Annotated in this window: 53 protein-coding genes, 1 tRNA gene and 1 riboswitch (2 of these 55 cut by a window edge); of the genes, 27 read left to right on the forward strand and 27 right to left on the reverse strand. The window is 58.6% G+C overall.

All coding sequences use genetic code 11. The features are described 5' to 3' along the window. Both HUW52_RS24345 and HUW52_RS24350 read left to right on the forward strand, forming a co-directional pair. Positions 1–1142: the 3' portion of a tripartite tricarboxylate transporter permease gene (locus tag HUW52_RS24345; RefSeq protein ID WP_016984709.1), read on the forward strand. It extends 373 nt beyond the left edge of the window; only the last 1142 of its 1515 coding nucleotides appear in the window; its start codon lies beyond the left edge, outside the window; its stop codon occupies positions 1140–1142. Next, entirely contained in the window at positions 1135–2169 is a 1035-nt protein-coding gene (locus HUW52_RS24350; RefSeq protein ID WP_016984710.1) for an AbrB family transcriptional regulator, read from the forward strand. Before HUW52_RS24345 ends, HUW52_RS24350 begins: the two co-directional genes overlap by 8 nt. Positions 2170–2288: 119 nt before the next feature. Here HUW52_RS24350 and ung read toward each other — a convergent pair whose 3' ends face one another. Next, positions 2289–2981, reverse strand: a complete 693-nt coding sequence (ung, locus tag HUW52_RS24355; RefSeq protein WP_026000577.1) for a uracil-DNA glycosylase — start codon at positions 2979–2981, stop codon at positions 2289–2291. A gap of 132 nt (positions 2982–3113) precedes the next feature. Here ung and HUW52_RS24360 point away from each other — a divergent pair, with 132 nt between their 5' ends. Continuing rightward, positions 3114–4226 (forward strand): enoyl-CoA hydratase/isomerase family protein, encoded by a 1113-nt coding sequence (locus HUW52_RS24360; protein WP_175555105.1) that lies wholly within the window; start codon positions 3114–3116, stop codon positions 4224–4226. A gap of 68 nt (positions 4227–4294) precedes the next feature. Here HUW52_RS24360 and HUW52_RS30630 read toward each other — a convergent pair whose 3' ends face one another. From HUW52_RS30630 to HUW52_RS24385, 5 genes are all read right to left on the reverse strand, one after another. Then, a complete protein-coding gene (locus HUW52_RS30630; protein ID WP_175555106.1) occupies positions 4295–9838 on the reverse strand; it encodes a calcium-binding protein in 5544 nt (1847 codons plus the stop codon). Between the two features lie 2 nt (positions 9839–9840). After that, entirely contained in the window at positions 9841–10695 is an 855-nt protein-coding gene (locus HUW52_RS24370; RefSeq protein ID WP_175555107.1) for a hypothetical protein, read from the reverse strand. Between the two features lies 1 nt (position 10696). Continuing rightward, on the reverse strand, positions 10697–11941 hold the full coding sequence (locus HUW52_RS24375) for a glycosyltransferase family 4 protein (protein ID WP_175555729.1): 1245 nt from the start codon (positions 11939–11941) through the stop codon (positions 10697–10699). 195 nt (positions 11942–12136) lie between these two features. Beyond that, positions 12137–12523, reverse strand: a complete 387-nt coding sequence (locus HUW52_RS24380) for a hypothetical protein (RefSeq protein ID WP_016984717.1) — start codon at positions 12521–12523, stop codon at positions 12137–12139. Positions 12524–12703: 180 nt separating this feature from the next. Next, positions 12704–12967, reverse strand: a complete 264-nt coding sequence (locus HUW52_RS24385; RefSeq protein ID WP_175555108.1) for a hypothetical protein — start codon at positions 12965–12967, stop codon at positions 12704–12706. 283 nt (positions 12968–13250) lie between these two features. Continuing rightward, positions 13251–13351: riboswitch (guanidine-I (ykkC/yxkD leader) on the forward strand. A 63-nt stretch (positions 13352–13414) separates the two neighbouring features. Between HUW52_RS24385 and HUW52_RS24390 the strand changes: the two genes are divergently transcribed. From HUW52_RS24390 to HUW52_RS24460, 15 genes are all read left to right on the forward strand, one after another. Next, entirely contained in the window at positions 13415–14482 is a 1068-nt protein-coding gene (locus tag HUW52_RS24390; RefSeq protein WP_175555109.1) for a putative urea ABC transporter substrate-binding protein, read from the forward strand. Positions 14483–14500: 18 nt separating this feature from the next. Continuing rightward, a complete protein-coding gene (locus tag HUW52_RS24395) occupies positions 14501–15316 on the forward strand; it encodes an ABC transporter permease (protein ID WP_077571513.1) in 816 nt (271 codons plus the stop codon). Further along, positions 15313–16101 (forward strand): ABC transporter ATP-binding protein, encoded by a 789-nt coding sequence (locus HUW52_RS24400; RefSeq protein WP_175555110.1) that lies wholly within the window; start codon positions 15313–15315, stop codon positions 16099–16101. The genes HUW52_RS24395 and HUW52_RS24400 overlap by 4 nt, the downstream gene beginning before the upstream one ends. Positions 16102–16126: 25 nt before the next feature. After that, complete coding sequence (locus HUW52_RS24405) at positions 16127–16852, forward strand: urea amidolyase associated protein UAAP1 (RefSeq protein WP_175555730.1); 726 nt, start codon at positions 16127–16129, stop codon at positions 16850–16852. 11 nt (positions 16853–16863) lie between these two features. After that, on the forward strand, positions 16864–17505 hold the full coding sequence (locus HUW52_RS24410; RefSeq protein ID WP_175555111.1) for an urea amidolyase associated protein UAAP2: 642 nt from the start codon (positions 16864–16866) through the stop codon (positions 17503–17505). Positions 17506–17786: 281 nt separating this feature from the next. Continuing rightward, complete coding sequence (gene uca, locus HUW52_RS24415; protein WP_175555112.1) at positions 17787–21434, forward strand: urea carboxylase; 3648 nt, start codon at positions 17787–17789, stop codon at positions 21432–21434. 23 nt (positions 21435–21457) lie between these two features. After that, a complete protein-coding gene (atzF, locus tag HUW52_RS24420; RefSeq protein WP_175555113.1) occupies positions 21458–23230 on the forward strand; it encodes an allophanate hydrolase in 1773 nt (590 codons plus the stop codon). Between the two features lie 282 nt (positions 23231–23512). Next, positions 23513–25000 carry a sensor domain-containing diguanylate cyclase gene (locus HUW52_RS24425; RefSeq protein WP_175555114.1) on the forward strand — a complete coding sequence of 496 codons (1488 nt, stop codon included), beginning with the start codon at positions 23513–23515 and terminating at the stop codon, positions 24998–25000. Further along, entirely contained in the window at positions 24993–25223 is a 231-nt protein-coding gene (locus HUW52_RS24430; protein ID WP_038358305.1) for a cysteine-rich CWC family protein, read from the forward strand. Before HUW52_RS24425 ends, HUW52_RS24430 begins: the two co-directional genes overlap by 8 nt. 33 nt (positions 25224–25256) lie before the next feature. Continuing rightward, positions 25257–25949 (forward strand): pseudouridine synthase, encoded by a 693-nt coding sequence (locus HUW52_RS24435; protein ID WP_175555115.1) that lies wholly within the window; start codon positions 25257–25259, stop codon positions 25947–25949. Between the two features lie 317 nt (positions 25950–26266). Then, the gene (locus HUW52_RS24440; RefSeq protein WP_175555116.1) at positions 26267–27151 is read left to right on the forward strand and encodes an alpha/beta fold hydrolase; all 885 of its coding nucleotides are present in this window, start codon (positions 26267–26269) and stop codon (positions 27149–27151) included. Positions 27152–27309: 158 nt separating this feature from the next. Further along, positions 27310–27383: transfer RNA gene (locus HUW52_RS24445), tRNA-Gly, on the forward strand. 314 nt (positions 27384–27697) lie between these two features. Then, positions 27698–27877, forward strand: coding sequence for a type II toxin-antitoxin system HicA family toxin (locus HUW52_RS24450; RefSeq protein ID WP_007911472.1), 180 nt, complete (start codon positions 27698–27700; stop codon positions 27875–27877). Between the two features lie 36 nt (positions 27878–27913). Next, complete coding sequence (locus tag HUW52_RS24455; RefSeq protein ID WP_007911473.1) at positions 27914–28321, forward strand: type II toxin-antitoxin system HicB family antitoxin; 408 nt, start codon at positions 27914–27916, stop codon at positions 28319–28321. 363 nt (positions 28322–28684) lie between these two features. Beyond that, positions 28685–29899, forward strand: a complete 1215-nt coding sequence (locus HUW52_RS24460; protein ID WP_016982765.1) for an aldose 1-epimerase family protein — start codon at positions 28685–28687, stop codon at positions 29897–29899. A 217-nt stretch (positions 29900–30116) separates the two neighbouring features. Here the strand turns inward: HUW52_RS24460 and HUW52_RS24465 are convergent, their stop codons facing one another. Then, positions 30117–30479, reverse strand: coding sequence for a DUF6124 family protein (locus HUW52_RS24465; protein ID WP_016982766.1), 363 nt, complete (start codon positions 30477–30479; stop codon positions 30117–30119). A 564-nt stretch (positions 30480–31043) separates the two neighbouring features. Here HUW52_RS24465 and HUW52_RS24470 point away from each other — a divergent pair. Then, complete coding sequence (locus tag HUW52_RS24470; protein ID WP_175555117.1) at positions 31044–31787, forward strand: class I SAM-dependent methyltransferase; 744 nt, start codon at positions 31044–31046, stop codon at positions 31785–31787. Positions 31788–31932: 145 nt separating this feature from the next. On the opposite strand, the gene tam is transcribed toward HUW52_RS24470, so the two are convergent. Then, positions 31933–32703, reverse strand: a complete 771-nt coding sequence (tam, locus tag HUW52_RS24475; protein ID WP_175555118.1) for a trans-aconitate 2-methyltransferase — start codon at positions 32701–32703, stop codon at positions 31933–31935. Positions 32704–33078: 375 nt separating this feature from the next. Between tam and HUW52_RS24480 the strand changes: the two genes are divergently transcribed. Further along, entirely contained in the window at positions 33079–33582 is a 504-nt protein-coding gene (locus HUW52_RS24480; protein ID WP_016982769.1) for an inclusion body family protein, read from the forward strand. Positions 33583–33707: 125 nt separating this feature from the next. Then, positions 33708–34247, forward strand: a complete 540-nt coding sequence (locus tag HUW52_RS24485) for an AidA/PixA family protein (RefSeq protein ID WP_175555119.1) — start codon at positions 33708–33710, stop codon at positions 34245–34247. Positions 34248–34284: 37 nt separating this feature from the next. On the opposite strand, the gene HUW52_RS24490 is transcribed toward HUW52_RS24485, so the two are convergent. Beyond that, positions 34285–35370: a type I restriction endonuclease gene (locus tag HUW52_RS24490; RefSeq protein WP_175555120.1), complete on the reverse strand. Its 1086-nt coding sequence runs from the start codon at positions 35368–35370 to the stop codon at positions 34285–34287. Positions 35371–35583: 213 nt separating this feature from the next. Here HUW52_RS24490 and HUW52_RS24495 point away from each other — a divergent pair, with 213 nt between their 5' ends. Further along, positions 35584–35994, forward strand: a complete 411-nt coding sequence (locus HUW52_RS24495) for a low affinity iron permease family protein (RefSeq protein WP_007911483.1) — start codon at positions 35584–35586, stop codon at positions 35992–35994. 44 nt (positions 35995–36038) lie between these two features. Here HUW52_RS24495 and HUW52_RS24500 read toward each other — a convergent pair whose 3' ends face one another. From HUW52_RS24500 to HUW52_RS24535, 8 genes are all read right to left on the reverse strand, one after another. After that, on the reverse strand, positions 36039–36542 hold the full coding sequence (locus HUW52_RS24500) for a DUF4142 domain-containing protein (protein ID WP_016982771.1): 504 nt from the start codon (positions 36540–36542) through the stop codon (positions 36039–36041). A 76-nt stretch (positions 36543–36618) separates the two neighbouring features. Continuing rightward, complete coding sequence (locus HUW52_RS24505; protein WP_007911485.1) at positions 36619–36774, reverse strand: KGG domain-containing protein; 156 nt, start codon at positions 36772–36774, stop codon at positions 36619–36621. 116 nt (positions 36775–36890) lie between these two features. Further along, positions 36891–38240 (reverse strand): bifunctional diguanylate cyclase/phosphodiesterase, encoded by a 1350-nt coding sequence (locus HUW52_RS24510; RefSeq protein WP_175555121.1) that lies wholly within the window; start codon positions 38238–38240, stop codon positions 36891–36893. Positions 38241–38319: 79 nt separating this feature from the next. Next, complete coding sequence (locus tag HUW52_RS24515; protein WP_016982773.1) at positions 38320–38958, reverse strand: LysE family translocator; 639 nt, start codon at positions 38956–38958, stop codon at positions 38320–38322. Positions 38959–39018: 60 nt separating this feature from the next. After that, positions 39019–39435 carry a fosfomycin resistance glutathione transferase gene (gene fos, locus HUW52_RS24520; protein ID WP_016982775.1) on the reverse strand — a complete coding sequence of 139 codons (417 nt, stop codon included), beginning with the start codon at positions 39433–39435 and terminating at the stop codon, positions 39019–39021. Between the two features lie 4 nt (positions 39436–39439). Further along, positions 39440–40168, reverse strand: coding sequence for a hypothetical protein (locus HUW52_RS24525; protein WP_016982776.1), 729 nt, complete (start codon positions 40166–40168; stop codon positions 39440–39442). Positions 40169–40197: 29 nt separating this feature from the next. After that, on the reverse strand, positions 40198–40932 hold the full coding sequence (locus HUW52_RS24530) for a hypothetical protein (RefSeq protein WP_175555122.1): 735 nt from the start codon (positions 40930–40932) through the stop codon (positions 40198–40200). A 22-nt stretch (positions 40933–40954) separates the two neighbouring features. Further along, entirely contained in the window at positions 40955–41866 is a 912-nt protein-coding gene (locus HUW52_RS24535) for a LysR substrate-binding domain-containing protein (protein ID WP_175555123.1), read from the reverse strand. Positions 41867–41943: 77 nt separating this feature from the next. On the opposite strand from HUW52_RS24535, the gene HUW52_RS24540 reads away from it, so the two are divergent. Then, positions 41944–42432 (forward strand): DMT family transporter, encoded by a 489-nt coding sequence (locus HUW52_RS24540; RefSeq protein WP_016982779.1) that lies wholly within the window; start codon positions 41944–41946, stop codon positions 42430–42432. Between the two features lie 120 nt (positions 42433–42552). Here the strand turns inward: HUW52_RS24540 and HUW52_RS24545 are convergent, their stop codons facing one another. From HUW52_RS24545 to yiaY, 5 genes are all read right to left on the reverse strand, one after another. After that, on the reverse strand, positions 42553–43884 hold the full coding sequence (locus HUW52_RS24545) for an MFS transporter (RefSeq protein WP_175555124.1): 1332 nt from the start codon (positions 43882–43884) through the stop codon (positions 42553–42555). A gap of 186 nt (positions 43885–44070) precedes the next feature. Beyond that, positions 44071–44997 (reverse strand): hydroxymethylglutaryl-CoA lyase, encoded by a 927-nt coding sequence (locus HUW52_RS24550; RefSeq protein WP_175555125.1) that lies wholly within the window; start codon positions 44995–44997, stop codon positions 44071–44073. Continuing rightward, on the reverse strand, positions 44994–46187 hold the full coding sequence (locus tag HUW52_RS24555) for a CaiB/BaiF CoA-transferase family protein (protein WP_175555126.1): 1194 nt from the start codon (positions 46185–46187) through the stop codon (positions 44994–44996). Before HUW52_RS24555 ends, HUW52_RS24550 begins: the two co-directional genes overlap by 4 nt. A gap of 250 nt (positions 46188–46437) precedes the next feature. Continuing rightward, positions 46438–47349 carry a LysR family transcriptional regulator gene (locus HUW52_RS24560; RefSeq protein ID WP_175555127.1) on the reverse strand — a complete coding sequence of 304 codons (912 nt, stop codon included), beginning with the start codon at positions 47347–47349 and terminating at the stop codon, positions 46438–46440. A 68-nt stretch (positions 47350–47417) separates the two neighbouring features. Next, the gene (gene yiaY / locus HUW52_RS24565; protein ID WP_175555128.1) at positions 47418–48566 is read right to left on the reverse strand and encodes an L-threonine dehydrogenase; all 1149 of its coding nucleotides are present in this window, start codon (positions 48564–48566) and stop codon (positions 47418–47420) included. Positions 48567–48721: 155 nt separating this feature from the next. Here yiaY and HUW52_RS24570 point away from each other — a divergent pair, with 155 nt between their 5' ends. Continuing rightward, positions 48722–49741: a DUF4917 family protein gene (locus tag HUW52_RS24570; RefSeq protein WP_175555129.1), complete on the forward strand. Its 1020-nt coding sequence runs from the start codon at positions 48722–48724 to the stop codon at positions 49739–49741. 99 nt (positions 49742–49840) lie between these two features. Here HUW52_RS24570 and HUW52_RS24575 read toward each other — a convergent pair whose 3' ends face one another. After that, complete coding sequence (locus HUW52_RS24575; RefSeq protein ID WP_175555130.1) at positions 49841–50383, reverse strand: helix-turn-helix domain-containing protein; 543 nt, start codon at positions 50381–50383, stop codon at positions 49841–49843. A 106-nt stretch (positions 50384–50489) separates the two neighbouring features. On the opposite strand from HUW52_RS24575, the gene HUW52_RS24580 reads away from it, so the two are divergent. Further along, positions 50490–51272, forward strand: a complete 783-nt coding sequence (locus HUW52_RS24580) for an aldolase (protein ID WP_007911518.1) — start codon at positions 50490–50492, stop codon at positions 51270–51272. Positions 51273–51294: 22 nt separating this feature from the next. Beyond that, the gene (locus HUW52_RS24585) at positions 51295–52176 is read left to right on the forward strand and encodes a dihydrodipicolinate synthase family protein (protein ID WP_175555131.1); all 882 of its coding nucleotides are present in this window, start codon (positions 51295–51297) and stop codon (positions 52174–52176) included. 141 nt (positions 52177–52317) lie between these two features. On the opposite strand, the gene HUW52_RS24590 is transcribed toward HUW52_RS24585, so the two are convergent. The 3 genes from HUW52_RS24590 to HUW52_RS24600 all read right to left on the reverse strand — a co-directional run bounded on the left by HUW52_RS24590 (position 52318) and on the right by HUW52_RS24600 (position 53746). Further along, complete coding sequence (locus HUW52_RS24590; protein ID WP_016982788.1) at positions 52318–52662, reverse strand: YegP family protein; 345 nt, start codon at positions 52660–52662, stop codon at positions 52318–52320. Positions 52663–52845: 183 nt separating this feature from the next. Then, positions 52846–53151, reverse strand: a complete 306-nt coding sequence (locus tag HUW52_RS24595) for a ribbon-helix-helix domain-containing protein (protein WP_095119157.1) — start codon at positions 53149–53151, stop codon at positions 52846–52848. A gap of 13 nt (positions 53152–53164) precedes the next feature. After that, positions 53165–53746: a DJ-1/PfpI family protein gene (locus HUW52_RS24600; RefSeq protein WP_016982790.1), complete on the reverse strand. Its 582-nt coding sequence runs from the start codon at positions 53744–53746 to the stop codon at positions 53165–53167. Positions 53747–54025: 279 nt separating this feature from the next. Here HUW52_RS24600 and HUW52_RS24605 point away from each other — a divergent pair, with 279 nt between their 5' ends. Continuing rightward, the gene (locus tag HUW52_RS24605; protein WP_175555132.1) at positions 54026–54931 is read left to right on the forward strand and encodes a DMT family transporter; all 906 of its coding nucleotides are present in this window, start codon (positions 54026–54028) and stop codon (positions 54929–54931) included. Positions 54932–54997: 66 nt separating this feature from the next. On the opposite strand, the gene HUW52_RS24610 is transcribed toward HUW52_RS24605, so the two are convergent. Beyond that, positions 54998–56177: the 3' portion of an SAM-dependent methyltransferase gene (locus HUW52_RS24610; RefSeq protein ID WP_016982792.1), read on the reverse strand. Its footprint extends 38 nt past the window's final position; 1180 of the gene's 1218 nt are visible here — the last part of the coding sequence; its start codon lies off the right edge, out of view — the gene reads right to left on this strand; the stop codon is at positions 54998–55000.

Raw genomic sequence — 56177 nt, forward strand, 5'->3', positions numbered from 1 at the left:
TTGCCACCTGCGGCATGGTCCTCTTCGCACCGTTGCTGGCGAAATGGGCGATTGCTTTTGGCCCCGCGGAATATTTTGTGCTGATGGTGTTTGCGATCGTCTGTCTCGGCGGCATGGCCGGTGACCGTCCGCTGAAAACATTCATTGCCGCGTTGATCGGTCTGTTCCTGTCAACGGTCGGCATCGATGCCAACAGCGGTGTGTACCGCTTCACCGGCGACAACATTCACCTGACCGACGGCATTCAGTTCGTCGTGTTGGTGCTGGGTCTGTTCTCGATCAGCGAAATTCTCCTGCTGCTGGAAAAAACCCACCATGGCCAGGAAGCGGTGAAAGCCACCGGCCGGATGATGTTCAACTTCAAGGAAGCGGCCTCGGTATTCGTGGTCAACGTCCGTTGCGGCGTGCTGGGTTTCATCATGGGCGTGTTGCCGGGTGCCGGCGCGACCCTCGCCAGTGCCGTGGCCTATATGACCGAAAAACGTCTGGCCGGCGCCAGCGGCAAGTTCGGTGAAGGTGACCCCCGTGGCCTCGCCGCGCCGGAAACCGCGATCGGCGGCGCAGCCTGCGGTGCGCTGGTGCCGATGCTGACCCTCGGCGTACCCGGCTCGGGCACCACGGCGGTGATGATCGGCGCCCTGTCGCTGTACAACATCACCCCGGGTCCGCTGCTGTTCCAGCAGCAACCGGACATCGTCTGGGGCCTGATCGCCTCGTTGTTCATCGCCAACATCATGCTGGTGATCCTCAACATCCCGATGATCCGCATCTTCACCCGCATCCTTGCCGTGCCGAACTGGGCACTGGTGCCAGTGATCGCGATCATCACCGGGATCGGCGTCTACGCGGTGCACGCCACTACGTTCGACCTGTTCCTGATGATCGGTATCGGCATCTTCGGTTACATCCTGCGCAAGCTGGACTTCCCGCTGTCGCCACTGCTGTTGGGCTTCATCCTCGGTGAGTTGATGGAGCAGAACCTGCGTCGCGCCCTGTCGATCTCCAACGGTGCGCTGGAAATCCTCTGGTCGAGCCCGATCACCCTCGGTGTCTGGGTGCTGACGGCGATCATGCTGCTGATGCCGATCATCCGCATCTGGCGCAAACGTTCGGTCGCGCGTCGCGCCATTGCCGATGTTTGATCGCGCTTCACTGAAATCCTGGTGGGGAACCCCGCTGGTCGGTCTGCTTGGCGGTTACCTCGCCAGCCAGATCGGCTGGCCACTGCCGTGGATGGTCGGCTCGTTGCTGGCGATCATCCTCGTGCGCTGCCTGACCCCGTGGCAACTGACGGAAATCCCTGGCGGCCGCAAGTGCGGTCAGTGGATCGTCGGCATCGGGATTGGCCTGCACTTCACCCCGGTGGTGATGGAGCAGGTGCTCAGTCATTTCGGATTGATCTTCTTCGGTGCGCTGGTCACCAGTTTGTCGGCGGTGGTCGGCGTCTGGCTGATGCGCCGCACCGGCGAGGATCGCGCCACAGCATTTTTTTCCAGCATGCCCGGCGGTTCCGGGGAGATGGTCAACCTCGGCGCCCGTAACGGCGCGATGCTCAGCCACGTCGCGGCGGGGCAAAGTTTGCGGGTGCTGGTGGTGGTGCTGTGTGTGCCGGCGGCGTTCAAGTACCTGCTCGGCGATGGCAACCCGATTTCTCACGCTGGCAGCGTCGATTGGTACTGGCTGGCGATTCTGTTTCCGGCGGGCGGTCTGCTCGCCTGGCTCTGGCAGCGTTTGCGCCAACCCAATCCGTGGCTGTTCGGACCGTTGCTGGTGAGTGCGGCGGTGAGCATTGGCTGGGATTTACACATTGGTTTGCCCAATGGCGGCAGTCAGATTGGTCAGTGGTTGATTGGCAGCGGTCTGGGTTGTCACTTCAATCGGCAGTTTTTCCGCCGTGCGCCTTCATTCATGGGGCGGACATTGATCGGCACGGCGTTGACCATGTTGATTGCGACACTGGCGGCGTTGGGGTTGAGTGCTTTGACCCATCTGGATCTGCGTTCGCTGACGCTGGGCATGATGCCCGGCGGGATTGCCGAGATGAGTCTGACGGCGGAGACGCTGCAATTGTCGGTGCCGTTGGTGACGGCGATGCAGGTGATGCGGTTGCTGTTTGTGCTGTTTCTGGCGGAGCCGTTGTTCAAGTACTGGAATCGTAATCCCGAGTAAGTCTGCAAGACCGAGTTGCCTTCTTCGCGAGCAAGCTCGCTCCCACATTGGTCATGTGAACGCCGCAAAACCAATGTGGGAGCGAGCTTGCTCGCGAAGGGGCCCGCTCAGCCAACCGATCAAATCGACGGCAAACGCCACTCGATCGGCGTCTCGCCATTCTGCTCGAGAAACTTGTTGGTCCGGCTGAAGTGTCCACAACCCAAGAACCCGCGATATGCCGACAATGGTGACGGATGCACCGACGTCAGCACCAGATGCTTGGTCGCATCGATCAGCTTCTGCTTGCTCTGCGCATGGGCGCCCCAAAGCATGAACACCAGATGCGGCTGGCGCTCGCTGACCAGTTCAATGATCCGGTCGGTGAAAAACTGCCAGCCCTTGTCTTTATGCGCATTGGCGTTGGCGCGCTCGACGGTCATGGTGGTGTTGATCATCAACACGCCCTGATCGGCCCAGCTCTGCAGGTAACCGTGATTGGGAATGTCGATGTTGAGGTCGCGCTTCAACTCTTTATAGATGTTGACCAGCGACGGCGGCGCCGGCACGCCCGGCTGCACCGAAAAGCACAAACCGTGGGCCTGACCCGGGCCGTGATACGGGTCCTGGCCGAGGATCACCACTTTCACTTTATCCAGCGGCGTCGAATTCAGTGCGTTGAAAATCATCGGCCCCGGCGGATAGATTTCCTTGCCGGCCGCCCGCTCCTGCTGCAGAAACTGGCGCAACTCTGCCATGTAAGGTTGGTCGAACTCAGCACGCAGTGCCTCCTTCCAGCTCGGTTCGAGTTTGATACGGTCGTCAGCAGTCATGGTCATACCCGGCAAAAACAATGGGGCGAACCCTAGGAAAGCCGACCACGCTTGTCAATTGCTCTGACACAGATCCGGCACTTTCCCACACAACGATCATACTGATCGTTCAAATTCCCGATCGAGGTCACGATGAATCTGCACTTCGAAGAACTCACCGGCACCGACGGCGCCCGCATCGGTATCGCCAGCCTGGATGCTGAAAAAACGCTGAACGCGCTGTCCCTGCCGATGATCAACGCCCTCAGCGACAAACTGAACGCCTGGGCCAAGGATCCACAAATCGTCTGTGTGTTGCTGCGCGGCAACGGTGCCAAGGCCTTCTGCGCCGGCGGCGAGGTGCGCAGTCTGGTTGAGGCCTGTCGCGCCCATCCTGGTGAAGTTCCGCCACTGGCCGCGCAGTTTTTCAGCGCGGAATATCGCCTGGATTACAGCCTGCACACCTATCCGAAACCGTTGATCTGCTGGGGCCATGGTTACGTGCTCGGTGGCGGTATGGGCCTGCTGCAAGGCGCCAGTACGCGGATTGTCACGCCGAGCAGCCGTCTGGCGATGCCGGAAATCAGCATTGGTTTGTATCCGGATGTCGGCGCCAGCTGGTTTCTTGCGCGGCTGCCGGGCAAACTCGGCTTGTTCCTCGGATTGACCGGTGCGCACATGAACGGTCGTGATGCGATCGATCTGGATCTGGCCGACCGCTTCCTGCTCGACGAACAGCAGCCGGACCTGATCGAAGGCCTGTTGCAGCTCAATTGGCAGGAACAGACCGACGTGCAACTCAACAGCCTGCTCAAGGCGTTGCAACAGGAAGCCGTGGCGCAGATGCCCGAAGCGCAGTGGCTGCCGCGTCGTCAGCAAATTGATGAATTACTGGATGTCAGTGACGTCACCTGTGCGTGGAAAGCCATCAGCCTGCAACGCGACAGCAGCGACTCCTTGATCGCCCGCGCGGCGAAAACCATGAGCGAAGGCTCACCGCTGACCGCGCATCTGGTCTGGGAACAGATCATCCGCGCCCGGCACATGTCGCTGGCGGAAGTTTTTCAGATGGAATACACCCTGAGTCTCAATTGCTGCCGGCATCCGGAGTTCAGCGAAGGGGTTCGTGCACGGTTGATCGACAAGGATCAGAAGCCGCACTGGCATTGGCCGGATATCAATAACGTGCCGGATGCGGTAGTCGAGGCGCACTTTCACAAGGTCTGGGAGGGGCGGCATCCGTTGGCGGATCTGACGCAGTATTGAACTGACGCGATGCTCGCGATGACGACTGGATTCCCATCGCGAGCTGGCTCAATCGGTCGCCATACGACTCAGACATTCAGCTCGTAAAACTGAATGATCTCCGTCAACGCCCGCTGCGCTTCTTCGTCGCCCTTTATCAAAATGTCTTCGACATCCCTCAATGGCGGAAGAGGATGCAGACGTTCAGCAATCTGCATCGCGCTGTAGTCTTGAGTCGCTGTTCCTTCGCTGACTCTTATGAAGCCGATAGCGCTTTCGCCTGCGGAAAAATGATTGGAAACCCGGATTTTCGGTGCCATGCCGTAATCCACCACGATCACCAGATCATCGCGCTCACGGTGAAACTTCAAGTTGTCGATCGTCAGCCTGCGTTCGGAAAAGTCGATCCCGTCAAAGCCCTCTCCGCGATTGATGATCACGTCCCTGCCGAGGCCATCGTATCGGTAGATATCATTTCCGGCGCCGCCGGTTAGCGTGTCATTGCCCGGCCCACCCAACAGCAGATCATCACCGGGGCTGCCCGTGAGCACGTCATCCCCTTCCATGCCTCGGATTTCCCCCGCGCCGCTTATCGTGTCGTTGCCCCGACCGCCGACTAACGGCAGCGCCCGTCCGTCTCGCAGAGACGTAAAACGCGTTGAATTGTTAACGGTTACACCCGTATGAAAAGTCTCGGGCGCAGGGCCCAGCTGACTTGACTCCAAGAGTTGTTTCAAACTCACGACCGCCCCATCGGCGAAATTCAAGAGCTCAATCCCGGCCCCCTCAAGGTCACCGTTGAGGGGCAAGACGATACGAACTTTCTGTATCCCACCCCAATTGATATCGAGTGTCGGATGGAGCATTTTCGCTCTTGGCGGATTGCGGTGTGCCCCGCGACCTGGGTTGGGTTCCAGCTCGACATGTGTGGTTTCTATCAGCGCAGCACCCCAGCTCAATTGCAGTGCATCGCGCTGCGCGTCTGCTGGAAGGACGACCGTGTCCTGATCGATCAACCCGTACTCGTCTTTCCACCCCGCTGCGCCAACTTCTGCTCGGTGGAAAACAGGGTTCGGCACATCCGCAATCGTGCTAGTTGCTCCGGCGTGCGCTTGCACGATGTAGGTGTCGGCACCGTCTTCACCATAAAGCCAATCATCCCCTGCCCCGCTGACCAGATAGTCGGCGCCCTCGGAGCCCAGCAAGGTATCGTCACCTGCACCTGCGGATAAAAACGCGCCCGGTGTTCTGTCGCCGACAGTGCCGTAGTCAAGTGGGGAGCCTGCATAAGCGACAATCAGATCGTCTCCCGCGCCGCCGTGGAAAACGTTTTCCACTTCAACGTTGACTCGCCCGCCGACATCGTCGCCAGAGACGATTTTGCGTTTGATCGTTTCAGTTGTGACATCCCAGCGAAATGCCTTGGGCACCGTTTCCCCCGAACCGAAGCTTGCTGCCGGATAGATGTACCAGCCCTCAAGCGCGCCGGATTCCTTACGGTCTTCAACCAATACATCTCCCGTATTGAATGAAAAGCCGGTGGCCGAGCCGGATCGATAATAGCGAGGCGCCTGCCTAGAAGAGGCTATCGCCCCATCGGCTTTCACCTGTTTATGTTCGACACGGGTTGTGGTTTTCGACTGCCTGTCACTGACCACGGCATGCCCTGCATCAACCTTCATCCATGGCGGCGTTTCAGACAGTGTTCCCGCTTTGACGCTGTCATCGCTCAGCTCGGTGTGATTGATGTAACCGGTGTCGCTAGTCGTGATATGACTGCGAACCCAGACGCCTTGATCACTCAAGGTGAAACCTGTGGCATGTTTGCGGGCGTAGCGCCTGGATTTGATTTGCGCGAGGAATTTTTCAGTCCAGTCAACGGGGTGATCAGATGCCACAGGACGTTGCGCCGCGGTGGTTACATCGTCTGGCTGAACCGGATCTTCAACTTTGCTTTGCTGGATTCCTGAGGCAGTTACAACTTCCGGTACAGGTGACTCGGGCACCTTTATCGGCGGCAATGTTTTGCGCTGGACATCCTCATAACCAAGTACAACGCCATCGCTGAAGCTGAACGTTGAATTCTTCCACTCTTCATGATTCCTGATAAGGATGGCGTCCCCTTCACCATTGAACAGCCGCAATACCCGGCCTACAGAAACATCAATGATGTCGGCCTTCAGACTTTCCGCAGAAAACCCGGCGCCGAACTTGATGACATTGCTGCCACCTGAATCGGTGATGACGTCAAGACCATCACCCGCGCCGAAATAGTAGACATCTGCACCGCCATGGCCTTCCAGCACGTCGTTACCGGCACCACCATCAAAAACGTTATTGCCTGAATCGCCACGAAGGTGGTCTACACCCTCCCCGCCCAATAACGTGTCGTCGCCACCACCGCCGAGCAAGGTATCGTTGCCTGAACCACCGTCCAGATAATCTGCGCCGTGTTCGGCCTCGGCTGTCTGCTCGTAGTCCCCGGATAAAATGTCATCATCAGCGCCGCCATAAAGTGTGTCGGCGCCCAAGCCGCCCAAAAGGGTATCGTTCCCTTCATCGCCTTGAAGGTAATCATTGTTGATTCCACCTGACTGCAGGTTGGACACATCGCCATCCATCGCGTCAGCTCCTGCCCCACCGATCAGGGTATCGGAGCCACCCATTCCCTGAAGTGTGTCATCGCCCGCTCCACCATCAAGTAAATCATTACCGTGATAACGAACCGGATGCTCAGCATAATCCCCGGCCAGCGCGTCGTTACCTTCACCTCCGAACAGCAGATCATCCGCCCCACCGCCCCAGAGTGTGTCGTCTCCCGCACCACCGTCCAGCAGGTCATTTCCAAAAAAGTGGGCGGCGTCACCGGCAACGCCGTTCAGTACAACGTCATCCCCGTGGAGAGTGTCATTGCCAGAGCCACCATAAATCGCATCGGCTCCACCGTTACCAGCGAGCCAATCATCGCCACTGCCACCGTCCAATACATCGTTGCCATGGTGTTTGCTTTGCAGGCCACCGCCCCAGTCGAGGTTATCTCCCATCATTGTGTCGTTACCGCTTCCTCCGGCCAGCGTGTCATTCCCCTCTTCCCCCCAAAGAAGATCATCTTCAGTTCCGCCATCAAGCAGATCCTCACCCCACCCACCATTGAGAACATCGCGACCGCCCTGGCCGTAGAGAACATCGTTATCGCCCTGCGTCGAACTGGTGAAGGAGGCCTTTGAAAAGACAGTTCGGTGACTGGTGACACCACCGTCTATAAGCACGTCGACGCGTTTGAATCCCCAGTTCTGCTCCAGCGCGCCGGTCGTCTCATCCCCTGATAAAACGTCATCTCCCGAACCTCCAATCAGCGTATCCCGATCGTTACCGCCCAGAAGCACGTCCTGGGATGCCGTACCGATGAGCAGATCGTGACCAGCACCTCCATCAAGCCAATCGCCGCGAGTTGCTTTCCCTTTAGAGTCGCCAGCAGCCATGGCCTTTTCGAGCGTCGTCTGTTTATCTCCAAATAACTGATCGTTTCCAGCCTTGCCGAATAATCGATCAGAACCGCCAAGTCCGAGAATGATGTCGTCCTTGGCTGAGCCGTAAAGCACATCAGCCTTGTTTCTCTGTTTTACGTTGGCCAATAGCAAGGCGTTGCCCAACTCATCGTATGAGAACTGATCCCCGGGAACATTGGGGTCGATATCTTTCGCTTTCCAGTCGCCCTGGAGAACCAGATCGAGAGCAGAGACCGTATGACCTTGGTATTCAGGAAGTCGGATACCCAGCATCCCCGGGCGGAAGTTCTTGATAACGACCAGATCGTTCAGACCATATTTGATGTTGAGCGTGGGTTGAGTGAGTTCTTCGATGAGGGTCAGGGTGATGGCCTGATCCTCGGTAGACCAGATATCGCTCAAAGGGGCGCGGCGTTTGAGTGAAGGAATCGGCGCGCCGTTGATCCACAGCTGTCCGTTTGCGTTGGCATCGAAGATCTCATCGATGCCATCACCGCTGGAAAACTCATAGCGGTCGCTGCCTTCGCCACCGATCAAAGAGTCGTTACCCTTGCCGCCGACCAGAACATCATCGCCGGCCATGCCGTACAGCGCATCATTGCCGTCGCCTCCGGCAAGCAAGTCGTTGCCGCGTCCACCCTCGATGACATCGTGACCTGCCAGTCCGTTGATCGTGTCATTGCCCGCGCCACCATGCAGATGATCAGTGTTCGCACCGCCCGCGAAAGAGCGCGCGCCGTCATCACCGAACATGACCAGCGGGTTCAACACACCGGTCGTCATCGGCACCTGTTTGGCTGAAGCAAGATCGGAGTAGGAAAACTTCTGCAGCGATTGTTCTGCAAACGAGCCCTGGGTTCGGGCAATCAACCGGGCCAACATCTGCGCACGATCGGCGAGCCATTGCGCGGTGATGAAACCTTCGCCGGTCAGCGGATCGTAGAGTTCCAGTCCGCGTCCGGGATAACCGTCATCGCGTTCAATGACGATTTCGCTTAGTTGCTTCAGGGAATTGCGCAACGACATGCCGATGGGGGTCGACTCGCCAGCCAGTTTTGCCCATGAATTCGCGTTACCGTATTCGCCTATCGAACGGGTGACGATGCTTTGGGACTGCTCTGGTGAAAATGCCGAGAAGAATGCGTAGGCGTTGGTGGCGAAGGTTTCATCGGTGGTAGGTGACGCTGCTGAATCGCCGTCGTAGGTGCGCTTGAACATGTCGAGGAATTCGTTCTGGCCATAGCGCAATATCAGGTCGACCACGACGGAAACCGGCGTGCCTTTCACCACATGCTGAATCAGCGGATTGAGGCTGCCACTGGCGAGCGCGATATTGATTTGCTCCGGCACCACCGAAAGCAGACTTTGCAATGGGTTGACGCCGAAATTGCTGATCGCCGCCCGCAGGCCGACACTGTATGAATCGATGGCGAACAGAATGTTTTTATAGTCATCGAGCCTGTTGGCTTTTGCTTGAGTCGGTGGGCCGCCATCTTCCCCTTGCGAATCACCAGCGGAGATCAATCTCCAGGTTTCATAGGGCGGGGCTCCACCCAACAGGCTGAATCCGACGGTCCCGGACCAGCCGGCGTTATGGCTCACGGCTGTATCCTTCTCTCCGCAGGCCTCACTGAACAGTGCCTTGCCGATCGCACTGGCATCAATCTCTGCAATCTGGCTGATGGACGGAACCGTCCAGGGTGCCAGTCGACCCGCTAGGGATCCGTCGATCAAGGTATTGATGAAGTTAGCGGCGACCTGATTCGATGACAGCTGCATCAGGTCTTCACTGAAAATTTTATTCAATCTCAGTTCACCTTGCCGCGAGGTATAACCGCGAATCAGGGCGGAGTAGGCACCGTTTCCACCGTTGGCATCAATGGCCACGGCAAGCCAGAGCCTGGCGCTTTTCAGAATTTTTCCAGCCTCTTTATCGACAGCGGTAACGTCGGAAACTCTTCCGCCAATAATATCGAATAGTTTTTGATACAGGGGAGCGCAGCTAGCCCCCGCCATTCCCAGTGCCTCGTACTCAATTTTTTTTGAGAGAAGCCTCATACCTTTGCAAATATTGGCTGCGTTAAAGATCGCTGTTTTTTCCATATCGCTAAAAACATAACTCATCGTTACTTCCTTGTAATAACTGAGCGTGAAAGATAATCACTGAGAAACTTGAGCATCTCAGGTGCTTCGCGCAATGACGATAGACCGAGGTCTACGCTGCCGTGCCCCCCAGCAAAGTCAAAGCTATCCAGCTTGACAGTGCAGAAAAAGTTCAACTTGCCGAAATCCAGATTTTCCAATTCTGCTCTGCTGAGTCTTGCCAATTTCTCGTCAGTCAGTTGTTCCTCGGAAGCCGGGCGAATCAAACCGTCACAGGCTATCAACCGAGGGGTGCCATCACGCCGCGGCCAGCCAGTAATGACAAACGTTCTGACGGAATCCACATTCTTGAAATGCGGCGGCGGAGCATCCAGCCAAATCTCTAACCCCGGATAATTTTTCAACTTCACAATCAACTCATCCGGCCAGTTGACGTGCCGATAGCCCCGCTCATGGGGTTCGGTAGTTTCTTTTCTTGTATAAAGCCCGGCGGTCAATTTATAAAGACGCCAACTTTCAGGAATCGACTTCAGGCTCTGATCCTGGTACCGGCGGAGACCCGTCCCGGTCCACCAGAAATGCCCCTTGAGCGTATTGGCAAGGCACGATTTCTTATTCGACAATTCAGGCATGCCCACATAAAACTCCGGCACCAGAGTCTTATCCACATAGCTGCCGCCCAGTATGGGCACCTGCTTCATGCTCGCCAGCTTCTTTTGACAGGCCTCCTGATCCACATAATAAATTGCCATCGCCTCAGCGACTTGTTCTTCACGGATATAAAAATCCACCACGCAGTAACAGACATAAACAAACAAACCGTACTTCAAAAACTTCTTAAAACATTTAACCCATTGCTTGCGCGACATCCGGAGCATTTCAAATCTCCCTGTCAAACTGACGAGCAGGCTGTTTCTTAAGATGCCCGAACATCGCGCTTTCAAATACCTCAAAGTATTGTTTCGTGCCGTACTCCACATCAAATCTGCTCGCCGTCAACTTCGCGGCGCGGCGAAGGCTGTCGTACTCATCAACGGAATCAAGAACCCTGGCAATACGTTTGGCAATAGTGTGATGATCGAAGAAGTCCACCAGCAACCCATTGTGACCATCAACGATCACCTCCCTTACCGGAGCCGTATCCGACGCTACTACCACACACCCAGACGCCATCGCCTCCAGTAACGACCACGACAAAACAAACGGATACGTCAAATAAACATGAACCTTCGAACATTCCAGAACTGCCCGGTAAGTCCGGTAAGGAAGCTTCCCTGTGAAATGAACGGTGGAATGATCGAAACTTACCTCTGCCTCCATCCTGCTGCGCCAATTTGCATAGCCAACCGGCTTACCCCCATAACTGACGTCATCACCGCCCACTATGATTATCTGCGCATCGGGACACTCAGCCTGAATATGTGGGATCGCTCGCATAAAACTGTGAAACCCGCGATAAGGCTCAAGATTCCTCGCGACATAAGTAACGATCGGCTGCCCGGCTCTCAGTTCGACGCCATTGGGCAACCTGACGCCCCCAACTTTCGCCAAGCAAGAACCTTGAATGACACCCTCGTGAATAACCCGAATGGCCGACTGATAAGCGGCCGGAAACAGACTGCGCTGCCACCGCGTGGGCGCAATGGCAATGTCACATTGCTCGAGATTCAAAAGATGCAGCGAATTGAGCACTCGCAGCCTTGATGACTCTCTTGTGGCGCGCGGGAATTCAGGGTCGAACCCGGAATCTGCGCCCTGCGCCCGATAGTAATATTCGCAATAGTGAATAAGCGGCGCGTCAGGATAGACATCCTTGACGAAGAGCGTTTCCCCCCATCCGGGATGAGCGAGAATCACGTCCGGCCGATAACCCGAATGTTTCAGCCGGCTCAGAATTTCAAAAACCTTCTGTCCATCAGTCACCGCTTGTTCGTAACGGGTCAGGTAGGGGTGAATACCGCCCGGTGCTCGGCTGGCAGCGCGGTATCGATATATTTTCACCCCTGCGATACCCGGCGCCGTATCCCGACCTATCGCCAAAACCTCATAACGCCTGTCAATCGCCGCCAGCACCACATGACGGAACTGGCCCGGAAAGTTTTGGTGAATAACAAGAAGCTTCATAGCGGCATCGTCCTTTTGTTCGCCGCTGTTGAACTGAGTTTTGCTCACCTTGATCGGCACGAACAGACGCTAACAAATGCAAGAAAATGAAACTGTAGGAAGCGTCTGGGAATGCCCTAGGAGATGGCTAATGGGACGATTTTTCGACGGGCATAAAAAAGCGGCGCTAATTGCGCCGCTTTCATTTGCGTGGATCTACCAGCGGTTGCCACGTCCGTTGTGGTCGCCACGTCCACTGTGTCGGTCATAATTGCCGCGACCGCGGTGATCGTTATCCCAACCGCCGCGACGATGGCCATCCCAACGCCCGCGATCGTTGTCGTGCCAGCGACGGCTTTCGTAATAACGTGGAGCCGGCTGGTAGTAACGCGGCGCCGATTGGTAATAGCGCGGTTGCTGGTAGTAACGCGGTGCTGGCTGGTAGTAGCGTGGTTGCGCGTAATACGTGCCACCCGTGTTGTAGTAGGCCGGGGCAGGTGATGTGTAGACCTCTGAGCTGTAATACGAGTCCGCGTAGGAGTACGGGACGCAACCGGCAACGGAAAACATCAACGCAGCAAGTAGAAGAATTCGTCTATACATGGCGGCCTCCTGGACCGCGGGTTGGCCGCACCAGCGACGCTGGCAGGCGACTGTCATTTAATCGGTGACTGTCGAAAAATCAGACAGCGTTTTCGGCATCTGGTGCGTTCCTGCAACAAGTTGAAACAAGTGATTGATGAAATCCTGTTCATTTGGAAAACGCTGTCATTCAGCCGCTGATCAATGGTGGCCACCGTGATATCCGCCGCCGTGATAACCCCGTCCGTAACCGCCGCGATAACCGTAGCCACCGTAGTAATAACGCGCGCCGCCGTAGTAGCGCGGAGCGTAATAACCACCGTAGTAATAAGGCGAGTAATAGCCGGGAGAGTAGTAAGTAGACGGATACCCATCGTAGGGACCGGCGTAGTAATAACAACCAGACAAGCCTAAACCGAGCACCGCTCCCAGCAGCACCCGACGCAACGTTTTTTGAATAAGCATGGCGGCCTCCTGAAAGACCCGCGACAGCAGTCGGCACAGACCGGCTGACATCTGTTTTGACTGACGAAGCCATGCCGAGTGCCAACACGCCAAAACCATCGGATCAGCGGCAAACGCGCTGCATCACGGTGCAGCCGCGCACCAACACAAAGCGCCTCAGCGCCCTCGCCGCCAACCCTAGGCAACCCGCGCGCCCGTGCCAGAGCGCCTGACGCGACTTGGCACGCGTCTCGCTTTAGCAAACCCGTGCAGGAGTCATCACAGGTTCGCGGCACCACAATTTGCAATGGCTGACTAGGGTTCCGGCTCGCAAGCGCGAGTGGCTGGTCCGAGAGTTGGCGACCTCCAGTTGAGGTTACACGGCGGGACAAAAGCCCGGGAGACAAGCCACCGTTCGCGGTGCCGCGTTGCCTTCCTGTCCGCCCTTGATCAACTGGAGAATCCACCATGACCCGACTACGTTTGCCCGCCCTGCTCGCCGCCGCCTTCGCCGCGCTCATCAGCAGCCAAGCCCCCGCCGCCCAGAAAGATCACTTCAGCGTGTGCTGGACGATTTACGCTGGCTGGATGCCATGGGAATACGCTGGCAGCCAGGGCATTGTCGACAAATGGGCGAAGAAGTACGGCATCAAGATCGACGTCGTACAGCTCAACGATTACGTCGAATCGATCAACCAGTACACCGCCGGCCAGTTCGACGGCTGCACCATGACCAACATGGACGCACTGACCATTCCAGCGGCGGGCGGCGTCGACAGTACTGCACTGATCGTCAGCGACTTCTCCAACGGCAACGACGGCATCGTCCTCAAGGGCGACGGCAAGAAAGTCGCCGATCTCAAGGGCATGGACGTCAATCTGGTCGAACTGTCGGTCTCGCACTACCTGCTGGCTCGCGCGCTGGACTCGGTCGATCTGACCGAAAAAGACCTGAAAGTGGTCAACACTTCCGACGCCGACATCTCCGCCGCATTCAACACTGAACAGGTCAACGCCGTCACGACCTGGAACCCGATGCTCTCGGACATCAAGGCCAAACCGGGGGTGACCGAAGTGTTCAATTCCAGTCAGATTCCCGGCGAGATCATGGACATGATGGTGGTCAACAGCGCCACCCTCAAAGACAACCCGGCGCTGGGCAAAGCGTTGACCGGCGCGTGGTTCGAAGTGGTCGAGCTGATGAACGCCAAGAACGCCGCGAGCAAGACTGCGCTGGAGCACATGGCCAAGGCCTCGGGCACCGATCTGGCGGGATTCCAGGCGCAACTCGACACCACCAAATTGTTCGCCACCCCCAGCGAAGCGCTGAACTTCGCCACCAGCAAACAGCTGCCGGAAACCATGCGCAAGGTCGCCGAGTTTTCCTTCCAGCACGGCTTGCTCGGCGAAGGCGCGAAAGACACCAGCGCGGTCGGCATGGCTTTCGCCAACGGCGTGACCAGTGGCGACACCGGCAACCTCAAGCTGCGTTTCGATCCGACCTACGTGCAGATGGCCGCCGACGCCAAGCTGTAAGCCACGGAGGATTTGGCCATGCGCCTGATCAATCGCCACCCGGATCGCCCGAGTCGCCTGTTGTTGGTGATCCTGCCATTCGCCCTGTTGCTGTTTGCCTACTTCATGGGCTCGGCCGAGCGCCTGGCGGACAACCCCAACGACAAACTGCTGCCCAGCGCCGTGCAGATGACTGATGCGGTCAAACGCCTGGCCTTCAATGCCGACAGCCGCACCGGTGACTACCTGTTGTGGCAGGACACCGCGTCGAGTCTGCGGCGCTTGGCCATTGGTCTCGGCATCGCTGCACTCGCCGGGCTGTGCCTGGGCATCGCTGCCGGCACACTGCCGCTGTTCGGCGCGCCGTTGTCGCCCTTGCTGACGGTGTTGTCGATGGTGCCGCCGCTGGCGATTCTGCCGATTCTGTTCATCGTTTTCGGTTTGGGCGAGTTGTCGAAAGTCATGCTGATCGTCATCGGCATCACTCCGGCGCTTGCTCGTGATCTGGAGCAGCGTGCCCGGGAAATTCCCGTCGAACTGCTGATCAAGGCGCAGACCCTCGGCGCCTCGACCTGGACGCTGATGCTGCGCGTGGTGCTGCCGCAACTGCTGCCGCGTTTGTTGATCTCGTTGCGGCTGATGCTGGGTTCGGCGTGGTTGTTCCTGATTGCCGCCGAAGCGATCGCCTCCACCGACGGCCTCGGCTACCGGATTTTTCTGGTTCGGCGTTATCTGGCGATGGACGTGATTCTGCCGTACGTGGTGTGGATCACACTCCTCGCCTGGTTGATGGATTGGGGCCTGAAGTATCTGACGCGGCGGGCATTCCCTTGGTATGAGGGGGCGGCCAAATGAGCTTCATCACGGTAAAAAACGTCTGGCAGCAATACGCCGATCAGGTCGTGCTGGAAGGCTTGAACCTGAACGTCAACGAAGGTGAGTTTTGCACCTTGGTCGGCGCATCCGGTTGCGGCAAATCGACCTTCCTGCGCCTGCTGCTCGGCCAGGAAACGGCGAGTCGCGGCGAGATCCTGCTCGACGGTCAAGCGCTGGCCAGCGAGCCGGATGCCAGCCGTGGCGTGGTGTTCCAGCGCTACTCGGTATTCCCGCATTTGAGCGTTTTGGACAACGTCGCCCTCGGCCTTGAATTGCCGCGTGCGCCGTTGCTGGGGCGGTTGTTCGGCAGCGCCAAACGTGAGGCACGCGAACAGGCAGCGGCGTTGCTGCACAAGGTCGGCCTCGGTCATGCGCTGGACAAGTACCCGGCGCAGTTGTCCGGCGGTATGCAGCAACGGTTGGCGATTGCCCAGGCACTGATCATGAAACCGCGCGTGTTGCTGCTCGACGAACCGTTTGGCGCGCTCGATCCGGGCATCCGCAAAGACATGCACGCCTTGCTGCTGGAGCTATGGCGCGAGACCAAACTGACGGTGTTCATGGTCACTCATGACCTGTCCGAAGGCTTCAGCCTCGGCACCCGTCTGCTGGTGTTCGACAAGGTGCGTCTCGACCCGCACGCCCCCGGCGCCTATGGCGCACGCATCACCTACGACATCCCTTTGAACAGCGACCGCCGCGCCCAACGCGCCGCCGTCGACGCCCTGCCGTTGCCACTGGCAGGCGCCCTTCGCACCGCTTGAGAGGACTTCTTCAATGAATAAACCGATGACCGATTCGACCCAACTGTTCCCACCCTTCGCCGAAGAAATGCTCCCCGGCGGCGGCCACCGTTCCTTCGTGTTGAAGCGCGGCCAATTGCTGCGCCTGACCGATCTGCGCGGCGGCGCCAACGTCAGCCTGACCCTGCTCAACGCCAATGAAAAAACCGAACGGCTGAACCTGCCCGACAGCCTCAAATGCCAACACACCGCCAAGCTCACCACGGGCCACTGCCTGTACTCGGACATGGGTCGCGTACTCGCCGCGATCACTGCTGATACCTGCGGCTGGAGCGACAGCCTCGGCGGCGTGCTCTGCGCCGAAGAGGTCGCAGAAAAGTACGGCCAGGGCCGCTATCAGGAACTGCGCAACGGCTTCTTCCGCAACGGCACTGACAACCTGCTGGTGGAACTCGGCAAGTGGGGGCTGGGCCTCTCCGATCTGTTGATGACCCTCAATCTGTTCAGCCGGGTGAATGTCGATGAGGCTGGACGCTTCCACTTCGTCGAGGGCAATTCCAAGGCCGGCGACTACATCGAACTGTACGCGCCGATGGACACGCTGGTGGTGCTCACCGCGCTGCAACACCCGATGGATCCGGCGCCGGAATACGCACCGAAACCACTGAAGCTGAGCTGGATGAATGCCGACGCCAGCGTCGCCGAACACTGCCGCACCTCGCGCCCGGAAAATGAGCGCGGCTTTATCAACACCGACCGTTTGTTCGCCTGAGGATCGCTGCCATGTCAGTTGCTATCGCCACTTCGCAAAACCAACCCGACGCAGCGGTGTACCGCGCCACGATCCCGGCCGGTGAGCCGTGGCTGATGGAGGTCAAGGCCGGCCAGACCCTGCGCATTCTCGATCTGGAAGGTAACCAGGCAATCGACACTTTGTTCTACAGCCTCGCCAATCCCAAGGAACGCTACGACGTGCAGCGCACTTTGCGTCGGCAGAACAGCGTCTACCTGAGCACCGGCAGCGTGCTGTATTCCAACCTCGGTCACGCGATGCTGACCATCGTCGCCGACACCTGCGGGCGCCACGACACCCTCGGCGGCGCCTGCGCGCAAGAGAGCAACACCGTGCGCTACGCCCTGGAAAAACGCTACATGCACAGTTGCCGCGACAACTACCTGCGCGCCTGCGCCCATGATGGGCGACTGGGCAAAGGTGACATCGGGCCGAACATCAATTTCTTCATGAATGTGCCGGTCACGGCGGATGGCGGACTGACGTTCGAAGACGGGATTTCGGCGCCGGGCAAGTACGTCGATTTGCGTGCCGAGATGGATGTGATCGTGTTGATTTCCAATTGCCCGCAGTTGAACAACCCATGCAACGCCTACAACCCGACACCTGCGGAGCTGCTGGTATGGAACTGAAAATCAGCCGGTTGCGCCGTTGGTTGTTTGCCCTGTGCCAGGCGCGTTCCGGGCAGTGCCTGAAATCCCCCAAACAACCCTGATCAAAATGTGGGAGCGAGCTTGCTCGCGAAGCCGTCGCATCAGAAACATCAATGCTGACTGACACATCGCATTCGCGAGCAAGCTCGCTCCCACAGGGGATCTGTAGTGATTTGAAGTCGGTGTTTTTTCATCCGGGACGGCCCGGATGTCTGTCGAAAAACGGCGGGACGGCCCGCTTCCCCTTCAGGGGTTATGCCATGTTCGAAAAAGTCCTCATCGCCAACCGTGGCGCGATCGCCTGCCGCATTCTGCGCACCCTTGCCTCACTCCAGGTCAAAGGTGTGGCCGTGTATTCCGAAGCCGACGCCGCCAGCCTGCACCTCCTGCACGCCGACGAAGCCCACAGCCTCGGTGAAGGCGCAGCTGCCGGCACTTATCTGGCCGTCGAAAAGATCCTCGCCATTGCCAAACAAAGCGGCGCCACGGCGATCCATCCCGGCTATGGATTTCTCTCGGAAAACGCCGCGTTCGCCGAAGCCTGCGCAGCGCAGGATATCGCCTTCATTGGCCCAACGCCGGAGCAACTTCGCGTGTTCGGCCTCAAGCACACCGCCCGCGCCCTGGCCAAACAGCACGGCGTGCCGATGCTCGAAGGCACCGAACTGCTCGACAGCCTCGACGCCGCGCTGATCGCCGGCGAACAGGTTGGCTACCCGGTGATGCTGAAAAGCACCGCCGGCGGTGGCGGCATCGGCATGCGCGTGTGCCGCAGTGCCAGCGAATTGAGCGAATCCTTCGAAGCGGTAAAACGTCTCGGCCAGAACAACTTCAGCGACGCCGGGGTGTTCATCGAAAAGTACATCCAGCGCGCCCGGCATCTGGAGGTGCAGGTGTTCGGCGACGGTCGCGGTGAAGTCATCGCCCTCGGCGTGCGTGACTGCTCAGTGCAGCGGCGCAATCAGAAAGTCCTCGAAGAAACCCCGGCGCCGAACCTGCCGGATGGCATGGCCGATGCGCTGTGCGCAGCGGCGATCAAACTGGCGAAAGCGGTGAGCTACCGCAGCGCCGGCACGGTTGAATTCGTCTTCGATAGCGAGGCGCAGCGTTTTTATTTTCTCGAAGTGAACACGCGGTTACAGGTGGAGCATGGCGTCACTGAACAAGTCTGGGGCGTCGATCTGGTGCGCTGGATGGTTGAGCTGGCGGCGGGTGAATTGCCACCGCTAAGTGAGTTGTATCGCCAGCTGAAACCTGAAGGCCATGCGATTCAGGCGCGGCTGTATGCGGAGGATCCGGGGCGTGATTTTCAGCCGAGCCCGGGCTTGCTGACGGCGGTGGAATTTCCCCCGGCCAACGGCATTCAACTGCGCATCGATACCTGGGTCGAGGCTGGCTGCGAGATCCCGCCGTATTTCGATCCGATGATCGCCAAAGTCATCACTTGGGCGCCGAGCCGCGAACAGGCGCGTGCCGAGTTGCATCAAGCGCTGGCCGAGAGTCTGTTGTACGGCGTGGAAACCAACCGCGATTACCTGCGGCAGATTTTGCTCGACACGCCGTTCGCCAGCGGCGAGCCGTGGACCCGTTGCCTGGAAGGTCTGGTGTATCGCGCCAACACCTTCGAAGTGCTCAGCGCCGGCACGCAAACCAGCGTGCAGGACTATCCTGGTCGCCTCGGCTATTGGGCGGTCGGTGTACCGCCGTCGGGGCCGATGGACAGCCGCGCGTTGCGTTTGGGCAATCGTCTGCTCGGCAATGCTGACGGCGCGGCGGCGCTGGAAATCACCATGAGCGGACCGTTGCTGCGCTTCAATTGCGCAGCAGTGGCCGCGGTGACGGGTGCGCCGATTGCCTTGACGCTTGAAGGCACAAGCGTGCCGATGAACACCGCGCTGCTGATCCCGGCGGGTGCGACGTTGCACCTGGGCAGCATCAGCGGCGCCGGGGCACGCAGTTATCTGTGCCTGCGCGGCGGCTTGCAGGTGCCGGATTATCTGGGCAGTAAAAGCACGTTCACCCTTGGCCAGTTCGGAGGCCATGGTGGTCGCGCATTGCGCGCCGGTGATGTGTTGCATATCCCTGCGCTGACGGACCGCAGTGCTGGTCAGCAACTGGCCGAACAGCACATCACCGCGTTGCCGGCGGTGCGGCAGATTCGGGTGATTTACGGCCCACATGCTGCGCCGGAATACTTCACCGAAAACTACATCAACACATTCTTTGAAACCCAGTGGGAAGTGCATTTCAACTCCAGCCGCACCGGTGTTCGCCTGATCGGGCCGAAACCGGAGTGGGTGCGCGCGGACGGTGGTGAGGCCGGGTTGCATCCGTCGAATATTCACGACAATCCGTATGCCATCGGCGCGGTGGATTTCACCGGCGACATGCCGGTGATCCTCGGCCCGGATGGCCCGAGCCTGGGCGGGTTCGTGTGTCCGGTGACGGTGATCGAAGCGGATCTGTGGCAACTGGGGCAGCTCAAGGCTGGCGATAAAATCCAGTTCATTCCCGTCAACCTAAAGACCGCCCGCGATCTCGCCCTGAAATGGGATCTCCCCTGTGGGAGCGAGCCTGCTCGCGAAGAGGCCGTGTCAGTCAACATTGATGTGTCTGACACACCGCATTCGCGAGCAAGCTCGCTCCCACAGGGTCTGGTGTCGCCTGTGGTGCTGGAGTTGGGTCAGGGTGATATGCGCCTGGTCGGGCGGGTTTCTGGCGACACTCATTTACTGCTGGAAATCGGCGAGCCTGAACTGGATCTCGTTCTACGCTTCCGCGCCCACGCCCTGATGCAAGCGCTGGAAAGCAAATCCCTGCACGGTGTGATCGACCTCACCCCCGGCATTCGCTCATTGCAGATCCACTACCAGCCGGAGCAACTGCCGCTGGCCGATCTGCTCGGCATCATCGCTGGCGAATGGGACGCGGTGTGCGCAGCCAATGACCTGCAAGTGCCGTCTCGCATCGTCCATTTGCCGCTGTCGTGGGACGACCCGGCCTGCCAGTTGGCGATCGAAAAATACATGACCACCGTGCGCAAGGACGCGCCGTGGTGCCCGAGCAATCTGGAGTTCATCCGCCGCATCAACGACCTGCCCAATCTCGACGAAGTGCAGCGCACGGTGTTCGATGCGAGCTATCTGGTGATGGGCCTTGGTGACGTTTACCTCGGTGCGCCGGTGGCCACGCCGCTGGATCCGCGCCATCGTCTGGTCACGACCAAATACAACCCGGCGCGCACCTGGACCGCCGAGAACTCGGTGGGCATCGGCGGCGCCTACATGTGCGTGTACGGCATGGAGGGCCCGGGCGGTTATCAGTTCGTCGGACGCACCTTGCAGATGTGGAATCGCTATCGCGAAGTCGCCGCGTTCGATGGCAAACCGTGGCTGCTGCGCTTCTTCGATCAGATCCGTTTCTACCCGGTCAGCGCCGACGAGCTGCTGCGTATCCGCCGTGATTTTCCGCTGGGGCGCTTCGATCTGAACATCGAACACAGCCAGCTCAACCTTGCCGACTATCAGGCTTTTCTCAATCGCGAAGCCGAGGGCATCAGTGCCTTTCGCGCCCAGCAACAGGGCGCGTTCAACGCCGAGCGCGAACGCTGGATCGCCAGCGGTCAGGCGCATTTCGACAGCGAAGAAACCGTGCCGGAGTCCAGCGAAGACGCGCCACTGGCCGACGGTGAACACAGCATCGACAGCCACATCGCCGGCAATCTCTGGCAGGTGCAGGTCGAGGCCGGCAGCCGCGTTGAAGCAGGCGATGTGCTGGTGATTCTCGAGTCGATGAAGATGGAAATCCCGGTACTCGCGCCGATGGCCGGGGTGGTGCGCGAGATTCGCGTGCAACCCGGTTCGGCGGTACGCGCCGGACAACGGGTCGTGGTGTTGGCACTCGATTAAAACCATTTGGAAAGGATCAACTCATGAATCTGCAACTCGATGTTCTGCGCCAGGCCTATCGCAATGGCGACACCACTCCACGTCAGCTGCTGCTGAAACTGCGCGAGAAAGCCGCCGCGCTGAACCCGGATTATCACCTGTTCATCCACCTGCTCAGCGCCGACGAACTGGAGCCGTATCTCGCCGCTCTAGACGGTCGCGACCTCGACAGTCTGCCGTTGTACGGCGTGCCGTTTGCGATCAAGGACAACATTGATCTGGCCGGTATTGCGACCACCGCTGCCTGCCCGGATTTTGCTTATGTGCCGGAGCGCTCGGCGACCATCGTCGAGCAGTTCATCGCCTTGGGGGCGATACCGCTGGGCAAGACCAATCTTGATCAGTTCGCCACGGGACTCAACGGCAGCCGCTCGCCGTATGGCGCGTGCCCGAACAGCGTGCTGACGGAATATCCGTCCGGCGGTTCCAGCGCCGGTTCGTCGCTGGCGGTGGCGCTGGGCGTGGCAAGTTTTGCCCTGGGCACCGACACCGCAGGCTCCGGCCGGGTACCGGCGGCGCTGAACAATCTGGTTGGATTGAAAGCGAGCAAAGGCCTGATCTCCACCGCCGGTGTACTGCCCGCTTGCCGCACGCTGGATTGCGTGACCACGTTCACCGCGACGGCGCGTGAGGCCAGTCAATTGCTTGCGCTGACGGCAAAACTCGATCCGCGCGATGAGTACAGCCGTCGCAATCCATCGTGGAATGACGGCTCGGCGTTTGGTACGCCACGGGCGTTTCGCTTCGGCGTGCCACGCGCGCAGGATCTTGAGTTTTTTGGTTGCGTCGAAGGGCCGCTGTTGCTCGGCGATGCCATCGACCGGCTCAAGGCCTTGGGTGGCGAAGCGGTCGAGCTGGACCTGTCGCCATTCCTTGAAGCCGCGCGTTTGCTTTACGAGGGGCCGTGGGTTGCCGAGCGCTATAGCGTGGCGGGCGAGTTGATGGAGAAAAATCCCGAGGCCGTTTTACCGGTGATCCGCGCTGTGCTGGCCAAAGCGCCGGCGGTGACGGGCGTGCAGACCTTCCGCGCGCAGTATCGGCTGCAAGCTTTGAAAGCGCTGTGCGATCAGGCACTCGAAGGTCTCGACTGCGTGCTCACGCCCACCATCGGGAGACCGGTGACACTCGCCGAACTGCATGCAGAGCCGGTGCTGCGCAACTCCGAACTGGGTTACTACACCAACTTCATGAACCTGCTCGACTACGCCGCCGTCGCCGTGCCGAGCGCGTTCATGGCCAACGGTTTGCCGTGGGGTGTGACGTTGTTTGGTCGGGTCTTCACCGATCAATATCTGCTGAGCGTGGCGGATGCGCTGCAGCGTCAGCAGGATCCGACACTGCCCACACCTGTAAACGTTGCGCGCCATGATCGTGCACGCATCGTGGTGTGTGGCGCGCATCTGCAAGGGTTGGCGTTGAACTGGCAACTGACGCAACGGGGTGGGCGCTTGCTGGAGACGACGTTGAGCTCAGCGGATTATCAACTGTATGCGTTGGCCGGCGGCCCGCCGCTGCGGCCGGGCATGGTGCGGGTCAAGGATGGCGGTGTGGCGATTGCGGTGGAAGTGTGGGAATTACCGAGCAGTGAGTTGGGCTCGTTCCTGACCGGGATTCCGGCACCGCTGGGATTGGGCAAGGTGCAACTGGCGGATGGTCGTTGGGAGAGCGGGTTTATTTGTGAGCCGTATGGACTGGAGGGTGCGCTGGACATCAGCTATTTGGGGGGCTGGCGGGCGTATCTGGAGACTCGGAACTGATCCAGAAACCAGCCCTCACCCTAGCCCTCTCCCGGAGGGAGAGGGAACTGACCGAGGTGTCTGTGAGGGTATTGCCATTCAGTGATAACCCGTCGAACTCGGGTTTTGAAATCACCACTATCTAGCCCCCTCTCCCTCTGGGAGAGGGCTGGGGTGAGGGAGCTATCCTTCTGACACACCCTCTACGTCATATCCCCCGCCATTTCAGGCATAAATCCCGCAGTCTTTTCCCGGCCATCCCACTAGAATGCATGCCATCGGGCCACTGCCAACGGATCTGCCATGCCGCTTCGTTCTCCCCTCTACTCGCAACGCTCGCTGGTACTGACGCTGATCGCCCTGCTCGGCGCCGGTTTCCTTGCCACGTCCCTACTGAGCTACTACGCCTCGCGCGCGTCGATCCGCGACAACATCGTCAACACCGAGCTGCCGCTGACGTCCGACACGGTCTACTCGGAAATCCAGAAAGACCTCGTCAGGCCGATCCTGATTTCCTCGATGATGTCCCGCGACACCTTCATGCGCGACTGGGTGGTCAACGGCGAGCAGAATCCCGAGCAGATGACCCGCTACCTCGACGAAGTCATGACCCATTACGGCGCCTACACCGCGTTCTTCGTCTCCAACGCCAGCCACACCTACTACCACGCCAAAGGCGTGCTCAAGCAGGTCAAGGTCGATGAACCGCGCGACGCCTGGTACTTCCGCGTACGCGACATGAAGGACCCGTACGAGATCAACGTCGACCCGGATCTGGCCAACAAGGACAACCTGACCTTCTTCATCAACTACAAGGTTTACGACTACCACAATCGCTTCATCGGCGCGGCGGGCGTCGGCCTGACCGTGGACGCGGTGATCAAGCTGATCGACAAATATCAACAGCGCTATCAACGCAGCGTGTACTTCGTCGACACCTTCGGCCGACTGGTATTGACCGGCGCCGACGGCGGTCCGGAAAGCGCGCACATTGGCCAGAGCCTGAGTGAACTGGAGAGCATGAAGAGTCTGGTCAGCCAACTGCCGAAACCGCACAGCGGCAGCTACGAATATTCCGCCCACGGTCAGGGGCATTTCCTCAACGTGAGGTTTATTCCGGAGCTGAACTGGTATCTGTTTGTTGATAAACGCGAAGACGGCGCCTTGAGTGAAATCCGTCAGTCGCTGTATCTGAATCTGCTGATCTGCCTGCTGGTGACCCTGATTGTGCTAGCGCTGCTCAACCGCGTGATCAAACGCTATCAAAGCAAAATCCAGGCGCAGGCCATTCTCGACAGTCTCACCGAACTGCCCAACCGCCGAGGCTTCGACATTCTCGCCGCACAAGCCCTGCACGAAGCACAACGCGAAACCAAACCACTGACCGCGTTGCTGCTCGACCTCGATCACTTCAAAGTGTTGAACGACACCTACGGGCACATGGCCGGTGATCAGGTGTTGATCGGTTTCGCTCGCGATCTGCAAAGTTGCCTGCGCCATGCCGACATTGTTTGCCGCTGGGGCGGTGAGGAATTTATCGTTTTGCTGAAGGACACCGACGGCGATACCGGTCAGAAAATTGCCGAGAAGATCCGCCAGCACGTCGAACAACACGAATATGCCTACGACGGCCATCGCCTCAATCTGACAGTGAGCATCGGCGCCACCACGCTGCAACGCGATGACACCTTGCACAGCCTGCTGTCGCGGGCCGATCATGCGATGTACCGAGCCAAACAAACCGGCCGCAACCGCACCTGCGTGGAAATGCCTCACTCGACTTATGCCTGATTCCGACGTTAAACCCGACCTTTGCCCGGCCTGTGGCGCCCGCAACGACTGCAGCCTGGCCGACCCGCGCACCGCCGACCGCGAATGCTGGTGCTATGGCGTGAGCATCGACCCGGCCGTGCTTGAAGCGCTGCCGCCAGAACTGCGCAACCAATCCTGCCTGTGCCCGCGTTGCGCGCAGGTCGAGGCGCAACTGCAAGCGGCCAAGCGGCCGATCCCGTAAGATGCGCGGCCCTTCATTCATCGAACACTGAACATGCGCGTTGACCGTTTCCTCAGCAACCTGCCCCGCTACAACCGTCAGCAGGTTCGCCTGTTGCTGGTGGAAAAGCGCGTGCGGATTGACGGAAAAGTCGTCAGCGATCCGCACAGCGAGGTGCTGGAATTCAGCCGCGTCGAAGTCGACAACGAAGTGCTGCAAAGCGGCAAACCCGCACGCTACTTCATGCTGCACAAGCCGCCGGGCTGCGTCAGCGCCACCCGCGATCCGCAACATCCGACCGTGCTCGACCTGATCGATGAACCAGACAAGGACGACCTGCACATCGCCGGACGCCTGGACTTCAACACCACCGGCCTGATGTTGATCACCAACGACGGCGCGTGGTCGCGACGCCTGACCCAACCGCAGACCAAACTGCCGAAGGTCTACTACGTCGAGACCGAGCAAGAAATTGGCGCGCAATATGCGAGCACCTTTGCCGAGGGGATCTACTTCGCCTTCGAAGACCTGACCACGCAACCGGCGCAGCTGGAGCTGATAGGCCCCCGCTCGGCGCGGTTGAGCATCGTCGAGGGTCGTTACCATCAGGTGAAGCGCATGTTTGGTTTCTTCAACAACAAAGTCCTGCGCCTGCACCGCGAATCGATGGGCCCGCTGTTGCTCGATAACGCGCTAAAACCGGGCGAGTACCGCGCTTTGCGCACCGAAGAGATCCATTTGTTCTAAGCCGGCGACCGCTCAGCAGAAGTTGTCGAACAATTTACCAGCGGCACTTGCGCGATCCCGACTCCCCTGCTTGAATCAGGACGTCGGCCAGATTGTGACCGACGAGTCACAACATACCTCTAAGAAACTTTTTGCCGGTAGAGAGCCTTCAAGGCTCCGCCTCAGCCGGCAGACTGCCCGCCAATAACAATACCCGTCGACCTGCCGTAACGGATCGACATGGGCCAAGCAAATTCCAGGCGTATGCCTACCTGTCACAAAGCTCGTGCAATCTCTATTTGCGCGCATACCCGCTTGCTTGCCAGGAGTCTTATGACATGAGGCCAGAAATCGCTGTGCTGGATATACAGGGTCAGTATCGGGTTTACACGGAGTTCTATCGCGCAGACGCCGCAGAAAAGACCATCATCCTGGTCAACGGCTCGATGGCCACGACTGCGTCGTTTGCACAGACTGTGAAAAACCTGCACCCGCAATTCAACGTGGTTTGCTATGACCAGCCTTACGCGGGCCGATCAAAAGCGCACAACCACCACGAGAAACACCTGACCAAGGACGTCGAAGGGCAGATTCTGCTCGAGCTGATTGACCACTTCGCCGCCGAACACGTGCTGTCGTTCTCCTGGGGCGGCGCCGCGACCCTGGTCGCCCTCGCCCACCAGCCACGGCGCATCGAACGGGCCGTGATCAGTTCGTTCTCGCCAGTGATCAACGCGCACATGCTCGACTACCTCGAACGCGGCGTCGACTACCTCGGCCAGCGCGACGGCGACCGCGTCGGCCATCTGGTCAACAACACCATCGGCAAACACCTGCCGTCACTGTTCAAACGCTTCAACTATCGCCACGTCAGCAGCCTCGCCGAGCACGAATACGGGCAGATGCACTTCCACATCAGCGACGTGCTGCACAGCGATCGGCAGTGCTATCTGAACGCAGCGAAAAAGATCAACGTGCCGGTGCTGTTTTTAAACGGCGAATGGGACGAATACACCGCTGCCGAAGATGCACGCCTGTTCGGCAACCACGTGGCGCAGAGCACGTTCACCACGCTGCAGGCCACCGGGCATTTTCTCGACATGGAACACAAAGCCGCGTGCCGCGATAGCCAGAATGCCTTGCTCGGCTTTCTGAAACCGGCACCGCAGACCAGCCGAACGCGTTACTCGTTTGTTCAGGATCAACATGCATTGGCTATTTGAAAGAGAGTCGTTGCGCGCGGGACTGCGGGATTGAGATTTTGCTTTTCTCACCGCAGTGCTCGCCCGCGATTGACCGTTTTCAAGGATTCAAAGCGCTTATGAGTAAAAGAAAAACTTCAAATCCGTGGCCGAGTCTGGTACAAAGTCAGCCGCTCTGAGCGGGTATAGTTTAATGGTAGAACAGTAGCTTCCCAAGCTTCCGACGAGGGTTCGATTCCCTCTACCCGCTCCACTCGAATATGGGTCTCACGTTGTGTTTTTTGACGGGGGATGCAGGAACAGAAAAAACCGGCCTATAAAGCCGGTTTTTTTGTGCCTTGGATTTGAGTTTGGCCACTTGGGCAGCGCAGAACCCTTCAGAAACACACCGCCACATGAACATAAGCAAAACCCGGTAACACACCCACCTCGCCATCGCACCTGCCTTACCTAGACTGCGGTAAGCGACCCCGCCCGTCAGAGGACGACGGCCGACCGGTGGTTATAGTGTTGATCATATTAGTTCAATGGGTATAGTACCCACCAAGCACACCACAGGGAGGTGTTGTGAATAGCCGTTTTTTAATCGGCCAACTCGTCGCAGACGGTTGGTATCTGGTACGGATCAAAGGAAGTCACCATCACTTCAAGCATCCGAGCAAACCAGGACTGGTCACCGTGCCACATCCGAAAAAGGATCTGCTGAAGAAAACGGCCATCAGTATTTTGCAGCAGGCGCTGCTTTGACTCTCTGAGTCAGTTGCGCCATGGAGGACAACGAATATGCTCTACCCGATTGCGATTTCAATTGGCGATGACCATCACGCCTGGGGTGTAGAAGTCCCGGACATTCCTGGATGCTTTTCCGCCGGAGAGGATCTGGACGATGCCGTCGCCATGGCTCGCGAAGCCATCGAAGGTCATTTCGAGATTCTCGCGGACGACGACGCCCCCATTCCAGCGGCCAGCAAACTGAGCCTGCACGTAGCCAACCCGAAATACGCCGGTTGTGCATGGGCCGTGGTGGATATCGATGTGCTCAAGTATTTGGGCAAAGCCCAAAAGCTCAACATCACCCTGCCTGGGCACTTGCTCAACCGCATTGATGAATATGTGTTGCATCACCCGGAAGAGAAAAGCCGTTCCGGGTTTCTGGCTTCGGCAGCGTTGAAGGTATTGCAGCAGGGTTGAATCCTGAACCTTGGAAAGCAGTGAATGCAGGCGCATCCCGAAATGATGGGATGCCGAAGATCCATCTGCGAGCACCCCTTCGGCAACCTTGAGCAGCGGTTATTTGGTAACGCTCGCTTCTTGCTGCGACAGCTTTAAGGCACGAGGGCTGAGAGGCCCTTTTTCGTCTGCGGCGAGCACAAAAGCGTGTTTTCACACAGCCTGTATCGAGCCGGTTTTTTGTGTCCGGGATTTGAGGTGCTCATTTGGTCAACGCGGAACCTTTCAGAAACACGATACACCAGCGTCGCGTCGCCATTTAAGCTTGCTGAAACGTTTCACCCAGTTTATAAAAAGCGCACAACTCCAAGAAAGGCTGCTGCCATGACCCCGCTCAAACTCGTTGTTGCCCTCGGCGCACTGTCCGCTGCCTCCCACGCCATGGCCTGGGATTACGTTCTGCTCGACACCGACAAAGCTGCCCAGAACTGGCAGATCACCAGCCAGCAACTCGGCATAAAAACCGATAAACCCTTCAACGTTACTTTGCGTACCTTGCACGGCGGTCGGCAGGAGGGCGTCAGCATTGTCGACATCGATAACGGTACGATGAAACTCTCGGTAGTGCCGACACGGGGAATGAATGTCTTGCAGGCCTCGGTCGGCAATGTGCGCATGGGCTGGGATTCGCCGGTCAAGGAAGTGGTCAATCCGTCCTTCATCGAACTCAATGGCCGCGGTGGTTTGGGCTGGCTGGAAGGTTTCAATGAACTGGTTACCCGCTGCGGATACGAATGGGTCGGCCACCCCGGCGTCGACAACGGCGAACTGCTGACCCTGCACGGTCGAGCCGCCAACATTCCCGCAAACAAAGTCACCCTGCACATCGATGAAACACCACCCTACGCCATCACCCTGCGCGGTGAACTGAAAGAGCAGGCGTTCAAGAAGGTCGACTTCTCCGTCGCGACGGAACTGGTTACCGAACCCGGCAGCGTAGTGTTCGCCCTCAACGACACCCTGACCAACAACGGCGACTATCCGAAGGAATACCAGGCGCTGTACCACAGTAACTTCAGTACCCCGTTCCTGGAGCAGGGCGCTCGTTTCGCCGCGCCGGTGAAGCAAGTGTCGCCGTTCAACGACAAGGCCAAGGGCGATCTGCCCGAATGGCAAACCTACCGCGCACCGACCAAGGACTACGACGAAACGGTTTACAACGTGGTGCCGTATGCCGATGCGAAGGGCGATACGTTGACCGTGTTGCATAACAAGGCCGGCAGCCTGGGCGTTTCGGTTGGCTTCAATACGCAGACACTGCCGGTGTTTTCCCTGTGGAAAAACACCGATACCCAAGGCCAGGGCTATGTCACGGGGCTGGAGCCGGGGACAAGTTTTTCCTACAACCGCCGTTATCAGCGGCCACTGAACCTGGTGCCGACAATTGGGCCGAAGGAACACAAGCAGTTCCGCATCAGCTACAGCTTGTTGGCGGACAAGGCGGCGGTGGATAAGGCCTTGAAGCAGGTGAGCGAGATTCAGGGTGGGCGCGAGACGGAGGTGCGGCAGACGCCGTTGGTTGATCTGACCAAGGGGTGACACCGGCCAAGGCATTGTCGGCCGATGGGCTACCTGCTGAGCGCATCGATCTTCACGTGCACCCTCATCCGGAAGAGAAGAATCGTTCGGCGTTTTTGACTTCGGCGGCGTTGCGGATGTTGGCGCCCTGAATCGCGAATGTCTGTAGGCGCAACTACAAGAAACCGGCCTTTAGAGCCGGTTTTTTTGTGTCTGCTACAAATCGACCACTTTGCGATTACTCACCCGGCACGACCTTATCAAGGGCCTGATTCACCGCCAATTCGCCCAACATCACAACCTGCGCGATACCGAGTGCGGTCTTGCGGTGTGAGGTATTCAGCAATGCGGCGAAGTTGTTGAGCATGGTGGTGGCAGAGCCGAGTGTTTCGCTGGCGTTGGCGAGCAGGGATTCGGTGTCGTATTTCGGGTTGGCGAGGTACATCGGTTCGGGTTCGTGAGTGGAACCCATGATTCTGGCCGTGGGGCTGAGGTAGTGGTCGAGGGCGCGTTCGGCGGCTTCGTGGAATTTCTTTGAATTGGGCGATTCGTAGGGGGATGCCGGATCGGTTTCCGGCGGATTTGGCGTAACTTTGAACATGTGGTGTATTCCGAATAGGGCCACGACCATTCCGCTGCTACACGAAAGGGTGGCGGCTGTACGCAAGTTAGCAGACCGGGCGAATCCACCAAAATCCCGGCGCACCCGAGGGTGCCATGCGCACAGCCACCATTAAGCACAGGAGAACCTGGCTAAATGACGCTTGTACGATTTGGTGGAAACGCGTGGCTGCTAAACCCGATCACTGGAAATCAGTGATGCGAACCAAGTTACCGACCGCCTTCCAAGCGCACAAGCCGGCGGATTCTGGCGTAGCGGTAGGCAACGGCGCAAGGATTTGTAGGCATCAGGACGTAACACCGAGCGCTTATAAACACTGGCCACCGAGTGGGTTTAAGCAGCCAAAAACCTTGCAGAATTTTCTGACATTACAGATCCACAACACTCCATCGATTTTCACCTTCCTCTCGACCGACTAGCATTTCCCTTTCAGCCACCACCCTCCCCCTGCGCGGCCATCGACGAATACGCGCCATCACTTTCGAGGGATTCCAATCGCGGCCACTTTGCCGCTGACGACCGAACTCAAAAGAGCACTTCACCATGACCCAAAACATCTACGACGATCCCGAATTCTTCCAGGCCTACAGCCAGATGAACCGCTCAATCGGCGGCCTCGACGCGGCGCCGGAGTGGCCGGCGCTCAGGGCGCTGTTGCCATCCATGCACGGCTTGAACGTGGTGGATCTGGGCTGCGGTTATGGCTGGTTCAGCCGTTGGGCTATCGAGAATGGTGCGGGGAATGTGTTGGGGCTGGATGTCTCGGAGAAGATGCTGGAGCGGGCGCGGGCGCGGGAGACCACGACGGCGGCGAACATTCTTTATGAGCGCGCCGATCTGGAACAGCTCGATCTGTCCACCTGTAGTTTTGATTTGGCCTACAGCTCACTGGCGCTGCATTACGTCAAGGATTTGCCGGGGCTGTTTGCGCACCTGTTTGCGGCGCTGAAACCGGGTTCGCACTTTGTGTTTTCCATTGAGCATCCAATCTTTATGGCACCGCGTAATCCGGGCTGGTTGATTGACGCTGAAGGTAACAAGCGTTGGCCGCTGGACAGCTATCAGTTGGAGGGCGAGCGGGTGACGAACTGGCTGGCTGAGGGCGTGATCAAGCAGCATCGTACGGTCGGGACATTGCTCAATTCGCTGATCGATGCGGGGTTCTCGATTCGACATGTCAATGAATGGGGACCGAGCGAAGCGGAGGTCGCGGCGCAACCGGCGCTGGCGGAAGAGCGGGAGCGGCCGATGATGATGTTGGTGGCGGTGCAGAAGCCCTCACCCTAACCCTCTCCCAGAGGGAGAGGGGACTGACCGCGGTGCAGGCAAGAGCTACGCCGACGTGCAAAATCCAGCCGAACTCAGGTTTGGAAACAACACAACTCGGCGCCCTCTCCCTCGGGAGAGGGCTGGGGTGAGGGGCCAATTTATTTCAGCGCGTCGCGACGATAAACAAGCGTGGAAATGGCAGCAGTACCGAGCCATCCGCCAGCGCGGGATAAGCCCTCCGCACCTCCGCCAGATACTGCTCCAGGTACTGCGCCTTTTCCGCCTCGGTCAGCGGACTCAAAAACGGAATCAACCCGCTGCCCTTGAACCACTCCACCACTCCCGCCGCCCCGCCTGACAGCTGATGGTGATAGGTGGTGCGCCACACATCGACCCGCGCACAATGTGGCCGCAGCATCGAGAAATAATCGCCGGCGCTCGCCATATCGGTACGCTGGCCCGCTGCGCCCGCGAGTTTGCTGGCCCAAGGGCCATTCGCGGCGACTTCACGCATCAAGCAATGGGAGGGTTCATTGAGGTTGTCCGGCATCTGGATCGCCAGACTGCCACCGGCAGACAATTTGCTGGCCAGCGCCGGCAGCAACGACGCGTGATCCGGCACCCACTGCAGCACGGCGTTGGCGAAGATCACATCGAACGGGCCTTCATCCGCCCATTTATCAATCTCCGCCACATCGAACTGCAACTGCGGCAAGCGCTTGCGTGCTGCATCGATCATGTCCGCCGAACTGTCCAGCCCGCTGACTTTCGCCCCGGGAAAACGCTGTACCAGCAACTCCGTCGAGTTACCGGGACCACAACCGATATCGACCACGGATCGCGCTTCAGGCGTGGGAATCGCCGCCAGCAGATCGCGGGCCGGGCGGGTGCGTTCATCTTCGAAAGCGACGTATTGTTTGGCGGACCAACTCATTGCGTTCTCCTGTCGGGACATTCAGCGGTCCGTCACGATACAGGCAGCGCCGCGGGCAGTTCCAGAGCGACTGAATTGCAAAGGGTGTCGGACCAACCCGTCGGCTTATCGCCAATGGGTTGGTTCTCATGAATTGAGCGACCGTCCGTCGAGCCAGACAAAAGCGATTTTGACAGCTAAAAAATCGTACCTATAGTCAAGGAGCGGCAGTCGGAAGGAACCCGAATCAGTCGATTTCGTGCAAGGAGCACGGCCTGTTCATTTCTCGTGATCAGTGGGTTCCCCCAGTAGTGTGCTCGCAAAAGCCATACGGCAAGCAAGCGTCGTCGTGCCTGGATTGCAGTCCGACGTTCACTATGAAAAAGGAGCATCACCATGTCTCGAGTGACGGATATTCTGGTTTCCATCGACACCGAAACCATTCTGAAAAAGTATCCAAACATCAGCAAGGACCCGAAGAACCCCACGCTGATCGATTGGAAACATGTGTACATGGTCACCAATCAGGATAACGTCGTCAGTGGTCAGGCCGGTGGCGAGCTGGACCTCAAGGCTCAGGTCGGCGACCTGATTCGCTGGCGTGAAACCAGCCTGTCGCAGAGCTTCGAACAGGCGGTGATTTTCTACAAATTCATCCCCAATGCCGGGGAGAACCTGATCTCGCCCCCCTCCCCACGCAAGGCCACAGCGTGTGTTGCTGTGCCCAACACAAGCAATCCATCCGTGCCAAGCTGCCAGAAAGTCGACAACCACTATTGGTCATCCGAAACCCTGGACTGTGGTCGCGTGACCTATCACTTCCACTTCCTGATCGTCGACCGCAACTGCCAGATCATCGGCTGCTGCTCGTGGGATCCATTCATCTCCATCCATAACTGATGATGTGTCGAGCCCTTTGGTGACAAGGGGCTCGACCGATCCGCTGCCGCTGCGGCCGGAACAGGATGTCTTGCCTTGACCGAAGCGGCTGTCGTCTTGTGCCAACATCATGAAAGGAATCCATGATGACCAGCGAACCGATCCCGTCACCCTCATCCGCCGTCACCGACGCACACAATGTGATGCTGATCGTCGATGCCGAATCAGTGCTGGCGCGTTATCCGAACCCAAGTCTGGACGCTGCCGCGCCAACGAGCATTACCGATGGATTTATCTTTTTCGCCATAGGTAATAACTCGAAAGAAATAGTCATAAATGACAGCACGATAACAATCCAGGTCGAAATTGGCCGCGACCTGCACGTTCGTGGACGCTCCGTCAGCCTGATCGCCGAACACAGTGTGGTTGTGTACCGCATGGCAGTGGCTGACAGCGGCGTGCTTTGCGAACCGAACCTGCAAATTCATACCGACCTGACAGTGCCCGCACCCAACCCGGACGACCCGACAACACCGGGTAGTCGGAAGGCTGATGACCATTTCTGGACTTGTACGCCGAAGAAACCCGGCGAGGTGCAATGCGAATTGAGTTTCATGCTGGTCAATCAGCAGTGTGAGGTGGTGGGTTACTTCCACTGGAAGTTAGGACTGAAAATCACGAGGTAATCGACAAAAAAACCGGCCCTCAAGGCCGGTTTCATTTTCAGTCGTAATAGCCAACCGTTTTTTTCAGATGATCCGAATACTCATAGATGTCATCAACAGAGCTAATCGGATGACGGGTCTCATTTTTTTCCTCATCAAAGATACCGATGTACTTCTGTGTCCGATTGAAATGCAGCCGGCAGATTGGCTTGCGGTTGTTGTCATCCAGCAAAATCCCGAAATAGCTCTGAGTATCACGTTGAACGATTCGCTTGGCATCGACCACTGACCGAACCAGTGCACGAACGATGTGATAGCCCTCAAGCTCCTCCAGAGTTGTAAGAACCTTGTCGTCCGACTCATCCCGCGGATCGACTGGATCTGTCCCGGTAGAGGCGGACGGCAACGGCGTCAGCGCTGGTTGAATAGCACCACTCATCGCCGATTTAAGGCGATCATTGATCTGGTCATTCAAGAACTGCACAACGGCTTTTCTCGTCAGCTCATGAAACTGCTCACGTACTTTTTGAGTGATCACGCCGTCGTAAACACGGGAGGCAAATACTTTCACAAAGTCATCATCCGGCTTGCTGACCTGAGCAGCGATAACCTTTTTGATTTGGCTGACATATTTCAATTCGCCAGCGGCGTTGATGATCGAGTCCACATCAAAAGCCGACTTAGTCAGTTTGATCAGTTCGGGGACCGAGTACTCATCGATATCGAGAAGGTCCAGCTCCAGAAAGGGCTTTTCATCCATCTTGTTCGGCGCATCCAGGTCGGTAAAAAACTTGTAGACCTGACCGTTGGTGAGGATGGAAATTCGAGCACTGGTGACGTGAAAGTACCGAAACAACTGGGAGGCGTGATTGATATGCAGAGGCTCACCGATCTTTTTGCACTCAACCAAAATCTGTACTTCGCCCCCCTTCATGATGGCGTAATCAATTTTCTCGCCCTTCTTCGTACCGATGTCACAGACAAACTCTGGCGTCACCTCAGTCGGGTCAAAGACGTCGTAGCCCAACACCGTGCTGATAAATGGCATGACGAACGCATTTTTCGTTGCCTCTTCCGTCTGGATTGCAGCGCTCTGCAACCGTACTTTGGCGGCTAGGCTGGCTAACTTTTCGAAGAATTCCATGAGTGACCTCTTGCGTGATGTCTGTCCGTGTAATGGGCTACTGGCAATTTGATCGCCACTTGATACTAGCCACAAACCCACACAATGAAAGTTTCGCCATTAAGCGGAATTCGCTCGGCCGTGTTTTTATCGAAAGGGCATGGATGTAAGTAGAATTTTCATTACGCCGCCAATGTCTGAATTTCAAGCACTCCACCAATAAGGAACACGGCTATGAAATTCGCAAAAATCTCTCAGAAGCTCGCGATGGTGGCCGGTAGTCCCAAAACCTTCATGGGCGCATTGATCCTGATCGGATTGTGGGGCTTGAGCGGGCCGATCTTCGATTACAACGACACCTGGCAACTGATCATCAACACCTCGACCACCATCATCACGTTCCTGATGGTGTTCCTGATCCAGAACACACAGAACCGCGATACCGACATTCTGCATTTGAAGATCGATGAATTGCTGTTAGTGACCAAAGAGGCGCAGAACGCGATGCTTGGGCTGGAGGCGCTGGATCTTAAGCAACTGGAAGCGCTGCGCAGGCACTATCGGTCGTTGGGCGAGGGTGAGGTTTTCAATCTTGAGGGGCTGGGCGAGAAGAGCAAGTCGAAGCAGGATTTGAATGAGTGCTGAAAAGCAAAAGACCGCCGTCCACGGCAGCGGTCTTTTGATTGTGATTAACGGCTGGCCTGTAACTGGCGAGCCATTTGCAGATGGTTTTGCAGCTTGGGCAACGTCTCATCCGCGAAGGCTTTGATCTCCGGCACGTCAGTGTTCTGGGCCTCTTGCTGAATCTGCTCGATGGCCTCTTCAGTAGCTTTGACCTGACTCGCGGCATAGGCCTGATCGAAGGATGCGCCTTCAGTCACTTGCGGCATCAATTCTTTAGCCTTGCCGGCCAGTTCCTCACGCGGCGCGACCGGCAAGTCGAGCTTCTTGGCGATTTTCGCCAGGTGCTGGTTGGCCGTGGTGCGATCATTGATGACGACGATGGTGTAGTCCTTGACCTCTTTCGATTCGGCTTTGCTGTGGGCCAGACGACTGGCCTCGATGTCGGCCATGCCCTTGGCTGAGGCATCGTTGATGAAATCGGCGGGCGACTGGGCAAAAGCGCTGCTGGCACACAGGCCCAACAGCGATGCAAAACTCATGTTGCGTATACGGGTGGCCATCCGGCTCATGGTCGCGCCCTCCTCACTTGCGAAATTCAAGCGGGAGCTTACGCCCCCGCCTCTCAATCAAAACTACCTTCACCGACTACTTCGATTTCTGAGCGGGCTTGCGGCCCATATCTGGTTTTGGCTCTTTGTCGACGGTCGTTGTGGTGGTTTTCCCACCTTTGCGACCTGCTTCAGAGGCCTTGGTTCGATCGTTGGCGAAGTTTCCCGAGTTCGAGTTTCTTGAATTAGGCATGATTCTCTACCTCTTGGTAATGATCGTGGCGAGCAGGTGCCCGCCTAGATTGAGAATTTTCTGGCCAGCAAAGGTTTAGAAAAATTGCAGTCGCTGCGACGAACGGCGGCCCCGGATCAACTATTCAACGCGTGATGGTTCAAGCGTTTCGCCGCGTACATCGCCTGATCGGCATGCCTAAACAGTTGCTGCTCCTCACCGCCGTGTTCTGGATAGTGGGCGACGCCAATGCTCGGTTCGATGTGCAGATTGTGGCCATCGAGGCGCATCGGCTGGACCAGAACCTGTCGGATTTTTTCCGCCACGCCGTCAGCATCTTCCGAGGCCTGAACGCTGTGCAGCAACACGACAAATTCATCCCCGCCAATTCTGGCCACGGTATCGGTTTCGCGCACACAGCCCTTGAGGCGGTTGGCCACGGTTTGCAGGAGCATGTCGCCCACAGCATGGCCGAAGGTGTCGTTGACCTGTTTGAAGCGATCCAGATCGACATACAACAAGGCCATGTGCCCGGATTGCTCGCGCGCGCCGGCCAACGCAGCCTTCAAGCGATCGCGCAGCAATTCACGATTGGGCAACTGCGTCAGTTGATCGTACTGCGCCATGCGCCGCAGGCGGGCGTGCAATTGCTGGCGCTCGATGGCCGTGGCGACCTGGGCGCAAACGTATTGCAGCAGTTCCTTGTCTTGCTCGGTGTAGCGCTCGCCGCCGGGCAGACTTTTGACGATCAAGGCACCGATGGTGCCGTTCTTCGAGTTCAACGGCACGCCAAGCCAGCATGGCGAGTTCTGCTCCGCCACCAGCGCGGCGAAATCCGCCGGGGAATCTGCACTGTCTGGCGTCAGAAGAATCGGCTGTCCGCTACGGATAACTTCCGCACACAGACGTCCAGTGACGGTGCCCGGTCGTTCGGGCTGCAATTCGTCATCGTCGACGTGATAGGGGAAATTCAGTTGTGCGCAGTGCTCATCGTACAGCGCCACGGAGAAATTCATCGCCGGCAGCCATTCGCCGATAATCAGGTGGATACGTTTGAACAGCGCCAGCAAATCTTCCGCCGCATGGGCCGCTTCGGATATCGCATAGAGCGCAGCCTGGCGCGATTCGGCTTGTTTGCGCTCGGTGATGTCGCGCGCCACGGCGATGCGCAGTTGGTCGACTTCCGACCAGCGCGCCGACCAGAGAATGTGCGCGACGCTGCCATCCTTGCGCAGATAACGGTTTTCGAAGTTGAGCTTGGGTTCGCCGCCCATGATTTCGTTGGCGGCGGCGAGGGTGCGCTGACGATCCGCCGGGTGCACCAGTTCGATCATTTGTCGGCCGATCAATTCTTCAGGCGAATAGCCGAAAACCCGTTCGCAGGCAGCGCTGACAAAAACGAAGCGGCCTTGCTTGTCGACCGCGCAAACGGCGTCCAGCAACAGGTCGATAAAACTCGCCAACGGCGCGGAATTTCGGCTTTCCATGGTTCGGCGTGAGTGTCCGGGTAATGCAGCACTGATCAACCATCCCTGACCTCTTGATTGCGCCTCCCTGCACACACCTTCAAGCCTTGTTCGGCATCAGTCCCGGCAGCGCATGCACCAGCGCGTTGATGGCGAAACCGATAAACATCACGCCACACAGGCGGGTGATCAACAATTCGTGACGCTGATACAGCGTGCGTACCCGTTGCGCGCCGACCACGCCAATCAGAATAGCGTAGGCCAGCAAGCCGCCGAGGAAACTCAGGGCAATCAGCGCCGGCAGCATCGACCAGTTGAGCAGTTCGGCGCGGCTCGACAGGAGCGCGGTGAAGGTCGCGACCGCCACCGGGTAGGCCTTGGGATTGGTCAAGCCAAACAGAATGCCGTGCCAGAACGGCTTGCGTGCCGCGCCCTGTGGTTCGTCACCATTGCGACGCTGGGCGCGCACCGCGCGCCAGCCAAGCCAGAACAGGTACACACCGCTGAGCACACCGAGCACATCAAACGCGGTGCTGCCGATTTCCCGAGCGCCGACAATCGCGATCAGCGCCGTGCTGCACCAGACCACATCGCCGAGCAGATGCCCGCAAAGAAACCCCGCTCCGGCCCGCCGCCCGTGGGCTGCGCCGATGCCGAATACCGCCAGCACACCCGGCCCGGGCGTAATGCCATAAATGAAACCCGAGGCCAGCACGGCCATTAGCAACGATGGAGTCATGGAAAACCTGCAAGCGGCAGAACACGTGGCCGCCAGTCTATAACAGACAAATGTGTCTGATCATGACTCGTCGTAAAAACGCATGCCGGCGTACGGTTTTTGCCGACACGCTGCCAGCCGTGAAGCGAGATCGCCGACGTGAACTTCGAGCTTGTGGCCGTCGGGATCGAGGAAATAGAACGACGCGCCTTCGCTGCGGTTATCGCGCCATTCCCGCACGTTCGCGCCTTTTAGCGTCTGCACGAACGTTGAAAAATCGGCTGCAGTGAGGCTAAACGCGTAATGGGTGTAGTCGACGCACGGTTCGCTTGAACGCAGCGGATCAAGCGACAGACACAACCACAGCCCCGGCAGCGAAAGGTAAGCACCGGCGTCCCACGTGGCTTCGACGCGCAGCTGCAACACATCGCGATAGAACGCCAGACTGCGCTGCAAATCGCTGACCGCGAGGGTCAGATGGTTGAGGCCGGTGAGCATACGGTCAGTAACCTCTGAGGTCTTCGGGGACGATGTATTGCTGGCCGTCGTAGGTCAGGACGACGCGAGTTTTCTTCATATCGATCGTTTTCGAGATGCACTCCTTGCCCGACAGGAAGGATTTGTAAACTGAACCACTCGAGCTGACGATCAGATCGGCAAAACCATGGTGGCTCGTCGCGCCGATATCAACAGTCCTGCGGATTTGCGTGTCTTCGGTGGCACACTCATCCGTCCCTTCGCCGAACTCCTTGCGAATCACCAAGCCTTCCAGCACCGGGCGCAACTTGTTGCCTTCGCGCACATATAACGCCAAATCGGTTTTTGCGTAAGGATTGGCTCTGGAGCCGTGACTGGCGAATTTCGAACGCAATCCGAATGCACGGACATCTGCTGCCAATCGGTAGCGGGCCGTATCGATTGTCAGATCGTCGAAACTGATTGCATCGGAATTGTAGGCACCCGGCTTTGCATAAGTAGCGAGGCTCTTGCCGCTTGTCGAACTGACGAGCGCCAGTTCCAGATCGAACACGCCCATCTCATCGTCGCCCGAATCCGAGAGAAATGAAGACTTCGCCGCAATCGACTGATCGTTGAACGCCGGCCACGCTTTGCAGCGCGAAAGGGAATGGCCGTCGAACTTCTTCACTTCGCAGGCGGCCTGGGCTTGGGCGGCCATCGTTAAAAGGCCCATCGCGATGAAAGAGCCCAGCAATGTAGTACGCGAGAACATTATTCTTCCTTGAGTAAAAGACATCGGTCTTAGAGGCCTTTGAAATCTTCAGGCATTACGTAGTTTTTGCCGTCATAGCGAAGTGTCGTCAAGACAGGTTTTTGCGTGACGGTATTGGATACACACGCCTCGCCTTCGCCCGCGCCAACAGTCGAACTACGGATCGTTTTGATCATCAGATCGGCATAACCATGGCTGCTGGTCTTGGCCAACGCCACGGTTCGCGTAGTCTCGTAGCGCTCCCCCGCACAATTGCCATCCCACTCCCCGCCATATTCATAAACCACCAGCCGATCCATGACAGGACGCAATGCGTTGCCGTCTTTCACATAGAGCGACAACCAGGTTTCATCCACAGGATTCACGCGCGAAGAGCCTTTGAACCGTACTCGCACGCCAAAGGCCTGCAATTGCGGCGCGAGCTTATAGCGAGCGGTATCGAATTTCAGTTCGTCCAGCGCGATGGCATCCACGGAGAATGCCGAGGGCTGATAAAAGCTCGCTAACGGCTTGGAGTCTGCACTCGCCACCAAGGCCAAACGCAGATCGTAAAGCCCTACAGTCCCTGACTCGCCATACACCGGATCGGGCGAGAAATTGGCAGCAGCGGTGAGCGTCAGCCCGGGATACGCCGGCCAATCCTTGCAGAGGGAAAAATCCACCTCATGCGCCGTGGGTGCCGGTGTGCAATCGGCAACTGCCTGCCCCGCCAGCAACCACCCGCACAATGCGGCACAACCGATCCAGCCAGACTTCACTGTCACTTCCTGCTCCTTGAGAGTTTTTTCAGCCGCGCACTATCCCCTCCTCAATCGTCCGATTCAACCAGTTCAACGCCTGATCCGCACCCCGCCGCTTGTGCCAAGCCAGCACAAACGTGAACGGCGAAATCTCGAACGGTGGCGGCACCACGATCAGTTCGCGTTGATCAAGCTCACGCACGCTGCGTGAAGACACCGTAAGAATCAGATCCGTGCCACTGATGAACTGCGGCGCGACGTTCCAGTGCGGCAGGCTGATCGCGACGCGGCGACGTTCACGCAGAGAGGTCAATGCGCGCTCGATTTCCGGTGTGCCGCTGCCGCGCATTTCCAGCAGGACGTGCGGACGAGACAGGTAGGTCGGCAAGTCCAGCACACCGCTGGCCGGCAGCGTCTGGCGATCCAGCAGGCAGACATAGCGCTCTTCAAACAGCACCGAGCTGCGCAGTTCGTGGGGCATTTCCGGGAAGACGCCGGCGGCCACGTCGATATCACCATTGAGCACGCCTTCGAGCATCCCTTCACGACTGGCATGGCTGATTTGCAGGTCGATGCCCGGTGCTTCCCGGCGCAGGGTGCGGATCAGCGTAGGCAGAATGATCGCCGCGCCATAGTCCGACATCGCCACACGAAAGGTCCGACGCGCATTGGCCGGATCGAAGGTGTTCGGCGCCAGCAGCGATTGCATCTGTGCCAGCGCTTCGGTCAGCGGCGCGACCAGTTCCAGCGCTCGTGCGGTGGGCACCAGGGTTGAACCTGCGCGTACCAGAAGCGGATCACCGAGCAGGTCGCGCAAGCGTGCCAGCGCATGGCTGACCGCCGGTTGACTGAGGTGCAAACGCTCGGCGGCACGGGTGACATGCTGCTCGCTGAGCAAGGCGTCGAGGATCACCAACAGGTTGAGGTCGATACGGCGCAGATCATTCATTTGATGCATATTCTGGATGATGAAACGGAATTTAAATCTGCGCGACGAATACTCTAGAGTCCAGCAAAACCTGTTGGAGAATCGAGATGAGTACATTGCAGTGGGCCGGCTTGTTGATGCTGGCCGCGTTTGCCGGGGCGGTGGTGCCGTTTCAGAGTGCAATCAACAGCAATCTGGCGCGGGGGTTGGGGCATCCGTTGTGGGCGACGTTAGCGTCTTTGCTGGTCAGCGTGTTGGTCCTGTTGCCGGTGATTGTGGCGCTGCGTTTGCCGTTGCCGTCGTTGACGTTCATCAGCAAGGCGCCGTTGTGGATGTGGGCCGGTGGTGCGTTTGGCGTGTGTTTTGTGGCGTTGGCGGTGGTGTTGCTGCCCAAGCTTGGCGCTTCCGGGTTTGTAGCGCTGGCGTTGGCTGGGCAAGTGATAGCTTCGATGGTGCTGGATCACTTTGGGTTGTTTGGGTTGGTGGAGAAACAGCTGACCGTGTCGCGAACTTTTGGGGCGGTGTTGTTGATTGCCGGGGTGGTGTTGATTCAGTTTGGCGGGGTGTTTGAGAGGAATGCAGTGGCTGCTGGATGATCGTTTGAATCGATGATTTTCAGTGTCTGGAAGTCAGTCTTCGCGAGCAGGCTCGCTCCCACAGGGGAATGTATTTCAAATGTGGGAGCGAGCTTGCTCGCGAAGGTGTCAGAGCTGATATCAATATTTGTCGAGCGTGCGCAATTTCTGCGGCAACCCCCAAAGCAACAGTGCCGCCGCGATCAATGCCGCGACGCCAATCACATACAGCGCCGGTGTGGTGCTGCCGGTCAAATCCTTGATCCGTCCGACCATCACCGGGCTGACGATCCCGCCAAACTGCCCAAGTGTGTTGATCACCGCAATCCCGCCCGCTGCACCAGCGCCAGCACCGGCCAACAACTTCGGTGGCAGCGTCCAGAAGCTCGGAATCGAGGCGATGATCCCGGCGCCAAGCAAGCCAAGAGCAACGATCAAAAACGTCGTGTGACTGGCGAAAATCCCCGCACTGAAAAAGCCGATCGCCCCGACAATGACCAGCCCGGCGACAAACTTGCGCCGCTCACCCGTCGCATCCGACAAACGCCCGATCACCACCATGCTGATCGCCCCGCAAATGTACGGAATCGCCGTCAGCAACCCGATCATCACCGGGCTCTCGGTGCCGGCGCTGCGGATCAGCTGCGGCGCCCAGAAATTCAAGCCGTAGGACGCCACCTGAATCAAAAAGTAGATTAGCCCCAAGGTCAGGAAACCCGGAATCTTCAACGCCGCGAGCAACGAACCACCGCTCTTGTGCGGTTCATGCTGGGCGATGCGACTGGAGAGCAATTTCTTCTCGTCAGCCGTCAGCCAGTGCGCATCCTCGATGCGATCCTTGAGCAGCATCAGCACCAGAAAACCGAGGCCGATGCACGGCACGCCGCCAAGCAGGAACAGCCAGTGCCAGCCGCGCATTTGCAGCACGCCGTCGAGGTGTTCCAGCACCAGCCCGGAGAATGGCGCGCCGACCAGCCCGGCGAACGCCGAGGCGAGAAACAGCATCGAGGTGATGCGGCCACGGAAGTGCTGCGGGAACCACAGCGTCAGGTAATACAGCACGCCCGGGGCAAAACCGGCTTCCATTGCGCCAATCACAAAGCGCAGCGCATAGAACTGCCATTCGCTGTTGACGAAGACCATCGCTGCCGTTGCCAGGCCCCAGGACATCATGATCCGCGCGATCCAGCGGCGTGCGCCGACCTTGTACAGCATCATGTTGCTAGGCACTTCGAACAGCACGTAACCGACCACGAACAGCCCGGCGCCGAGGCCGTAAGCGGTGTCGCTCAAGCTCAAATCGGTCTGCAACTGGAACTTGGCGAAACTGATGTTGATGCGGTCGAAGAAGGCGAACAGGTAGCAGACCATGATCAGTGGCATCAGGCGCCAGGCTACTTTGCTGACCAGGGCTTTTTCGGCGTCGTGATCGACGGACGGACTCGCGCCCGCCTCCATTACATTGAGGCTCATAGCTTTTCTCCAGGCGGACTGCCGGTGGGCGTCCGATTGTTTTTGTTGTCTGGTTATGACGCTCACTGTGGAGCGTTTTTTTGTGGGAGCGAGCTTGCTCGCGAAGGCGTCGAGTCAGTCGAAATCAAATGTGAATGACACACCGTCTTCGCGAGCAAGCTCGCTCCCACAGGGGGATTTGTATATTCAGGTGGGGATCGGGTGCAGGTCGCAATTGCGCCCGGCCTTGGCCAGTTGACCGGGGACTTCGTGGCCCAACAGATCCGGCAAGCCGCGGGATAGTTTCAGCAGCAGCGGCAAGTCGATGCCGGTGTGTATCCCGATCTCATCGCACAGGTTCACCAGGTCTTCAGTGCAGATATTGCCCGACGCGCCCGGCGCAAACGGGCAGCCACCAAGGCCACCGAGTGCGGCATCGAAACGCCGCGCGCCCGCCTCGTAAGCCGCCAGCACATTGCACAGCCCCAGACCCCGGGTGTTGTGAAAATGCAGGGTCAGATCGGCCGGCGAAACCCGCTGCAACACGCGCCGCACCAAGCGATCCACCTGTCGCGGATTGGCCATGCCGGTGGTGTCGGCGAGGGTGATGCCCGCAATGCCGAGTTCCTGGTAAGCGTCGACGATTTGCAGCACGCGATCCTCGTCGATCCGGCCTTCGAACGGGCAACCGAACGTCGTCGCGATACTGCCATTGAGGCGCACGCCGGAGCCGCTGGCAAACGCCACAATGTCACCGAACGCTGTCAGCGAATCCTCGCAGCGCATGCGCATGTTGGCCATGTTGTGCGTCTGGCTGGCGGACATCACCAGATTCAACTCGTCAGCCCCTGCCGCCAACGCACGTTGCGCACCTTTGAGGTTGGGAATCAGCGCGACGTAAATAACCCCCGACTGGCGTTGCATGCCGGTGAAGACTTGCTCGCCGTCACGCAGCGCCGGAATGGCTTTCGGCGAGACAAACGATCCCGCTTCGATACGGCTGAAACCGGCCAGCGACAGTTGATCGATCAGGGCGATCTTGTCAGCGGTTTCCACCCACGTCGGTTCGATCTGCAAACCATCGCGCGGCGAGACTTCCTGAACGATCAGGGTTTGCGAATAGTCCGTGATCATTGCACCACCCCTTGGCTTTTCAGGCGTTCGATGTCGAGTTCAGTCAGACCGAGGCCGGCGAGAATACCGTCGGTGTGCTGGCCGAGTTTCGGCCCCGACCAGTTCACCTCGCCGGGGGTTTCCGATAGTTTCGGGACGATGCCGGGCATCTTCACCGTTGCACCGCCGGGCAATTCGGCATTGAGCAACATGTCCCGGGCCTGATAGTGCGGATCAGCGACGATGTCGGCCACCGAATAAATGCGCCCGGCCGGCACTTCAGCCGCTTCCAGCGCCGCGAGCACGTCGTCGATCGGCAGGCTACTGGTCCAGTGGGTGATGGCGGCGTCGAGCAAACCGCTCTTGGCCGCACGACCATCGTTATGAGCGAATTCTGCTGCTTCAGCCAGATCATCACGGCCGATGGTTTGCATCAGACGTTTGTAGATCGGGTCGCTGTTGCCGGCGATCACCACGTAAGCGCCATCCGCCGTGAGGTAAGTGTTCGACGGCGCGATCCCCGGCAAAGCGCCGCCGCTGCGCTCACGGACATGACCCAGCATGTCGTATTCCGGCACCAGACTTTCCATGACGTTGAACACGCTTTCGGCCAGCGACACGTCGACGACCTGCCCACCGCCCTGCCCGGTCTTGACCCGCAGCAGCGACATCAGCGCGCCGATCACCGCGTGCAGCGAGGCCAGCGAATCACCGAGGCTGACGCCGACCCGCGCCGGTGGCGAACCGGGGGTGCCAGTGGTGTAACGAATGCCGCCCATCGCTTCGCCGATCGCGCCGAAACCGGGACGATCGCGGTACGGGCCCGTCTGGCCGTAGCCGGAAATACGCACAAGGGTGAGATTGGGGTTCAGCGCGTGAAGTACGTCCCAGCCCAGCCCCAGTTTCTCCAGCGCACCGGGGCGCAGGTTTTCGATGATGACGTCGGCATCGCTGGCCAGTTGCTTGACCAGTTCAATGCCTTCGGCAGATTTGAGGTTGAGCGCCAGGGATTTCTTGTTGCGTGATTGCAGATACCACCAAAGCGACGTGCCTTCGTGCAACTTGCGCCATTTGCGCAGCGGGTCGCCCTGCCCCATGGCTTCGATCTTGATCACCTCGGCGCCGAACTCGGCGAGCATGCGCGCGGCAAACGGCGCGGCGATCAGGGTGCCGATCTCGATCACTTTGATCGCACTCAAAGGGGCAGTCATCGCGGGGTACCTCTTGTTCTTGGAATATGCAGCCAAGGCTAGAGGAACGATGATCGGGCAATCCAGCCTTCTCTCGGCAATGGGCGTTCGCGAAATGCGAACGCTCGAGGGGCTGTGGTGGATTCACGGACGCCTTCGCGAGCAAGCTCGCTCCCACAGTGGATATGTGTTGAACACAGAATCTGCAGCCGCCACGGATCCCTGTGGGAGCGAGCTTGCTCGCGAAGAGGCCGGGACATTCACTGAAGATCTAAGCGCCCTGCCCCCGCAAATGCTCAAACAACAACCGGCTTACCGGCGACAACCCCGCTTCATCGCGCACCACCACAATCAACGCGCGATCCGACCAGTCATCCGTCAACGACACCGCGCGCAACCCCAGCGCCTGACCAAACAGTTCATAAGCACGCTGCGGCAAAATGCCGATGCCCATGTTGGCCTGGACCATCCGGCACACCGCATCGAACCCCGGTACATGAATACGAATACGCAGGACTTTACCGGCCTGACGCGCCGCCGCGTGAGTGCGCATGTTGATTGAACTGGCCGCGTGCAAACCGACGTAATCACTGTCCAGGGTTTCGCCGAACGCCACCAATTGACGCGCGGCCAACGGATGTTCCGGCAGCATCACCACCACCAGTTTGTCCTGACGGTACAACACGCTGTGCAGACCTTTGGTGTCGCTGTCGCTGGAACAGATACCGAGATCCGCCACGCCATCGAACACGCCCTGAATCACCCCGGCGCTGGGCCGTTCTTCAAGGTCGGTCTTGACCTGCGGATGCTGCGCGGAAAAGTCGCGCAGGTCTTCGGGCAGGAACTGAATGATCGCCGAGAGGTTCGCCAGCATGCGCACATAGCCGCGCACACCGTGGCTGTGTTCGCCGAGCTCCAGACCCATTTTCTCGACGTTGAACAGCATCTGCCGGGCATGGTGCAGCAAGGTTTCCCCGGCCGGGGTCAGGGTCATGCCCTTGGCCTGGCGCACGAACAGGCTGATCCCGAGTGCCTCTTCCAGCTCCATCAGCCGCTTGCTCGCTGCCGACACCGCGATGGCTTCGCGCGAGGCGGCACGGGTCAGCGTGCCCTCTTCGTGGACAGCGACAAACAGTTGCAGGGTGATCAGGTCGAGGCGGCGGATCAGGCTTTTTTGCAGCATGCGAGACTCGGCTAGGCTGGCGCGAACGGGCCTTGAGCATAACGCCGTTCGCCACCGCTGTACCCGTCTCAGAACGCGTTGCGGAAGATCTCCTCGATCTGGCGTTGATCCGCCGCCCGTGGATTGGTCAGCCCGCAGGCGTCCTTCAGGGCATTGCTGGCGAGTAGCGGGATGTCGGCGAGTTTGGCGCCGAGTTCACGTAATCCGCCGGGAATTTCGACGTCTTTGGCCAGACAACGGATGGCGGTGATGGCCGCTTGCGCGCCTTCTTCCGGACTGCAACCACGAATGTCGGCGCCCATCGCGTGGGCAACATCGGTCAGCCGCTCGGCACAGACCAGCGCATTGAACGTCTGCACATGGGGCAGCAGCACGGCGTTGCACACGCCATGGGGCAAGTCGTAGAAACCGCCCAACTGATGCGCCATCGCATGCACGTAACCGAGCGATGCATTGTTGAAAGCCATGCCGGCGAGGAACTGCGCGTACGCCATGTTTTCCCGCGCGGCGAGGTCGCTGCCGTCGCGCACGGCCAGGCGCAGGTTGTTGCTGATCAGGGTCATGGCCTTCAACGCGCAGGCATCGGTGATCGGGTTGGCAGCGGTCGACACGTAGGCTTCGATGGCATGGGTCAGCGCGTCCATGCCGGTGGCGGCGGTCAGGCCTTTGGGCATGGCGACCATCAGCTCCGGGTCATTGACCGACAGCAGCGGCGTGACGTTGCGGTCGACGATGGCCATTTTCACGTGGCGCGATTCATCGGTGATGATGCAGAAGCGGGTCATCTCGCTGGCGGTGCCGGCGGTGGTGTTGATGGCGATCAGCGGCAGTTGCGGTTTGCTCGATTGATCGACGCCTTCGTAATCGCTGATCTGCCCACCGTTGGTCGCGCACAGGGCAATGCCTTTGGCGCAGTCGTGCGGCGAACCACCGCCCAGCGACACGACGAAATCGCAGCGACTTTCCTTGAGCAGGCCCAGACCCGATTCGACGTTGGCGATGCTCGGGTTCGGTTTGGCGCCGTCGAAGATCACCGAATCGATGTCCTGCATCGCCAGTTTCTCGGCAACCATCGTGGCCACGCCAGCCTTGGCCAGCCCCGCGTCGGTGACGATCAGTGCCTTGCGAAAACCGTAGTTGCGGATCGCGACCATGGCTTCGTCGAGGCAGCCACTGCCCATGATGTTGACCGCCGGAATGAAAAAGGTGCTGCTCATCGTGCATCTCCTGACAGGGGCCGAATCGACTGCTCCGGTTCGGCGGATAGACACAGCATCGACCGATCGGTCACGGCGGATGTTGATCTGGCTCAATGCCCGCTCGTGATAAAGTCGCCGCCCATCAGCCCCTTTGTTTTGAGACCGCCTACGCAATGACCGATTTTCTCGATGTCGACGCCACCCTCGAAGACTGGAACGCCCTGCGCGCCGCAACTGACTTCAGTGGCTTGCTGGTGGGCAACGGGGCCAGCCGCGCGGTCTGGGACGACTTCGGCTATGACTCGCTGTTCGAGAACGCCCGCACCGTCGAAGAAAAACCGCTGAGCCCATCGGAACTGGCGGTGTTCGACGCGATGCAGACGCGCAGTTTCGAGCAGGTGCTCGGCGCGCTGAAAACCACCAGCCGGGTTAACAAGGCGTTGGCTGTCAGCTCGGCGGCGCCGCGCAATCGTTACTACGCGATCAAGGAAGCGCTGATCAACACCGTGCACGCCGTGCACATTCCGTGGCGACTGGTGAAGCCTTCGACGCTGACGGTTTTGAATGAAGAACTGGCGCGCTATCGCACGGTGTTCACCACCAATTACGACTTGCTCAACTACTGGGCGCTGCAGCACCACAGCGAGGCCATCGACGACCTGTTCAACGGCCCGAATGCCAGTTTTGATCTGAGCGAAACTGCCACCGGCAAACCGCGCTTGCTGTACCTGCATGGCGGTCTGCACCTGGTGCGCAATCAGGACGGCACCGCGCGCAAACTGACGTCAACCGAAGGCACGCTGCTCGGCAGTTTCGCCATCAACAACACGATCAAGACACTGGATGACGTGCCGCTGTTCGTTACCGAAGGGCCGAGTGCGGACAAGCTCAAGACCATTCGCAGTTCGGATTATCTGTCGTTCTGTTATGCGCAATTGCTGGGACATGGCGGCGGTTTGTGCATCTTTGGTCATGCCTTGGGCGAGCAGGATGCGCACATCGTGCGAGCGCTGCGCCTGGCGAAACCTGCGACGCTGGCGATCTCGATTTATCCGCGCAGTGCGGCGTTTGTTCAGCATCAGAAACGGCATTACGCGAAGGTGTTCGAGGGGACGGGTGTGGAGTTGCGGTTTTTTGATGCGAAGAGCCATGCGTTGGGGAATCCGAAGTTGTCGGTCCCCGTCGAGGTTTGATGTAAACCGGACTGACGCCTTCGCGAGCAGGCTCGCTCCCACATTGGAACGCGGCCTACTGTGGGAGCGAGCTTGCTCGCGAAGCTTTTAGCAGACAGCTCATTCTTCGGCGCTGTGCACCACCACCAGCAACTGCGCCTGCACATCCCCGACCGATCTGATCCGGTGCGGTTTCTGCGCATTGAAGTGCAGCGCGTCGCCGCGCTCCAGCAGCACCTTCTCGCTCATGAAATCCACTTCGACCTGCCCTTCGTGGACGAACAGAAACTCCTCGCCCATATGCTCCTTGAAGGTTTTGTCAGTGAACTCGCTCGGCGGGTAGATGATGAACGGCAGCAGGTTGCGTTCGCTGACCTGATGGGCCAACACGGCATACCCGGGGCTCTGATCATTCGCTGCCAGTGACTGCCGTTCGTGGCTGCGCACCAGGCTGTAGCTGTCGAGGCTGACGTTGTCTTCGGAGAACAATTCCTCGACTTTTACATTCAGCGCTTTCGCCAGTTTCAACGCGGCAGCAATCGACGGGGTGTTCAGCCCGCGTTCGACTTTGGACAGATAACTCTTGGTCATGCCGGATTTTTCGGCCAGTGCCTCAAGGGTTACGCCAAGTTTTTTTCTCAATAATTTCAAACGGATAGACATGCGCGGCGGTTATTCCAGCAAGGAAGCGACGATTTGTGCTTGCCAATGACACTTTGTGTCATATAGCCTCTTTAGTGTCATTTGCTCTCACCCAAAGGACACAGACATGGCCAAGACATTAGCACTACCCAAAGACCAACTGGTCAAGCAAGCGCTGACCCAGATGCAAAAAAGCCTGGCGGATAATACGTGGACGGACCGGCAAAAGCTGGCCCTGACGTGCCGGATTCTATTCGAGAACGGTCATGACTCCGGTCTGGCCGGACAAATCACCGCTCGTGGCCCGCAGCCCGGCACCTATTACACTCAGCAACTGGGCCTGGGTTTCGACGAAATCACTGCGAGCAATCTGCTGCTGGTCAACGAGGATCTGGAAGTCCTCGAAGGTCACGGCATGGCCAATCCGGCCAACCGTTTCCACAGCTGGGTGTACCGCGCCCGTCCGGATGTGAACTGCATCATCCACACTCACCCGACCCACGTGGCGGCGCTGTCGATGCTGGAAGTGCCACTGCAGATTTCCCACATGGATTTGTGCCCGCTGTACGACGACTGCGCATTTCTCGAAGGCTGGCCGGGCGTGCCGGTGGGCAATGAAGAGGGCGAGTTGATTGCCGGTGCGCTGGGCGACAAACGCGCAATTCTGCTTTCGCACCACGGTCAGTTGTCGACCGGTACGACGATTGAGGAGGCCTGTGTCATCGCCCAACTGATCGAGCGCGCGGCCAAACTGCAACTGCTGGCGATGGCCGCTGGCACGATCAAGCCGATCATTCCCGAGCTGGGCCGCGAGGCGCATGACTGGATCGCCAAGCCGAAACGCCACGCCGCCGCCTTCAACTATTACGCTCGGCAGAACCTGCGCCAACACGCCGATTGCCTGAACTGAAACCTGTTACGGAGAAATTCCCATGTCCACTATTCACGGCATTATCGGCTACACCATCACCCCGTTCGGCGCCAATGGCGAAGGGCTGGATCTGCCCGCGCTCGGCCAATCGATCGATCGTTTGATCGACAGCGGCGTCCACGCCATTGCACCACTGGGCAGCACCGGCGAAGGCGCTTACCTGAGCGATGCGGAGTGGGATCAGGTTGCCGAATTCAGCATCAAACACGTGGCCAAACGCGTGCCAACCATCGTCAGCGTGTCTGACCTGACCACCGCCAAAGCCATACGCCGCGCGCGTTTCGCTGAAGCCCACGGCGCCGATGTGGTGATGGTGCTGCCCGCCTCGTACTGGAAGCTCACTGAGGCAGAAATCCTCGCCCACTACCGCGCCATCGGCGAGCGCATCGGCGTGCCGATCATGCTCTACAACAACCCCGCCACCAGCGGCACCGACATGTCGGTTGATTTGATTCTGCGCATCGTCAACAGCGTGGAAAACGTAACCATGGTCAAGGAGAGCACCGGCGATATTCAGCGCATGCACAAGCTGCAATTGCTCGGCGAAGGTCAGGTGCCGTTCTACAACGGCTGCAATCCGCTGGCACTGGAAGCGTTTGCCGCCGGGGCGAAAGGCTGGTGCACAGCGGCGCCGAACTTGATCCCGCAGCTGAACCTGGATTTGTATGAGGCCGCCATGGCTGGGGATCTGGATCGCGCGCGGGATTTGTTCTATCGCCAGTTGCCGCTGCTGGATTTCATCCTCAAGGGTGGCTTGCCGGCGACGATCAAGGCTGGGTTGCGGCAGACCGGGCTTGAATCGGGCGATCCACGTTTGCCGGTATTTCCGCTGAGTGAAGCGGGCCAAACGCAGCTGCAAACGATCCTGAAATCCCTGCGCTGATCTCACTGCAATGTACAAAAACCTGTGGGAGCGAGCTTGCTCGCGAAGGCGTCAGTTCAGTCAACATCGATGTTGAGTAAACGACCGCTTTCGCGAGCAAGCTCGCTCCCACAGGGGATTTTGGTGGATTTGAAAGTGAGGTCAGAGAACCGGCAAGGTCTTGTCCTTGATCACTTTGCTCGGTCCGTTCGCCTTCACACTGGCAATGCCTTTATCGCACGCCGCCTCCGATGAATAGGATTCGCTGCTGCCGATGATCTGATGATTGGCCGCTTTCAGGTTGAAGTACGGATGGCCGTCCTTCGTCGACTTCCTCTCATAGCGCTCATCCAGCGGGCTGTTGGTTTGCACCGCCGCGATGCCGCCGTCGGCCGCTGCGCGCGTGGTGTACAGCTCGCTGGTCAGAATCGTTTCGGCATTCGCCGCTTTCAGCACAAACCTGAACTGGCCGTTGCTGCTTTTACTGAGTTCGTACCATCCGGACATGCTCGTTGCTCCTTGGCGATTGAGAGACTTCGCGCAAATGAGTAAAGACCAGCCCCAGACTTCTGTCGCCTGTACCGGCCCCTTCGCGAGCAAGCTCGCTCCCACATGGGACCGCATTTCAGTTGCAGAACGCGGTCGAAAGTGGGAGCGAGCTTGCTCGCGAAAGGGTCACTGCGATGCTGGCTATTTCACCACCGCCCGCACCACCGACAACTCCGGCGTACTCACCCGCCGCTGACTCAGATAGCGCGTACAACTCACCCGCAGGAACGAGGCAAAATTCACCACCTCCCCGCGATAATCCATCACCTCTTCATACAGCTTGGCGATCAACTGGTTGGTGGTCATGCCATCGACCTCGGCGATTTCGCTGAGGATGTCCCAGAACTGATTCTCCAGGCGCAACGTCGTCACCACGCCGCAGATGCGCAGCGAACGCGAGCGAGATTCGTAGAGAATCGGGTCAGCCTTGACGTAGAGCTCGCACATCGGCGAATCCTCGTTACAGGGTGATTTTGGTGCCGAGCAAACCGAGAAACCCGGCCAGCCAGTTCGGATGCGCCGGCCATGCCGGGGCTGTGGCCAGATTGCCTTGAACGTGGCCGTCCGTCACCGGAATATCGATGTACGTACCGCCCGCCAGACGCACTTCCGGCGCGCAAGCCGGATAGGCGCTGCATTCGCGGCCTTCAAGTACACCCGCCGCCGCGAGCAATTGCGCACCATGGCAGACGGCGGCAATCGGTTTGCCGGCCTTGTCGAAGGCACGCACCAGGTCGAGGACTTTTTCGTTGAGGCGCAGGTACTCCGGCGCACGGCCGCCGGGGATCAGCAGCGCGTCGTAATCGGCATCGTTGACCTTGGCGAAGTCGAAGTTGAGGGCGAACAGGTGACCGGGTTTTTCGCTGTAGGTCTGATCGCCTTCGAAATCATGGATCGCGGTGCGCACGGTTTTGCCGGCAGCCTTGTCCGGGCACACGGCGTGGACGGTGTGACCGACCATTTGCAGGGCCTGGAACGGCACCATCACTTCGTAGTCTTCGACGTAATCGCCGACCAGCATCAGAATCTTTTTCGCAGCCATGGGGAGGGCTCCTCTGGGGAATGCTTGGGAGTATTGAAGGTAGACCTTATCCGGAGGCTCGGGTAACAACCGGCTACTACCTGAGAGACCACGTCATCGTTCTTCGCGAGCAAGCTCGCTCCCACATTTGGAATGCATTCTCCTGTGGGAGCGAGCTTGCTCGCGAAGGGGCTCTCAAACTGTACGCCTAAGTCCGTGCCTAGCTGTAACAGCCCGAACACCACGGATTATGGCTAGATGAGGAAACCTTTCTACCATCCCAACATCTGGTCCCCCATCATGTCCTCGCGCGAAAACACCGGCATGGCCCTTGGCCTGCTCGGCGTGGTGATTTTCAGCCTTACCCTGCCCTTCACCCGCATCGTGGTGCAGGAACTGCATCCGCTGCTCAACGGTTTGGGCCGCGCACTGTTCGCAGCAATTCCGGCGGCGCTGCTTCTGTTATGGCGCCGCGAGAAGTGGCCGAGCTGGCAGCAGGTCAAAGGCCTGAGCCTGGTGATCGCCGGGGTGATTCTGGGTTTTCCGGTGTTGTCGGCGTGGGCCATGCAAACCTTGCCGGCGTCCCACGGTGCGCTGGTCAACGGCCTGCAACCGCTGTGCGTGGCGCTGTATGCCGCATGGTTGTCCCACGAACGTCCGTCAAAAGCCTTCTGGGCCTGCGCGGCGTTGGGCAGTGCGTTGGTGCTCGGCTATGCGTTGTATACGGGGGCCGGCAGCATTCAAGCGGGTGATCTGCTGATGCTCGGCGCGATTGCCGTCGGTGGGCTGGGCTATGCCGAGGGCGGCCGCTTGGCCAAGGAGATGGGCGGCTGGCAGGTGATCTGCTGGGCGCTGGTGCTGTCGACGCCGCTGTTGATCGGGCCGGTGTTGTACCTGGCGCTGCAACATCAGGGCGCGGTGTCGGCCAAGACCTGGTGGGCGTTTGGTTATGTGGCGTTGTTTTCGCAGTTTCTCGGTTTCTTTGCCTGGTACGCCGGGTTGGCCATGGGCGGGATCGCTCGGGTCAGTCAGATCCAGTTGTTGCAGATTTTCTTCACCATCGCCTTTTCGGCGTTGTTCTTTGGTGAACATGTCGAGCCGATTACCTGGGTGTTTGCGTGTGGCGTGATTGCCACCGTCATGCTCGGTCGCAAAACCGCGGTGAAGTCAAATGTGGGAGCGAGCTTGCTCGCGAAGGCGGATTGACAGTCAACGATGATGTTGGCTGTTATGGCCCCTTCGCGAGCAAGCTCGCTCCCACAGGGTTTTGTGTCAGACGAGGTAGCCGTCGGCGCGCAGCAGGGTTTCCAGGCAGTGCTCGCTGATGTTGTAGAAGGCTTTCAACTCTTCGATCTTCACCAACAGCTGAGCCGGGTCGACCGGCTCGGCGCGCTTCACCGCCAGAATCATCTTGTTCTTGTTGGTGTGTTCCAGCGAGATGAACTCGAAGACCTTGGTCTCATACCCGCAGGCCTCAAGGAACAATGCGCGCAGACTGTCGGTGACCATTTCCGCCTGCTGGCCCAAGTGCAAACCGTATTGCAGCATCGGCTTGAGCAGTGCCGGGCTCTGTATCTGTAAACGGATCTGTTTGTGGCAGCACGGCGAGCACATGATGATCGATGCGCCGGAGCGGATACCGGTGTGGATCGCATAGTCAGTGGCGATGTCGCAGGCATGCAGGGCGATCATCACGTCCAGCTCGCTCGGCGCCACGCTGCGCACGTCACCGCATTTGAATACCAGCCCCGGATGATCGAGTTTTGCCGCCGCGGCGTTGCACAGGTTGACCATTTCCTCACGCAGCTCGACGCCGGTGACTTCGCCTTCAGCCTTGAGCGTGTTGCGCAGGTAATCGTGAATCGCGAACGTCAGATAGCCCTTGCCCGAACCGAAATCCGCCACACGTACCGGTTGCTCCAGCGCCAGCGGCGACGACGTCAGGGCATGGCTGAACACTTCGATGAACTTGTTGATCTGCTTCCACTTGCGCGACATCGCCGGGATCAGCTCGTGTTGCGCGTTGGTCACACCGAGGTCCTTGAGGAATGGCCGGCTCAACTCAAGGAAGCGGTTTTTCTCGCGGTTGTGCTCGGCTGACGGTGCTTCGCGCAATTGCTGAGGTTTGCTCTTGAACAGCGAAGGCTTGCCCTTTTTGCTGTATTCGAGCTGGGCTTCGTCAGTCACCGCGAGTAAATGCGCATTCTTGAATGAGGCTGGCAACAGCTCGGCAATCGCCGTCACACCGTCAACCAAGGGCAGGTTTTTGGTGATGTCGCGGGTTTTGTAGCGATAGACGAACGACAGGTTCGGCTGCGCTTTGACCGTCACCGGTTTGATGATGACCCGCTGCAGTTCCGCCTCTTCACCGACGTATTTGGCCAGCACCAGTTTGATGAAGCCGTTCTGTTCGAGACTGGTTTGCAGCAGCTCGATGAACTGGGCGTGGTGA

Source organism: Pseudomonas sp. 43A (assembly GCF_013363935.1).
Lineage (GTDB): Bacteria > Pseudomonadota > Gammaproteobacteria > Pseudomonadales > Pseudomonadaceae > Aquipseudomonas > Aquipseudomonas crudilactis.

What these genes read in the sequence shown, in the direction of transcription:
- HUW52_RS24430 (WP_038358305.1), top strand. Translation starts at nt 24,993, where the DNA reads ATGCCTGATTCCGACGTTAAACCCGACCTTTGCCCGGCCTGTGGCGCC.
- HUW52_RS24515 (WP_016982773.1), bottom strand. Translation starts at nt 38,958, where the DNA reads ATGACTCCATCGTTGCTAATGGCCGTGCTGGCCTCGGGTTTCATTTAT.
- HUW52_RS24545 (WP_175555124.1), bottom strand. Translation starts at nt 43,884, where the DNA reads ATGAGCCTCAATGTAATGGAGGCGGGCGCGAGTCCGTCCGTCGATCAC.
- ung (WP_026000577.1), bottom strand. Translation starts at nt 2,981, where the DNA reads ATGACTGCTGACGACCGTATCAAACTCGAACCGAGCTGGAAGGAGGCA.
- atzF (WP_175555113.1), top strand. Translation starts at nt 21,458, where the DNA reads ATGAATCTGCAACTCGATGTTCTGCGCCAGGCCTATCGCAATGGCGAC.
- HUW52_RS24555 (WP_175555126.1), bottom strand. Translation starts at nt 46,187, where the DNA reads ATGACTGCCCCTTTGAGTGCGATCAAAGTGATCGAGATCGGCACCCTG.
- HUW52_RS24540 (WP_016982779.1), top strand. Translation starts at nt 41,944, where the DNA reads ATGAGTACATTGCAGTGGGCCGGCTTGTTGATGCTGGCCGCGTTTGCC.
- HUW52_RS24380 (WP_016984717.1), bottom strand. Translation starts at nt 12,523, where the DNA reads ATGTATAGACGAATTCTTCTACTTGCTGCGTTGATGTTTTCCGTTGCC.
- fos (WP_016982775.1), bottom strand. Translation starts at nt 39,435, where the DNA reads ATGCTCACCGGCCTCAACCATCTGACCCTCGCGGTCAGCGATTTGCAG.
- HUW52_RS24600 (WP_016982790.1), bottom strand. Translation starts at nt 53,746, where the DNA reads ATGGCTGCGAAAAAGATTCTGATGCTGGTCGGCGATTACGTCGAAGAC.
- HUW52_RS24405 (WP_175555730.1), top strand. Translation starts at nt 16,127, where the DNA reads ATGACCGATTCGACCCAACTGTTCCCACCCTTCGCCGAAGAAATGCTC.
- uca (WP_175555112.1), top strand. Translation starts at nt 17,787, where the DNA reads ATGTTCGAAAAAGTCCTCATCGCCAACCGTGGCGCGATCGCCTGCCGC.
- HUW52_RS24585 (WP_175555131.1), top strand. Translation starts at nt 51,295, where the DNA reads ATGTCCACTATTCACGGCATTATCGGCTACACCATCACCCCGTTCGGC.
- HUW52_RS24535 (WP_175555123.1), bottom strand. Translation starts at nt 41,866, where the DNA reads ATGCATCAAATGAATGATCTGCGCCGTATCGACCTCAACCTGTTGGTG.
- HUW52_RS24375 (WP_175555729.1), bottom strand. Translation starts at nt 11,941, where the DNA reads ATGAAGCTTCTTGTTATTCACCAAAACTTTCCGGGCCAGTTCCGTCAT.
- HUW52_RS30630 (WP_175555106.1), bottom strand. Translation starts at nt 9,838, where the DNA reads ATGAGTTATGTTTTTAGCGATATGGAAAAAACAGCGATCTTTAACGCA.
- HUW52_RS24480 (WP_016982769.1), top strand. Translation starts at nt 33,079, where the DNA reads ATGTCTCGAGTGACGGATATTCTGGTTTCCATCGACACCGAAACCATT.
- HUW52_RS24500 (WP_016982771.1), bottom strand. Translation starts at nt 36,542, where the DNA reads ATGAGCCGGATGGCCACCCGTATACGCAACATGAGTTTTGCATCGCTG.
- HUW52_RS24570 (WP_175555129.1), top strand. Translation starts at nt 48,722, where the DNA reads ATGACCGATTTTCTCGATGTCGACGCCACCCTCGAAGACTGGAACGCC.
- HUW52_RS24505 (WP_007911485.1), bottom strand. Translation starts at nt 36,774, where the DNA reads ATGCCTAATTCAAGAAACTCGAACTCGGGAAACTTCGCCAACGATCGA.
- HUW52_RS24575 (WP_175555130.1), bottom strand. Translation starts at nt 50,383, where the DNA reads ATGTCTATCCGTTTGAAATTATTGAGAAAAAAACTTGGCGTAACCCTT.
- HUW52_RS24425 (WP_175555114.1), top strand. Translation starts at nt 23,513, where the DNA reads ATGCCGCTTCGTTCTCCCCTCTACTCGCAACGCTCGCTGGTACTGACG.
- HUW52_RS24590 (WP_016982788.1), bottom strand. Translation starts at nt 52,662, where the DNA reads ATGTCCGGATGGTACGAACTCAGTAAAAGCAGCAACGGCCAGTTCAGG.
- HUW52_RS24435 (WP_175555115.1), top strand. Translation starts at nt 25,257, where the DNA reads ATGCGCGTTGACCGTTTCCTCAGCAACCTGCCCCGCTACAACCGTCAG.
- HUW52_RS24605 (WP_175555132.1), top strand. Translation starts at nt 54,026, where the DNA reads ATGTCCTCGCGCGAAAACACCGGCATGGCCCTTGGCCTGCTCGGCGTG.
- HUW52_RS24485 (WP_175555119.1), top strand. Translation starts at nt 33,708, where the DNA reads ATGACCAGCGAACCGATCCCGTCACCCTCATCCGCCGTCACCGACGCA.
- HUW52_RS24560 (WP_175555127.1), bottom strand. Translation starts at nt 47,349, where the DNA reads ATGCTGCAAAAAAGCCTGATCCGCCGCCTCGACCTGATCACCCTGCAA.
- HUW52_RS24550 (WP_175555125.1), bottom strand. Translation starts at nt 44,997, where the DNA reads ATGATCACGGACTATTCGCAAACCCTGATCGTTCAGGAAGTCTCGCCG.
- HUW52_RS24510 (WP_175555121.1), bottom strand. Translation starts at nt 38,240, where the DNA reads ATGGAAAGCCGAAATTCCGCGCCGTTGGCGAGTTTTATCGACCTGTTG.
- tam (WP_175555118.1), bottom strand. Translation starts at nt 32,703, where the DNA reads ATGAGTTGGTCCGCCAAACAATACGTCGCTTTCGAAGATGAACGCACC.
- HUW52_RS24470 (WP_175555117.1), top strand. Translation starts at nt 31,044, where the DNA reads ATGACCCAAAACATCTACGACGATCCCGAATTCTTCCAGGCCTACAGC.
- HUW52_RS24490 (WP_175555120.1), bottom strand. Translation starts at nt 35,370, where the DNA reads ATGGAATTCTTCGAAAAGTTAGCCAGCCTAGCCGCCAAAGTACGGTTG.
- HUW52_RS24460 (WP_016982765.1), top strand. Translation starts at nt 28,685, where the DNA reads ATGACCCCGCTCAAACTCGTTGTTGCCCTCGGCGCACTGTCCGCTGCC.
- HUW52_RS24400 (WP_175555110.1), top strand. Translation starts at nt 15,313, where the DNA reads ATGAGCTTCATCACGGTAAAAAACGTCTGGCAGCAATACGCCGATCAG.
- HUW52_RS24525 (WP_016982776.1), bottom strand. Translation starts at nt 40,168, where the DNA reads ATGTTCTCGCGTACTACATTGCTGGGCTCTTTCATCGCGATGGGCCTT.
- HUW52_RS24595 (WP_095119157.1), bottom strand. Translation starts at nt 53,151, where the DNA reads ATGTGCGAGCTCTACGTCAAGGCTGACCCGATTCTCTACGAATCTCGC.
- HUW52_RS24390 (WP_175555109.1), top strand. Translation starts at nt 13,415, where the DNA reads ATGACCCGACTACGTTTGCCCGCCCTGCTCGCCGCCGCCTTCGCCGCG.
- HUW52_RS24410 (WP_175555111.1), top strand. Translation starts at nt 16,864, where the DNA reads ATGTCAGTTGCTATCGCCACTTCGCAAAACCAACCCGACGCAGCGGTG.
- HUW52_RS24395 (WP_077571513.1), top strand. Translation starts at nt 14,501, where the DNA reads ATGCGCCTGATCAATCGCCACCCGGATCGCCCGAGTCGCCTGTTGTTG.
- HUW52_RS24580 (WP_007911518.1), top strand. Translation starts at nt 50,490, where the DNA reads ATGGCCAAGACATTAGCACTACCCAAAGACCAACTGGTCAAGCAAGCG.
- yiaY (WP_175555128.1), bottom strand. Translation starts at nt 48,566, where the DNA reads ATGAGCAGCACCTTTTTCATTCCGGCGGTCAACATCATGGGCAGTGGC.
- HUW52_RS24495 (WP_007911483.1), top strand. Translation starts at nt 35,584, where the DNA reads ATGAAATTCGCAAAAATCTCTCAGAAGCTCGCGATGGTGGCCGGTAGT.
- HUW52_RS24385 (WP_175555108.1), bottom strand. Translation starts at nt 12,967, where the DNA reads ATGCTTATTCAAAAAACGTTGCGTCGGGTGCTGCTGGGAGCGGTGCTC.
- HUW52_RS24455 (WP_007911473.1), top strand. Translation starts at nt 27,914, where the DNA reads ATGCTCTACCCGATTGCGATTTCAATTGGCGATGACCATCACGCCTGG.
- HUW52_RS24360 (WP_175555105.1), top strand. Translation starts at nt 3,114, where the DNA reads ATGAATCTGCACTTCGAAGAACTCACCGGCACCGACGGCGCCCGCATC.
- HUW52_RS24350 (WP_016984710.1), top strand. Translation starts at nt 1,135, where the DNA reads ATGTTTGATCGCGCTTCACTGAAATCCTGGTGGGGAACCCCGCTGGTC.
- HUW52_RS24440 (WP_175555116.1), top strand. Translation starts at nt 26,267, where the DNA reads ATGAGGCCAGAAATCGCTGTGCTGGATATACAGGGTCAGTATCGGGTT.
- HUW52_RS24465 (WP_016982766.1), bottom strand. Translation starts at nt 30,479, where the DNA reads ATGTTCAAAGTTACGCCAAATCCGCCGGAAACCGATCCGGCATCCCCC.
- HUW52_RS24370 (WP_175555107.1), bottom strand. Translation starts at nt 10,695, where the DNA reads ATGCTCCGGATGTCGCGCAAGCAATGGGTTAAATGTTTTAAGAAGTTT.